This is a genomic window from Corallococcus sp. AB049A, assembly GCF_003668885.1.
Classification (GTDB): Bacteria; Myxococcota; Myxococcia; order Myxococcales; family Myxococcaceae; genus Corallococcus; species Corallococcus interemptor.
The window spans coordinates 1-43,914 of sequence record NZ_RAWL01000017.1; the positions used below are offsets into that span (position 1 = coordinate 1).

35 protein-coding genes are annotated in these 43,914 nt (G+C 70.2%); 11 read left to right on the plus strand and 24 right to left on the minus strand.

Annotation, left to right across the window (positions count from 1 at the left end; translation table 11 throughout):
* The 17 genes from agmC to mraZ all read right to left on the minus strand — a co-directional run.
* Positions 1–6,624, minus strand: a 6,624-nt coding sequence (gene agmC, locus D7X55_RS03375; protein ID WP_158626309.1) for an adventurous gliding motility protein AgmC, incomplete at its 3' end; no start/stop codon positions are given.
* Between the two features lie 346 nt (positions 6,625–6,970).
* The gene (gene ftsA / locus D7X55_RS03380) at positions 6,971–8,206 is read right to left on the minus strand and encodes a cell division protein FtsA (RefSeq protein ID WP_014398878.1); all 1,236 of its coding nucleotides are present in this window, start codon (positions 8,204–8,206) and stop codon (positions 6,971–6,973) included.
* Positions 8,207–8,249: 43 nt separating this feature from the next.
* A complete protein-coding gene (locus D7X55_RS03385) occupies positions 8,250–9,107 on the minus strand; it encodes a cell division protein FtsQ/DivIB (protein WP_120548778.1) in 858 nt (285 codons plus the stop codon).
* A 134-nt stretch (positions 9,108–9,241) separates the two neighbouring features.
* Positions 9,242–10,198, minus strand: a complete 957-nt coding sequence (locus D7X55_RS03390; RefSeq protein WP_121722214.1) for a D-alanine--D-alanine ligase — start codon at positions 10,196–10,198, stop codon at positions 9,242–9,244.
* Positions 10,195–11,127 (minus strand): UDP-N-acetylmuramate dehydrogenase, encoded by a 933-nt coding sequence (gene murB / locus D7X55_RS03395; RefSeq protein ID WP_121722215.1) that lies wholly within the window; start codon positions 11,125–11,127, stop codon positions 10,195–10,197. Before murB ends, D7X55_RS03390 begins: the two co-directional genes overlap by 4 nt.
* 3 nt (positions 11,128–11,130) lie before the next feature.
* Entirely contained in the window at positions 11,131–12,555 is a 1,425-nt protein-coding gene (gene murC, locus D7X55_RS03400; protein WP_120548781.1) for a UDP-N-acetylmuramate--L-alanine ligase, read from the minus strand.
* Complete coding sequence (gene murG / locus D7X55_RS03405; RefSeq protein ID WP_120548782.1) at positions 12,552–13,703, minus strand: undecaprenyldiphospho-muramoylpentapeptide beta-N-acetylglucosaminyltransferase; 1,152 nt, start codon at positions 13,701–13,703, stop codon at positions 12,552–12,554. The genes murC and murG overlap by 4 nt, the downstream gene beginning before the upstream one ends.
* The gene (gene ftsW / locus D7X55_RS03410) at positions 13,700–14,863 is read right to left on the minus strand and encodes a putative lipid II flippase FtsW (protein ID WP_120548783.1); all 1,164 of its coding nucleotides are present in this window, start codon (positions 14,861–14,863) and stop codon (positions 13,700–13,702) included. Before ftsW ends, murG begins: the two co-directional genes overlap by 4 nt.
* Positions 14,864–14,868: 5 nt before the next feature.
* A complete protein-coding gene (gene murD, locus D7X55_RS03415; protein WP_121722216.1) occupies positions 14,869–16,239 on the minus strand; it encodes a UDP-N-acetylmuramoyl-L-alanine--D-glutamate ligase in 1,371 nt (456 codons plus the stop codon).
* A 33-nt stretch (positions 16,240–16,272) separates the two neighbouring features.
* The gene (mraY, locus tag D7X55_RS03420) at positions 16,273–17,451 is read right to left on the minus strand and encodes a phospho-N-acetylmuramoyl-pentapeptide-transferase (protein WP_121722217.1); all 1,179 of its coding nucleotides are present in this window, start codon (positions 17,449–17,451) and stop codon (positions 16,273–16,275) included.
* Positions 17,451–18,851: a UDP-N-acetylmuramoyl-tripeptide--D-alanyl-D-alanine ligase gene (gene murF, locus D7X55_RS03425; RefSeq protein ID WP_121722218.1), complete on the minus strand. Its 1,401-nt coding sequence runs from the start codon at positions 18,849–18,851 to the stop codon at positions 17,451–17,453. The genes mraY and murF overlap by 1 nt, the downstream gene beginning before the upstream one ends.
* Before the next feature lie 27 nt (positions 18,852–18,878).
* Positions 18,879–20,417, minus strand: coding sequence for a UDP-N-acetylmuramoyl-L-alanyl-D-glutamate--2,6-diaminopimelate ligase (locus tag D7X55_RS03430; protein WP_120548787.1), 1,539 nt, complete (start codon positions 20,415–20,417; stop codon positions 18,879–18,881).
* Between the two features lie 49 nt (positions 20,418–20,466).
* Positions 20,467–22,488: a penicillin-binding protein gene (locus D7X55_RS03435; protein WP_120548788.1), complete on the minus strand. Its 2,022-nt coding sequence runs from the start codon at positions 22,486–22,488 to the stop codon at positions 20,467–20,469.
* Positions 22,485–22,877 (minus strand): cell division protein FtsL, encoded by a 393-nt coding sequence (gene ftsL / locus D7X55_RS03440; RefSeq protein WP_120548789.1) that lies wholly within the window; start codon positions 22,875–22,877, stop codon positions 22,485–22,487. Before ftsL ends, D7X55_RS03435 begins: the two co-directional genes overlap by 4 nt.
* Complete coding sequence (gene rsmH, locus D7X55_RS03445; RefSeq protein ID WP_120548790.1) at positions 22,874–23,779, minus strand: 16S rRNA (cytosine(1402)-N(4))-methyltransferase RsmH; 906 nt, start codon at positions 23,777–23,779, stop codon at positions 22,874–22,876. The genes ftsL and rsmH overlap by 4 nt, the downstream gene beginning before the upstream one ends.
* A 25-nt stretch (positions 23,780–23,804) precedes the next feature.
* On the minus strand, positions 23,805–24,188 hold the full coding sequence (locus tag D7X55_RS03450) for an STAS domain-containing protein (RefSeq protein WP_120548814.1): 384 nt from the start codon (positions 24,186–24,188) through the stop codon (positions 23,805–23,807).
* A 50-nt stretch (positions 24,189–24,238) separates the two neighbouring features.
* Positions 24,239–24,691, minus strand: a complete 453-nt coding sequence (gene mraZ, locus D7X55_RS03455) for a division/cell wall cluster transcriptional repressor MraZ (protein ID WP_120548791.1) — start codon at positions 24,689–24,691, stop codon at positions 24,239–24,241.
* 239 nt (positions 24,692–24,930) lie between these two features.
* Between mraZ and D7X55_RS03460 the strand changes: the two genes are divergently transcribed.
* Complete coding sequence (locus D7X55_RS03460; RefSeq protein WP_120548792.1) at positions 24,931–25,641, plus strand: PilZ domain-containing protein; 711 nt, start codon at positions 24,931–24,933, stop codon at positions 25,639–25,641.
* A 37-nt stretch (positions 25,642–25,678) separates the two neighbouring features.
* On the opposite strand, the gene D7X55_RS03465 is transcribed toward D7X55_RS03460, so the two are convergent.
* The gene (locus D7X55_RS03465; protein ID WP_121722219.1) at positions 25,679–27,487 is read right to left on the minus strand and encodes an acyl-CoA dehydrogenase family protein; all 1,809 of its coding nucleotides are present in this window, start codon (positions 27,485–27,487) and stop codon (positions 25,679–25,681) included.
* A gap of 171 nt (positions 27,488–27,658) precedes the next feature.
* Positions 27,659–28,363, minus strand: a complete 705-nt coding sequence (locus D7X55_RS03470) for a hypothetical protein (protein WP_306437698.1) — start codon at positions 28,361–28,363, stop codon at positions 27,659–27,661.
* Positions 28,364–28,570: 207 nt separating this feature from the next.
* Here D7X55_RS03470 and D7X55_RS03475 point away from each other — a divergent pair, with 207 nt between their 5' ends.
* From D7X55_RS03475 to D7X55_RS03505, 7 genes are all read left to right on the plus strand, one after another.
* Positions 28,571–30,781 carry a serine/threonine-protein kinase gene (locus tag D7X55_RS03475; RefSeq protein ID WP_121722221.1) on the plus strand — a complete coding sequence of 737 codons (2,211 nt, stop codon included), beginning with the start codon at positions 28,571–28,573 and terminating at the stop codon, positions 30,779–30,781.
* Between the two features lie 88 nt (positions 30,782–30,869).
* Complete coding sequence (locus D7X55_RS03480) at positions 30,870–31,085, plus strand: hypothetical protein (protein ID WP_120548796.1); 216 nt, start codon at positions 30,870–30,872, stop codon at positions 31,083–31,085.
* A gap of 78 nt (positions 31,086–31,163) precedes the next feature.
* Complete coding sequence (locus D7X55_RS03485) at positions 31,164–32,126, plus strand: CarD family transcriptional regulator (protein WP_120548797.1); 963 nt, start codon at positions 31,164–31,166, stop codon at positions 32,124–32,126.
* 94 nt (positions 32,127–32,220) lie between these two features.
* The gene (locus D7X55_RS03490; protein ID WP_120548798.1) at positions 32,221–32,733 is read left to right on the plus strand and encodes a hypothetical protein; all 513 of its coding nucleotides are present in this window, start codon (positions 32,221–32,223) and stop codon (positions 32,731–32,733) included.
* A complete protein-coding gene (locus D7X55_RS03495; protein ID WP_121722222.1) occupies positions 32,720–33,670 on the plus strand; it encodes a hypothetical protein in 951 nt (316 codons plus the stop codon). Before D7X55_RS03490 ends, D7X55_RS03495 begins: the two co-directional genes overlap by 14 nt.
* Positions 33,667–35,517: a glycosyltransferase family 39 protein gene (locus tag D7X55_RS03500; protein ID WP_199746848.1), complete on the plus strand. Its 1,851-nt coding sequence runs from the start codon at positions 33,667–33,669 to the stop codon at positions 35,515–35,517. Before D7X55_RS03495 ends, D7X55_RS03500 begins: the two co-directional genes overlap by 4 nt.
* A gap of 152 nt (positions 35,518–35,669) precedes the next feature.
* On the plus strand, positions 35,670–36,236 hold the full coding sequence (locus D7X55_RS03505; protein WP_120548800.1) for a hypothetical protein: 567 nt from the start codon (positions 35,670–35,672) through the stop codon (positions 36,234–36,236).
* An 81-nt stretch (positions 36,237–36,317) separates the two neighbouring features.
* Here D7X55_RS03505 and D7X55_RS03510 read toward each other — a convergent pair whose 3' ends face one another.
* Complete coding sequence (locus D7X55_RS03510; RefSeq protein WP_120548801.1) at positions 36,318–36,731, minus strand: ATP-dependent DNA helicase; 414 nt, start codon at positions 36,729–36,731, stop codon at positions 36,318–36,320.
* 148 nt (positions 36,732–36,879) lie between these two features.
* On the opposite strand from D7X55_RS03510, the gene D7X55_RS03515 reads away from it, so the two are divergent.
* Positions 36,880–37,386 (plus strand): hypothetical protein, encoded by a 507-nt coding sequence (locus D7X55_RS03515; protein WP_233609546.1) that lies wholly within the window; start codon positions 36,880–36,882, stop codon positions 37,384–37,386.
* Between the two features lie 77 nt (positions 37,387–37,463).
* On the opposite strand, the gene D7X55_RS03520 is transcribed toward D7X55_RS03515, so the two are convergent.
* From D7X55_RS03520 to D7X55_RS03535, 4 genes are all read right to left on the minus strand, one after another.
* Positions 37,464–37,883: an ATP-dependent DNA helicase gene (locus D7X55_RS03520; protein WP_121722223.1), complete on the minus strand. Its 420-nt coding sequence runs from the start codon at positions 37,881–37,883 to the stop codon at positions 37,464–37,466.
* Between the two features lie 158 nt (positions 37,884–38,041).
* Positions 38,042–39,226: an iron-containing alcohol dehydrogenase gene (locus D7X55_RS03525; RefSeq protein ID WP_121722224.1), complete on the minus strand. Its 1,185-nt coding sequence runs from the start codon at positions 39,224–39,226 to the stop codon at positions 38,042–38,044.
* A 20-nt stretch (positions 39,227–39,246) separates the two neighbouring features.
* Positions 39,247–40,710 (minus strand): glutamine synthetase family protein, encoded by a 1,464-nt coding sequence (locus D7X55_RS03530; RefSeq protein ID WP_199746849.1) that lies wholly within the window; start codon positions 40,708–40,710, stop codon positions 39,247–39,249.
* Positions 40,711–40,773: 63 nt separating this feature from the next.
* Positions 40,774–42,261 (minus strand): aldehyde dehydrogenase family protein, encoded by a 1,488-nt coding sequence (locus tag D7X55_RS03535; protein WP_121722225.1) that lies wholly within the window; start codon positions 42,259–42,261, stop codon positions 40,774–40,776.
* 88 nt (positions 42,262–42,349) lie between these two features.
* Between D7X55_RS03535 and D7X55_RS03540 the strand changes: the two genes are divergently transcribed.
* A complete protein-coding gene (locus tag D7X55_RS03540) occupies positions 42,350–43,108 on the plus strand; it encodes a glutamine amidotransferase (RefSeq protein WP_199746850.1) in 759 nt (252 codons plus the stop codon).
* A 78-nt stretch (positions 43,109–43,186) separates the two neighbouring features.
* The coding region (locus D7X55_RS03545) for a triacylglycerol lipase (RefSeq protein ID WP_121722227.1) at positions 43,187–43,914 on the plus strand (728 nt) is incomplete at its 3' end.

Genomic DNA, 43,914 nt, shown 5'->3' on the forward strand with positions numbered 1-43,914 from the left:
ACCCAGCGGAACCTCCGCGCCCACCCCGTACGCCAGCGCGCTGCCGACGTTCAGGTTGCGCAGCTGCTCCGACTTGCGGAGGTCCACGCCCACGTTGGCGAGGATGCGGAAGCGCTTGCCGTACTCCGCCACCACGCGCGGGTTGACGGACACGCCGGAGCCGCCGAGGAAGTCCGACGCACCGCCCGTGGGCAGCGAGATGGGCAGCATCACGGACACGCCGTAGTTGTCACCGTCCAGCAGCCGCGCCTTCGGGATGATGCGCAGGTCGCCAATGCCGCCCCCGCTCACCCCGTTGGCGAAGGAGGAGTCCACGGCCGGCGAGTTCTCCGAGCCCTGGATGGTGATGGGCAGCACGACGCCGATTTCGAACCGGTCGAAGAGGCCGACGGCGCCCATCAGGTCGAAGCCCACCTGGCTCTTCACCAGGGAGGTGACGTACGTGTCCGAGCGGGGGTCGAAGAAGTTGAGCGGCTTGTCGGCGTAGTTGACCGACAGCCCCACGTTCCACCCCAGGTGCCGCTGCACCTTCGCGCCGTGCACCGCGAGCACATCCGCGACGCCCGGGCCCGGCTTGTACTGCTGCACGTCGATGGCCTGCGACACCGCGGTGGCCTGCGCGTGGGCGGTGGTGCCCATGCCCGCGACCAGCGCCGTGATGAACACCGCCAGCGCCCCACCCGCGCGCGCCAGGAGGTCCCCGGCGCGGCGGAAGCGGCGGCCCACCAGGGGCAGCGCCAGCAGCATCAGCGCGAAGGGCGCCAGCGAACCGGAGCCGCCCGTGCTGCAGCCGTGGCCCACCACCAGGAAGTCATCGTTGGCGTCGAGCGGATCCGAGCCGCCCTTCACCTCCGTGCCGTCGTCGATGCCACCCTGGTCGGTGTCCTTCATCGTCGGATCCGTCTCCGTGGCGTCACGGCGGCCGTCGTGGTTGCGGTCCTCTTCGCCGTCCTTCAGGCCGTCACCGTCCGTGTCCGGGTTCTTCGGGTCCGTCTTCGTGGAGGGATCCGCGTCCGGCTTGAAGTGCGGGGACGAGGTGTCGGTGCCCGGCGGAGCGGTCTCCACCGTCACGCCCAGCTCCGTGCCGTCGTTGATGCCGTCGTTGTCGCTGTCCGGGTCGAGCGCGTCGATGACGCCGTCACCGTCGGTGTCGGTCAGCCCGTCGATGCCGTCCAGCACGCCGTCGTCATCGGAGTCGGGGTCGAACGGATCCGTCCCGTGCGCCTCCTCCGTGGCGTTGTCGATGCCGTCGCCGTCCGCGTCGTTGTCGTCCGCCGGGTTGTTCGGGTCGGGCTCCAGCACGTCCACCTTGCCGTTGTGGTTGCGGTCCTCGATGCCGTCGAGCACGCCGCCACCGTCGGTGTCGGGGTTGAGCGGGTTCGTCTTGGTGTCGGGGTCCTGATCCGGGACGAACACGGTCATGTTGGTGTCATCGCCCTGGGGCTCGGTGAGGCCCAGCTCCAGGCCGTCCGTCAGGCCGTCACCGTCCGTGTCGAGCTTGTTCGGGTCCGTCTCCGTCGGGTCCACCTTGCCGTCGTGGTTGATGTCCTCGTTGCCGTCGGTGAGACCGTCGTCATCCGAGTCGTCGTCCAGCGGGTTCGTCTTCGTCGACGGGTCCTTGTCCGCCACGAACTCGGACGGGTCGGTGTCGTCGCCCTGGGGCTCGGAGAGGCCCAGCTCCACGCCGTCGGTCAGGCCGTCGCCGTCAGTGTCCGCGTTGTTCGGGTCCGTCTCGTCGGCGTCGACCATGCCGTCGTGGTCCTTGTCCTCGTTACCATCGAGGATGCCGTCGTCATCCGAGTCGTCGTCGAGCGGATCCGTGCCGCCGACCTTGACCTCGATGCCGTCGGGGATGCCGTCGCCGTCCGTGTCCGGGTTGTTCGGGTCGGTGCCCAGGGCGAGCTCCTCGTCGTCCGTCAGGCCGTCCTTGTCCGTGTCCACCGGGTTGCCCAGGTTGATGATGAAGGTGGAGGTCGCGGTCGTGCTGTTGGTCGTGCCATTCGTGGACACCGCGGTGACGGTGTACGTGCCGTCCGCCAGCGGGCCGGGCAGCGCCTGGCTCCAGTTGCCGGAAGCATCCACCGGGATGGGCCCGTAGTTGGTGCCCTGGAACGTCACCGTCACGGACGTGGCGTTCGCGGACGTACCGGACACCGTCACGTTGGGGACGATGACCGTGGAGCCGTTGGCCGGGACGGTGATGGCCACCGTGGGGGCGGCTGTGTTCACCGTGAAGGTGGAGGTCGCGGTCGTGCTGGTGTTGCCCGCCGCGTCCACCGCCACCGCCGTCACCGTGTACGTGCCGTTGGCGAGCGGGCCGGGCAGCGCCTGGCTCCAGTTGCCGGAGGCGTCCACCGGGATGGGGCCGTAGTTGGTGCCCTGGAACGTCACGGTCACGCTCGTCGCGCCGCCCGCGGCCGTACCGGTGACCGTCACGTTGGCGCCCACCGTGGAGCCGCTGGCCGGCGTGGTGATGGCCACCGTCGGCGCGGTCGTGTCCACCGTGAAGGTGGAGCTGTCGGGCGTGCTCTCGTTGCCCGCCGAGTCCGTGGCCACCGCGGTGACGGTGTACGTGCCGTCCGCCAGCGGGCCCGGCAGCGCCTGGCTCCAGTTGCCGGAAGCATCCACCGGGATGGGGCCGTAGTCGTTGCCCTCGAAGGTCAGCGTCACGAAGGTGGCGCCCACGGAGGTACCGGTGACGGTCACCGTGTTGGAGGCGACCGTCGCGTTGTCCAGCGGCGAGGTGATGTCGACTTCCGGCGCCGTCAGGTCCACCGTGAAGGTGGTGTCATCCGGCGTGCTGGTGTTGCCCGCCGCGTCCGTGGCCACCACGGTCACGGTGTACGAGCCGTCCGTCAGGGACACCGGCAGCGGGTAGCTCCAGTTGCCCGCGCCATCCACGGGGATGGGTCCGTAGTTCGTGCCGCCGTAGGTCAGCGTCACGGACGTGGCGCCCGTGGACGTGCCCGTCACCGTCACGTTGGGCGTGTTGACCGTCGAGCCGTCCGCCGGGGTGCTGATGGCAACGGTCGGCGCGGTCAGATCCACCGTGAAGGTGGAGGTCGCGGTCGCGCTGTTCGTGCCCGCGCCGTTCGTGGACACCGCGGTCACGGTGTACGAGCCCTCGGTCAGGGTGCCGGGCAGCGGGAAGCTCCAGTTGCCGGAGGCGTCCACGGTGATGGGGCCGTAGCTCGTGCCCTCGAAGGTGAGCATCACGGACGTCGCGTTGGTCGTCGTGCCGGTGACCGTCACCGTGCTGGTGTTCACCGAGGTGCCGTTGGCCGGCGTGGTGATGGCGACCGTGGGGACGGTCAGGTCCACCGTGAAGGTGGAGCTGGCCGGCGTGCTGGTGTTGCCCGCCGCGTCCGTGGACACCGCCGTCACGGTGTGGGTGCCCTCAGGCACGGACACCGGGAGCGTGTAGCTCCAGTTGCCGGAGGCGTCGACCGCGATGGGGCCGTAGTCGTTGCCCTCGAAGGTCAGCGTCACGGACGTGGCTCCCGAGGACGTACCGGTCACCGTCACCGTGCTGGTGCCGATGACGTCACCGTCGGCCGGGGTGCTGATGGCGACGGTCGGCGCGGTCTGGTCCACCGTGAAGGTGGAGCTGTCGGGAGTGCTCTGATTGCCCGCCGAGTCCGTAGCTGTCGCGGTCACGGTGTACGTGCCGTCCGCCAGCGGGCCGGGCAGCGGGAAGCTCCAGTTGCCGGAGGCGTCCACGGTGATGGGGCCGTAGCTCGTGCCCTCGAACACGAGCGTCACGAACGCCGCGTCCGTGGAGGTGCCGGTCACCGTCACGTTCGGGGTGTTGATCGTCGTGCCGTCCGACGGAGTGCTGATGGCCACCACCGGAGGCGTCTGGTCCACCGTGAAGGTGGAGGTCGCGGGCGAGCTGTTCGTGCCCTGGGCGTTCGTGGACACGGCGGTCACCGAGTACGTGCCGTCCGCCAGCGGGCCCGGCAGCGCCTGGCTCCAGTTGCCGCCGGTCACCGTGATGGGACCGTAGTTCGTCCCCTGGAAGGTGAGCGTCACCGTGGTCGCGTTGGCGGCCGTACCGGTGACCGTCACGTTCGGATTGTTCGTCGTGGAGCCGTTGGCCGGGGTGCTGATGGCCACCGTCGGCGCAGGCACCGCCACCGTGAAGGTGGACGAGGCCGTGGTGCTGTTGGTCGTGCCGTTCGTGGACACCGCGGTCACGGTGTACGTGCCGTTGGCCAGCGGGCCCGGCAGCGCCACGGACCAGGTGCCGCCGGTCACGGTGGCAGGATAGTTCGTGCCTTGGAAGGTGACCGTGACGTTGGTCGCGTTCGCGGCCGTGCCCGTCACCGTCACGTTGGGGTTGGTCGTCGTGGAACCGTTGGCCGGCGTGGTGATGGCCACCGTCGGGCCCGCCACCGTGAAGGTGGAGGAGGCCTGGGTGCTGTTCGTGCCATACGCGTTCGTGGACACGGCCGTCACGGTGTACGTGCCATTGGCCAGCGGACCCGGGAGCGCCTGGCTCCAGTTGCCGCCCGTCACCGTGATGGGACCGTAGTTCGTGCCCTGGAAGGTGAGCGTCACCGTGGTCGCGTTCGCGGCCGTACCGGTCACCGTCACGTTCGGGTTCGTCACCGTCGAGCCGTTTGCCGGGGTGCTGATGGCCACCGTCGGCGCGGGCACCGCCACCGTGAAGGTGGAGGTCGCGGTGGTGCTGTTGGAGGTGCCGTTGGTCGACACCGCGTTCACGGTGTACGTGCCGTTGGCCAGCGGGCCCGGCACGGTGGTGGTCCAGTTGCCTCCGGTCACCGTGAAGGGGCCGTAATTCGTCCCATTCAGCGTGAACGAGACGGACGTCGCGTTCGCGGCCGTGCCCGCGATGACCACGTTGGTGGGGTTCGTCAACGTCGAGCCGTTGGCCGGCGTGGTGATGGCCACCGTCGGCCCCGCCGGGGCGGTGACAGTGAAGGTGTTGGTGTTGCTCGGGGCGCTCTCGACGCCGTTGTTCACGGTGACCGCGTAGACGGTGTGCGTGGCCACGGTCAGCGGCGTGGACGGCGTGAAGGAGAAGTTGCCCGACGCGTCGGACGTCACCGTCACGGGCTGGGGCTGGCCGTCGATGTAGATGCGGACCGTCTGGTTCGGGCTCGGCGTCGTACCCGTGATGGGGGGCGTGGTGTTCGTCGTGGACGAACCGTTGGCCGGGGTGAGCACCGTGGGAGCCGGGCCCTGCGTGATGACACCCGGATTGCCCGGCGCCGAGCCGTAGGTCGGACCATCCAGCGCGGTCGCCGTGGGCTGGGTACCCGCCGTGCCGCCCGCAACGGACGCGGGGCAGGCGTAGGAACTGGCCTGCATGTGGATGTAACCACCGCCACCGCCACCACCCGTGCCGTGCGGCGACTCCACGAAAGTGCTGTTGCCGCCGTTGCCGCCCTTCGCGGACAGCGAACCGGTACCGGTGCAGGCCAGGGCGCCCGTGAACCGCAGGGAGAGGGTACCGCCCGCGCCACCGCCACCCGCCGCGTCATTCTGGGAGCTCGCCGCGGAAACGCCATCCGCCGTGATGCTGCCCGTTCCCGCGAGCGACGCGCCGCGCACGAAGACGATGCCACCCGCGTTTCCGCCGCCGGTGCCAACGTCGTCATTGCCGTGACCGGAGCCACCACCGCCGCCGAACAGGACGCGCGTCGCCGGGCTGAACAGCATCTTGCCACCCGGGATGCCGCCTACCGCACGCGAAGGCCCGGTGTCACCGGTCCACGTCCGACCGCCAATACCACCCGCGCCTCCGTTGCCACCGCCACCACCACCGGAGTTATGGCAGATGCCACCACCACCGGCGTTGAGGATGTTGCCGCGGCCCGCAATGGTCGCACCAGTCGGGAAGACGGTGGGCGGCTTGTAGCGAGCAGGAACAGGCCCCTCGCCTTTCATGGCGCCGCCATTGGGTTGCGACAGGTCATAGGTGGTCGCGGCGCAGTTATCTCCGCTGCTGTTGAAGTACTCCGCGCCGCGGAAGCCCGCGCCCGTGGCGGAGATGGAGCCGTTGTTCGTCACCGTCCCCGTGGCGAAGAAGACGACGATGCCGCCCAGGTTGTCGTTGATGTCAGCGCTGGACCATGGCTGGGCGACGATGCTCGCACCCGCGTTGATGGTCACGGTCGTGTACTCAGGCACCCGGATGACCTGCGCCGAGGTGCGGGTGGCCGTTGCGCTTGTGCCACCCGTGAACGCCGCCGTCAGCGGCGTGCCCGTGAAGGTCAGGGTATTGGTCGTGAGCCCCGTCACGCGCACGAACTGCCAGTTGCCCACCGCGTTCGTATTGAAGTCGAACGGGCCCGGCGCATTGGACGTCACCGTGCCCGTGAAGCCGGTGGACTGGTAGATCATCACCAGGTCGCCCACGGCGAAGCCGGTGGTGTCCCCCACGTTCACGGACGTGGCACCCACACCCGCGTTCGCCCTGAGCCGCACGTAGGTGTTGATCCTCGTACCAGCCAGGCTGACCGTCAGCGCGCCGCTGTGGCCATCGCCCAGGCCGAAGGTGTCGGGCTCGGCGAAGGCCGGGGGCGCCGCGAACACGGCGCACAGCAGGGCCAACAGCGCCGCAGCGGAGCCGCGTACTCCCTGTAGGGGCGTCAGCAACCGCGAAATCTTGTGTGGAGTCATAGGTTCAGAGGCTCACCAGGAACACGGAGGAATCCGGTCCGAGAGCCAGCGGGCTCCCTAAGCAAGCCCGGCGCCATCCTCTGTCGGATTCACTGTCCGTCCAAATCCTGGAACTTGCACGGCTGGTTGCCCGTGCTTAGGGCGGCCGTCCGGAACCCGGATCCCCATTCTGGAATCTGGAAAACACTCCGCGTCCTGGACTGACGCGTCAGCGTCCTCTCTGACGCGTCAATCCAGGGCCCGGACACGCGGCCTCCAGAAACGCGAAAAGGCCCCCCGAAGGGAGCCCCTGGCTCAGCGCGTTACGTTTCCGGAAGCCGGACTAGAAGATCTCTTCCAGCCACTCGCGCATCCGGCCCTTCACCTTCTTGTAGACGTTGCCGTCCTCGCGGATGCGGAACATGCGGCGGTCCATGTGCTTGGCGCCGTAGACGACCAGGCCCACACCCGTGGCGTACATGGGGCTCTTCACCACGTCCACCAGACCGCCAATGCCGCGAGGCATGCCCCGGCGCACCGGCAGGCCCAGCACCTCTTCCGCCAGCTCCGGCATGCCCGCGAGCAGCGTGGAGCCGCCCGTAATCACGATGCCGGACGCGAGCAGGTCCTCGTAGCCGCACTTCTGGATCTCGCGGTGCACGAGCTGGAAGATCTCCTCCACGCGCGGCTCCAGGATCTCGGAGAGGATCTGCCGGCCAAGCACGCGCGGCTGACGGCCGCCCACGCTGGGCACTTCAATCGTCTCGTCCTTGTTGATCATGGACGCGAGCGCGCAGCCGTACTTCTGCTTGATGCGCTCGGCCTCGTGCGCGGGGGTGCGCAGGCCGATGGCGATGTCGCTCGTCAGGTTGTTGCCGCCCAGGGCGATGACCGCCGTGTGGACGATGGAGCCGCCAGAGAAGATGGCGATGTCCGTGGTGCCGCCGCCGATGTCGACGAGGCACACGCCCAGCTCCTTCTCGTCCTCGCTCAGCACGGCTTCGGCGGAGGCCAGCGGCTGGAGCACGATGTCGGAGACGTTCAGGCCCGTGCGGTTGGCGCACTTGACGATGTTCTGCGCGCTGGAGACGGCGCCCGTGACGATGTGCACCTTGGCCTCCAGGCGCACGCCGGCCATGCCCAGGGGCTCCTTGATGCCGCCCTGGTCGTCGATGATGAACTCCTGCGGCAGGACGTGGATGACCTCCCGGTCCAGCGGGATGGCCACCGCCTTCGCCGCGTCGATGACGCGCGCGATGTCCGCGTCGCGGACCTCCTTGTCCTTCACCGCGACGATGCCCTGGGAGTTGAAGCCCTTGATGTGGCCGCCGGCGATCCCCGTGTAGACGTGGGAGATCTCCGCCCCGGCCATCAGCTCGGCTTCCTCCACGGCGCGCCGGATGGACGACACCGTGGCCTCGATATTGACCACGACGCCCTTGCGCAATCCCTTCGACGGATGCGTGCCGATACCGATGATGTCGATACCGCTATCGGTCAGCTCGCCGACGATGGCGCAGATCTTCGTCGTGCCGATGTCGAGGCCGACGATGATCTCCCCCGACTTCTGCTTCGCCATGTGACTCCTCCCAGGCTCCCTCACTTTCGTGAAGGAAGCATCCTCACTGCGTCGAGTCCCCGCTCCGCACGGAGTCGGACCCACTCGAAAGCCTCACCGCCACCCAACCCGGTCGGGCACGGTTATCCAGGCGAATGATCGCGGCTGCAAGCCCCCTTGTGCTGAGCTCGCGTCGAACGCGCGCCAGCCGCTGGAGCTTGACTTCCGTATCGCCAGCACCGAGGCGCACCTCCTGCCCCGTCGCCGTCACCAGCGCAAGCCCGGTGTTCTCCAGGCGCACTTCAGAAAGCCGCTCGGATCGTCCCGGCAACAGCCGCGCATAAGCACGGGTTACATCCAGCGCCTCGCGGAACTTCGAACGCACCGCGTCCGGGTCCGCCACGTACGCATCGCGCTCCATGCCGGTGACGAGCGGCAGGTCCAGCCCGTCCCCCGGGGTGACGCGCTTGAAGGGCTCGCCCTCCTCGTCCAGGACGTAGAGGTCGCCCAGCACCGCCAGCGCCGCGGGTGCGTGCTCCGTCACCTCCACGGACACCCCGCGCGGAAACCGCCGCGTCACCTCCACCGTGCGAATCCACGGGTGCTGCCCCATGGCCCGCGCCAGCGCGGCCGTGTCCAGCGTCCACAGGTTCTGCCCCGCCGTCAGGCCGGACAGCTTCAAGAGCTCCGGGCGCGACGCGCGCTCCAGGCCGGTGAAGTTCACCTGCTCCAGCGCGAAGCGGGGCGACACCACCGCCCAGGCGCGCAGCTCCATGGAGCCCCAGATGAGCCCCGCCGTCGCCACCGCCAGTCCCAGCGCCTTCGCCACCGACGGCCCGTGCGAACGGACCGCGCCCTTCACCGCGTCATTGCGCGGTGCGGCGTCCAGGCGGCGGCGGTTCTTGGATTTTCCGAAGGCCATGACTAGGGAGGCGCATGCTGCGTGCGGACGTCGAACCACGCCAGTTTTTGGCTACAGGCACGTCGCTGTAGCGGCACGGGGGGACACGCCGGCCTCACAAGAGGCCGGAACTCCAGGAAAGAACGCGCAGCGGCTCAGGCCTTGAGCGAAGCGCCCTGGAGCAGCCGCTCACAGAGGGCCGGGAAGTCGATGCCCCGCCCCGCCGCGATTTTGGGCAGGAGGCTGGAGGCCGTCATTCCGGGCAGCGTGTTGATTTCCAGCAGGAACACGTCGCCACTCTCCGTGACGATGACGTCCGAGCGCGACCCGCCGGAGCACCCCAGCGCCTTGTGGGCGCCCAGGGAGACTTCATTGACGCGCGCGTACAGGTCCGGGGGCAGCGGCGCGGGGAAGAGATACTGAGTACCGCTGCCGGCCTGGTACTTGGCTTCGTAGTCGTAGAACTCGCGGGCGGCCTTCACTTCGATGACGCCCAGGGCCTCGTTGTCCAGCACGCCGCCCTGCACTTCCCGGCCCTTGATGAACTGCTCCACCAGGAGCGTGCCCGCGTGCTTCGCCGCGTCCTGGACGGCGGCGGTGTAGTCCTCGCGCGTCTTGCAGATGTGCACGCCCACGCTGCTGCCCTCGCGGCTGGGCTTCACCACCACCGGGAAGGGGAACGGCAGCCGGTCCGCCTCCGCCAGCGCGGCCTCTGCGGTCGTGAAGGCGCGGTAGGGCGGCGTGGGGATGCCGCGCGCGATGAAGATCTCCTTCGCGTACACCTTGTCCATGCCCACGGCGGACGCCATCACGCCGCTGCCGGTGTAGGGGATGAACATGGCCTCCAGCAGGCCCTGGATGCAGCCGTCCTCGCCGAAGCGGCCGTGCAGCGCGAGCCACGCCACGTCCACCTTCTCCGCGATGAGGCGCGCGGGCAGGTCCTTGCCCACGTCGATTTCCACCACGTCGTAGCCCAGGCCCTTGAGGGCCCCCGACACCGCGGCGCCCGTGCGCAGCGACACCTCGCGCTCACTGGAGAGGCCGCCATACAGCACGCCGACGCGCTTGGCCTTCAACTCAGCGGGGGTGAAGCCTCGGGGACCGATGTTCATGGCAGGAAGACTCCGACGAACTTGACTTCGGGGTGCATGACGACGCCGGTGGCTTCCTTCACCCGCTCTTGCATCAGGGTGATGAGGCCCCGCACGTCGCGAGCGGCGGCGCCGCCCAGGTTGACGATCCAATTGGCGTGCAGGGTGGACACCTGCGCGCGCCCCAGGGTGTGCCCCTTCAGGCCCACGAGTTCAATCAGCCGCCCGGCGTGGTCGCCCGGCGGGTTGGTGAACACGCTGCCGAAGTTGGGCTGACTCAAGGGCTGCGTGCGCTTCCTGTAGCCCAGGTCCGCGTCCATGGCCGCCTTGCTGGCCACGACATCGCCCTTGGGAAGATGGAAGCGCACGCGGGTGACGATACCTCCAGCGGGCAGCGTGGCGTGACGGTAGGTGTGGGGCACCTGCGCTTTGTCCAGCCACCCCACCCCGTCCGCGGTGGCGACCTCAATCGACTCCACCACGCGGAAGCACTCGCCGTTCTTGGTGCCGGCGTTCATGGTGACGGCGCCGCCCAGGGTGCCGGGGATGCCCGCGAGGAACTCCGCGCCCACCAGCCCCTGCGCGCGCATGACGTTCACCAGCCGGGCAATGGCCGCGCCCGTGCCCAGCGTCACCCGGCCGTCGTCCGGGCCCACGTCCAGCGCCTCCGGGAACAAATCCGGGGGCAGCTTCACGGTGAGCCCCGGCACGCCGCCGTCGCCCACCAGCGTGTTGGCCCCGCCGCCCAGCACCGTGACGGGGATGCCTTCTTCACGGGCCAGGCGCAGCAGGTCCACCAGCGCGTCCGGGGAGCGGGGCCGCACCAGGGCCTCCGCCGGCCCGCCCACGCGCACGCTGATGAGCGGCGCCAGGGGCTCGCCCGGCTTGACGTCCAGGCCCGGCAGCCGCGCCACGCGCGCCGCGAGCGGTGTCACCTCACCCGCCTGCATCCCCTACCCGCCCTTCGCCGCGCCCATCAGGTTCAGCAGGTCCGGCCCCACCTGGGTGATGTCGCCCGCGCCCAGCGTCAGCACCAGGTCGCCCTCGCGCACGCGCTCGTGGAGCGCCTTCGCCACGTCCGCGCGCTTCTCCACGAACGTCACGTCGCGGTGGCCGTGCGCGCGGATGGCCTCCGCCAGCGCGTCGCCGGTGGCGCCGGGGATGGGCTCCTCGCCCGCCGCGTAGACGCTGGTGACGAAGAGCACGTCCGCGTCGTTGAACGCGGTGGCGAACTCCTTCATCAGGTCGTGCGTGCGCGTGTAGCGGTGCGGCTGGAAGGCGGCCACCACCCGGCGGCCGAAGGCGCGGCGCGCGCCGGACAGCGTGGCCATGACCTCCGTGGGGTGGTGCCCGTAGTCGTCCACCACGGTGACGCCGCCCACCTCGCCGCGCACGGTGAAGCGGCGCTGCACGCCGCCGAACTCCGCCAGCGCGGAGCGCACCGTCTCCAGCGGGATGTCCATCTCCTCCGCGATGGCCACCACCGCCAGCGCGTTGAAGGCGTTGTGCGCGCCCACCATGCGCACGCGGAACTCGCCCAGGTCCTCGTCGCGGCGGAAGGCGCGGAAGGTGGTGGTGAAGCCGTCCAGCGCGATGCCCTCCAGCCGGTAGTCCGCCATGTGCGAGCTGCCGTAGGTGACGAAGCGCTTCTCGATGCGCGGCAGCAGCGCCTGGACGTTGGGGTTGTCCAGGCACAGCACGTTGAGGCCGTAGAAGGGAACCCGGTTGCAGAACTCCACGAAGGCGGACTGGAGCGTCTCCAGGTTGCCGTAGTGGTCCATGTGCTCCGGGTCGATGTTGGTGACGACCGCGATGGACGGGTGCAGCTTGAGGAAGCTGCCGTCGGACTCGTCCGCCTCCACCACCATCAGCTCGCTCTTGCCCAGCTTGGCGTTGGAGTCGAGCACGTTCACCTTGCCGCCCACCACCGCCGTGGGGTCCAGGCCTGCCGCGGACAGCACCGTGGCCACCATGGACGTCGTCGTCGTCTTGCCGTGGCTGCCGGCGACGGCGACCGCGTACTTCAGGCGCATCAACTCCGCGAGCATCTCCGCGCGAGGGATGACGGGAATCTTGCGCTGGCGCGCCGTCACCACCTCCGGGTTGTCCTTGCGCACCGCGGAGGAGATGACGACCACGTCCGCGTGCACCAGGTTGGAGGCGCGGTGGCCCTCGTAGAGCGTGGCGCCCAGCTTCGCCAGGCGGCGGGTGATGTCGCTCTCGCGCAGGTCCGAGCCGGAGACGCGGTAGCCCAGGTTGAGCAGCACCTCCGCGATGCCGCTCATGCCAATGCCGCCCACGCCCACGAAGTGCACGTGCGCCGCGTGGCGCGTCTTGAAGAGGCTGCCGGGCTTGTTGCTGACGGTCTTGCTGCTCATGCCTTGCTCCCGGGTGCCTTCTTCACGTCCTTCTGTCCGCGGTCGCGTCCACCCGGGCCCCAGGCCTGGGTGGTCAGGTCCACGCACACGTCCGCCAGCTCCTTCGCGGCGGCCGGGCGGCCGAGGATGCCCGCCTTCTTCGCCATCTGCTTGAGCTTCGCGGGGTCCGTCATCAGGCCGCGCAGCTCTGCCGCCAGCTTCAGGCCGGTGAGCTCCGACTCGCGGAACATGAGGGCCGCGCCCGCGTCCACCAGCGCCCGGGCATTCACCTCCTGGTGGTTGTCCGTGGCGTGCGGGAAGGGCACCAGGATGCTGGGCTTCTTGCACACCGTCAGCTCCGCCAGGGACGTGGCGCCCGCGCGGCAGATGACCAGGTCCGCCCTGGAGTAGGCGGAGGACATGTCGTCGATGAACTCCACCACCTGGGCCACGTCCGCGAAGCCCTTGTCCGCGTAGCCCTTCGTCACGTTCTCCAGGTCCAGCTTCCCCGTCTGGTGGACGATGGAGAGCTGGTCCTTCACGTCGCCCAGCGAGTCCAGCGCCTCCAGCACGCGGTTGTTGAGGCCGCGCGCGCCCAGGCTGCCGCCGAAGATGAGGACGGTGAACTTCTCGTGCGCGGTGTTGCTGCGCAGGTAGTTGTCCATCAGCTTCTTGCGGATGGGGTTGCCAATCATCTGCACCTTGGCTTCCGGGAAGAACGTGCGCGCTTCCTCGAAGGCGGTGAAGACGACCTTCACGATGCGGCCCAGCACCTTGTTGGTGAGGCCGGGCAGCGCGTTCTGCTCCTGGATGGCGGTGGGGATGCCCATCAGCCACGCGGCCAGCACCACCGGCCCGCTCGCGTAACCGCCCACGCCCACCACCACGTCCGGCTTCTGGCGCGACAGGATGCGGAACGACGCGAGGAACGCCAGGGGCAGCGCGATGAGCCCCTTGAGCAGGCCGAGGAAGCCCTTGCCCTTGAGCCCCTGCACCTTCACGAACTCCAGCGGGTAGCCCTCCTTGGGCACCACGCGCGCCTCCAGGCCCTTCTCCGTGCCCACGAACACCACTTCGTTGGCGGGGTGGCGGGTGACGACCTCCTCCGCCAGCGCGATGCCCGGGAACAGATGGCCTCCGGTGCCGCCGCCCGCGATGAGCACCTTCACGCCGTCACCTCCCGCAGGTCCGTCGTGCCCGTGCGCACCGGCCGCGTCGCGCCCTGCGTGTTCGCGCTGAGCGACAGGAGCACGCCCGCCGAGCCCATCAGCACCACCAGCGACGTGCCGCCGTAGGACACGAACGGCAGCGTCAGGCCCTTCGTGGGCAACAGGCCCATGGCCACGCACATGTTCACCGTGGCCTGGAACGCGATGATGGAGCTGATGCCCAGGCCCAGGTACGTGCCGAAGGTCTCCCCCGCCGCCAGGGCCGCGCGGATGCCGCGCCACAGGACGATGGCGTACAGCACCACCAGGAGCCCCACGCCAATGAGCCCCAGCTCCTCACCGAGGATGGAGAAGATGAAGTCCGTGTGCGCCTCCGGCAGGAAGAACAGCTTCTGCCGGCCGTCCCCCAGCCCCAGGCCGGTGATGCCGCCCGAGCCGATGGACATCAGCGACTCCGCCACCTGGTAGCCCACGTCGTGCCGGTGGGCCCACGGGTCCAGGAACGCGAGGATGCGCTTCATGCGGTAGGGGCTGGTCGCGATGGCGACGAAGGCCAAGGGCAGCGCGAGCAGGATGGAGCCCACCAGGTACGACAGCTTCGTGCCCGCCGCGAACAGCAGCACGAAGAGCATGAACACCAGCAGCACGCTGCTGCCGAAGTCCGGCTGGAGCATGCACAGCAGCACCAGGATGCCGCACAGGGCCAGGTGCGGCAGGAAGCCAATGGAGAACGTGGCCACCTTCTCCCGCTTCTTCGCCAGCGAATAGGACAGGTAGACGAGCCACGCGAACTTGGCCACTTCCGCCGGCTGGAGGCTGAAGCCCGGCAGGCGGATCCACCGCCGCGCGCCGCCCGCCGTGGTGCCGATGCCGGGGATGGCGACCGCGATGAGCAGCACGATGGCGACCAGCAGCAGCGGGTACGCCAGCCGCGCCAGCTTCCGCCACCCCAGCTTCATGGCCACCGCCATGGCCACGAGCCCCAGGCCCGCGGCGGACAGCTGCCGCTTGAGGAAGTAGAGGCTGTCGCCCAGCTTGTCCTGCGCCAGCACCGCGCTGGCCGAGTACGTCATCACCAGGCCCAGCGACACCAGCGCCAGCACCGCGCACAGCAGGATCGGATCGAACCGCACGGGGGCGGCCGGAGGAGAGGTCTTCATCACGGTCAGAGCGCCCCGACCAGGCGCTTGAACGTGTCGCCCCGGTCCTCGAAGTTCTTGAACTGGTCGTACGACGCGCACGCCGGGGACAGCAGGACCGTGTCCCCTGCCCTCGCCACCTCACGCGCCTTGGCCACCGCCTGCGCCAGCGTGCCGCACGCGTGCACCGGCGCGTCGTTGGCGTACGCCCGGGCCAGCGCGTCCGCGTCCTGGCCAATGGTCAGCACGCCCTTCACCTTGCCCTGCCCCGCCTCCACCATGGGCGCGTACGGCGCGCCCTTGCCCTTGCCGCCCGCGATGAGCCACACGTCACCGGCGAAGGCCTTGAGCGCCACCAGCACGGAGTCCACGTTGGTGGCCTTGGAGTCGTTCACCCACTCCACGCCGTCCAGCACGCGCACGCTCTCCAGCCGGTGCGCCAGGCCCGGGTAGCTGTCCAGGCCCGCCTGCACCGCGTCCCTGGCCACGCCGCCCAGCCGGGCCAGCAGCGCCGCCGCCATCGCGTTCTGCGCGTTGTGCGCGCCGCGCAGCGAGCGGTTGGTGAGCGTGTAGGACTCGCCCGCGAACTCCAGCTCGAAGCCGCCGGAGCGCGCGATGGCCAGGCCCGCCAGCTTCGGCGCGTCCACCACCGGACGGCCCGTCATGGAGAAGCCGTACACGGGCGCGCGCGCGGAGGCCGCCAGCCCCATCACCGCCGCGTCGTCCGCGTTCACCACGGCGAAGTCGCTGCCGGCGTCCTGGTTCATGAAGATGCGCGCCTTGGCCGCGCCGTACTCGGCGTGGTTGGCGTAGCGGTCCAGGTGGTCCGGCGTGAGGTTGAGGATGGCCGCGCCCGTGGGCTTGAGCTGGTGGATGCCCTCCAGCTGGAAGCTGGACAGCTCCACCACCAGCGCGTCCCAGTCCCCGGGGGACATGGCGGCTTCCGCCAGCGGGCGCCCCAGGTTGCCGCCCACGAAGGTGCGCAGGCCCGCCTTCGCGTACAGCTCACCGGTGAGCGCCGTGGTGGTGCTCTTGCCGTTGGTGCCGGTGATGCCCAGGAAGCGCGTGCCCGTGAGGAAGCGGCCCGCCAGCTCGATTTCGCCCCAGACGGGGACGCCGGACGTGCGCGCGGCCTCCAGCTCCGGCAGGGACAAGGGCACGCCCGGGCTCACCACCACCAGGTCCTGGCGGGTGAGCAGCCCCGGGGGCGTGGCGCCGGTGACGAGCGTCACGCCCTTCGCGTGCAGCTCCTTCGCGACGTCACCGAGCGCGTCCTCGGAGCGCGCGTCCAGCGCCGTCACCTTCGCGCCGTGCTGGACCAGCAGCCGCAGCGCCGCGACGCCGCTCTTGGCCAGCCCGAACACCGCGACATTCCGACCGGACAGCGAGGGATTCATGGGGCGGGCCGACCTCGAGATGGGGCAAAGCGACTAGCGCAGTTTCAGGGACAGCAGGGCCACGCCACCACAGAGGATGGCGACAATCCAGAAACGCACGATGATCTTCGGCTCGGCCATGCCCTTGAGCTCGAAGTGGTGGTGCACCGGGGCCATCTTGAAGACGCGCCGGCCCGTCATCTTGAAGGACGCCACCTGGATCATCACGGAGAGCGCCTCCGCGAAGAAGATGCCGTGGATGATGGCGGACACCACCTCGTTCTTGGAGAACACCGCCAGCGCGCCCAGCGCACCGCCCAGGGCCAGCGAGCCGATGTCGCCCATGAACACGGACGCCGGGTAGGTGTTGAACCAGAGGAAGGAGATGCCCGCGCCCACGATGCTCGCGCAGAAGACGGCCAATTCCGCGCCGCCCGGCACCTGGAGGATGCCCAGGTAGCGGTACAGCGGCGTGGCCGTGAGCCTGGCGACGCCGTTCACCGTCTCCGTGTCCGCGATGTGCAGCGTGGTGCCCGCCACGTAGCAGAGCACGCAGAAGGTCACCGCCGACACGATGGTGGGCACGATGGCCAGGCCGTCCAGGCCGTCCGTGAGGTTCACCGCGTTGGACGTGCCCACAATCACGATCCACGCGAACACGACGTAGAACCAGCCCAGGTCCGGGTTGAACCAATGGGACGGCACGAAGGGCAGCGTCAGCCGCGTGTCGATGAGCAGCGTGGGCCCGAAGGAGCCGTCCGCCTTCGTCCACGTGCACATCAGGCCGAAGATGGCGACGAGGAAGAAGAGCGTCTGCAGCGCCATCTTCTTGCGCCCGGCCAGGCCCTTGGAGTTGCGCTTGGACAGCTTCAGCCAGTCATCCAGGAAGCCGATGAAGCCGTAGCCGAAGGTGAGGAGGATCATCACCCAGACGCCGCGCGACTTCAGGTCCGCGAACAGGAGCGTGCCCGCCGCGATGCAGATGAGGATGAGCGCGCCACCCATGGTGGGCGTGCCCTTCTTCTTCTGGTGGCTGTCCGGGGTGTCCTCGCGCACGTTGCTCTGCCCGTGCTGCTTCAGGCGCAGCCGCGCGATGAGGCGCGGGCCAATGAGCATCCCCAGGAGCAGGGCGAAGACGCCCGCGGCGATGATGCGGAAGGTCGGGTAGCGCAGGAAGTTGAGGACGCGCCCGGCCTCGGTGTTCTGGATGAGCTCGTACAGAAGGTACAGCACTAGTGACTCCCTCCGGGGGGTGCGGCGCCGGTCAGGGCGGCCACCACGCGCTCCAATCGCATGCCGCGACTGGCCTTCACCAGCACCACGTCACCGGGAGAGAGCCGGGGCGTCAACCACGCCACCAATGGCTCCACTTCGGTGAAGTGGGCGGCGGAATCTCCCATGTCCGCGCTGCCCAGGCCGCCCGCGGAGCGGGGGCCGAAGAACGCGACCAGCTTCGCGTGCCGCGCGACGAGCTCACCCAGCCGGGCATGCTCCTCCGCCTCGCCCGCGCCCAGCTCCAGCATGTCGCCCAGCACCGCCACCGCCCGGCCACCGTCCGGCACCAGCGTGCCCAGCGTGACGAGCGCGGCCTCCATGGAGGCCGGGTTGGCGTTGTAGCAGTCGTCCACCACCGTGACGCCGTTGCGGCCGTCCACGATGTTGAGCCTTCGCGCGTACGGCCGCGCGGACTCCAGGCCCTTCACGCACTCCTCCGGGGAGTAGCCCAGGGCCAGCGCCGTCGCGAACGCCGCCGTCGCGTTCTGCGCGTTGTGCGGCCCCACGAAGTGCAGGCGCACCGGCCAGTCCTTCCCCTGGTAGCGCACGGTGGCCACCATGCCGTCGCGGCCCAGCGTGTGGACCGCCGTGAGGCGCACGTCCGCCCCTTCCGCGCGGCCGAACGTCAGCTGCTTCGCGCCGCTGCGCGCGGCCTGACGCACGATGAGCGCGTCGTCCAGGTTGATGACCGCGGTGGCCTGGGGCAGCAGCTCGCGGAACATCTCCCCTTCCGCCTCCGCCACGCCCTCCAGGCTGCCCAGCCCCTCCAGGTGCTCCGGCTGGACGACGGTGATGACACCGGCGTCCGGCTGCACCTTGCGGGTGAGCCGTTCGATTTCGCCCGGCTGGTTCATCCCCACTTCGATGACGGCCGCCACGTGGGACGGCTCCAGCCGGAAGAGCGTGAGCGGGACGCCCACCTCGTTGTTGAAGTTGCCTTCCGTCTTCAGCGCGGGGCCGCGCGTGGCCAGGATGGCGCCCACCATCTCCTTGGTGGTCGTCTTCCCGTTGGAGCCCCCCACCGCCGCGACCGGGATGCGGAAGCGGCGGCGGTGCAGCGCGCCCAGGCCGCCCAGCGCGGCCAGGGTGTCCTCCACTTCGTACAGCGCGAAGCCCGGGGGCAGGGCCGGCAGCGCCCTCCCCCGCTTCACCACCGCCCCGGCCGCTCCCTGGCGCTGAGCACCGTCCACGAAGTCGTGGGCGTCGAAGCGCTCACCCTGCAGTGCCACGAAGAGGCACCCGGGGGTGAGCGACCGCGTGTCGGTGCAGACGGCGGGGAAGCCCGCTTCCACGGGCTCCCCGCGACGGGTCGCCCCCGTCGCCTGCACCACCTCGTCATCGGAGAATCGAGCGGCCATGGAGGGGGGGTGTGGCCTTGGGCCGGTTCAGCCCGGGATGCGGTTGGCCAGCGCGCGCGCGGCGACCTCGCGGTCGTCGAACTTGAGCTTCTCGGTGCCCACCGTCTGGTAGGTCTCGTGGCCCTTGCCGGCGATGAGGACGACGTCGTCGTCCTTGGCCAGGTTGATGACCTGCTCGATGGCGGCGCGGCGGTCCGCGTCCACCAGGTAGCCCTTCTCCCCGTTCTTCGCCTTGCCCTCGGAGATGCGGCGCAGGCCGCCCTTCTCCAGGCCCGGCGTGACCTCGGAGATGATGGTCTCCGGGTCCTCCGTGCGCGGGTTGTCGCTGGTGACCATCACCAGGTCCGCGCCTTCCGCGGCCACGGTGCCCATCAGCGGGCGCTTGCCCTTGTCGCGGTCGCCACCGCAGCCGAAGACGACGATGACGCGGCCCTTGGCCAGCGCGCGCGCCGCCTCGATGGAGCGCTTGAGCGCGTCATCCGTGTGCGCGTAGTCCACCAGCACGGCCGGAGCCGGGCCGCCGCGGTGGTTCTCCGCACGGTCCATGCGGCCGGCCACGCCGGTGACGAGCTCGATGCCGCTCTTCACGTCCGAGCGGCTGATGCCCGCGCCCAGCGCGATGCCGGCGGCGAGCATGATGTTCTCCAGGTTGTGGGGCCCCAAGAGCTTGCTCTTGACCTTGATGTCGCCCGCGGGCGTCTTCAGGGTGGCCTCGATGCCCTTGAGCGAGTAGCTGGCGTCCGCGGCGGAGATTTCACCCGCGCCCGTGCGGCTGAACTTCCACGCCATGCGCTTCTGGTTGCGCAGCTCCGTGTAGATGCGGCTGGCGAAGGTGTCGTCGCCATTCACCACGGCGGTGCCGGAGGCGCCCAGGTTCTCCACGAAGAGCTTGCGCTTCACCTGGAAGTACTCCTCCAGGTCCTTGTGGTAGTCCAGGTGGTCGCGCGACAGGTTGCTGAAGCCCGCGGCCTTGAAGGTGAGCCCGTGCACGCGCTCCTGCGCGAGCGCGTGGCTGGAGACCTCCATCACCACCGTCTCCACGCCCGCGTCCACCATCTCGCGGAAGATGCGGTGCAGCTCCAGCGGGTCCGGCGTGGTGTTGGCCAGCTCCGTCGTCTTGCCGCCGAACTTGTAGCCCAGCGTCCCGATGACGCCCGGCGCCGGAGAGCCGGTGTACATGGCGGCCGTGGCGAGGATGGCCTCCAGGAGGTACGTGGTGGTCGTCTTCCCGTTGGTGCCGGTGACGCCCAGCAGCGTCAACTTGTCCGCGGGACGGCCGTGGAAGTTGGCCGCGATGAGGGCCAGCGCCTTGCGCGCGCTGCTCACCTTGAAGAACGGCACCTGCGAGGACTGCCCCTGCTTCTCCGAAACCACGGCGACCGCGCCGCGCGACACGGCTTCACCAATGAACTGGGCCCCGTCTTCCTTCAGGCCCGGCACGGCGATGAAGAGATCCCCCGGCTTCACGCGCCGCGAATCCTGCGTCACTCCCGTGACGTCGACCGCGGAACGGCCGCCCGAGGTCTGCTCGGCTCCACACCCTGCGAGGACATCCGTCAGCTTCATCTCTTCCCCTTCACACGCATTGCTTGCGGGGCCTGGAAAGGACACGGCCTCATTGCCGCGTCGCCAGTTCCAGCGTCACCCGTGCCCCCTTCTCCACCAGCGCACCGGCGGGGGGGGTCTGAGATACGACTCGTCCACTACCCTGCAGTTGTGGCTCCAGCGCCGCGGCGAGCATCTTCACCACGGCCTCGCGTCCTGCCTGACCCTGGACGTCCGGCACACGCACCGTGCCGGGCTCCGGGGTCTCGGTCACCGCATCCTCCAGGCCGGCCCGTGCGGGCACGGCCTTCGCCAGCGCCTTCGATGCCGGAGGGGGCATCACGGGCACGGCGGCCGCGGCCACCTCGGCGGGTGCCACCGTACGGGACGGGGGCACGGCCAGGTGGGCCATGGCGGCGGTAGCGATTTCCTTGAAGGCAGGGGCAGCCACGTTCCCCCCGTATACGTCTGTCTTGGGTTCGTCCACCACCACGAGAATCACGGCGCGCGGGGCCTCGGCTGGCACCATGCCCGCGAACGACGCGATGCGTTTGTCGGAATACCCCCGTGCCACGGGGTCCGCCTTCTGGGCCGTACCCGTCTTTCCGGCCACCCGGTAGTCGTCCATGGCGGCCTTGGGCGCGGTCCCTCCCTTGACCACCACGCTCTCAAGCATGCCCACGACCTGGCGCGCCACCCTCTGGGAAACGACCCGGCGCAGCTCCGTGGGCTGGTTCTCCAGCAGCACCACGCCGTCCGGGTCCACGACCTTGGAGACCAGGTACGGGCGCATCAGGACGCCGTCGTTGGCCAGCGCCCCGTAGGCCGCCGTCAGCTGGACGGCGGTGGAAGTCATGCCCTGGCCGAAGGATTGGGTGGCCAGGGAGATGTCCGATTTCGGAAACGGGATGACGCCCCGGCTCTCGCCGGTGAGCGCCAGGCCGGTGCGCTCCGCGAAGCCGAAGGCGTGGTAGGCGGCGACGAACTTCTCGCGGCCCAGGGCCTCGGCGACCTTCGCGGCGCAGATGTTGGAGGACACCTGGAGGATGCCCTGGGCGTTGAGCCAGCCGTGCGGGTGGGTGTCCCGGATGGTGTGCCGGCCAATGCGCATGGCGCCGTTCTCACAGAAGAACAGCTGGTCCGCGGTGATGGCCTTCTCTTCCAGCGCGGCGGCCACCACGAAGGCCTTCATCGTGGAGCCGGGCTCGAAGGCGTCCAGCGCGGCGCGGTTGCGGATGGCGTTCTTCACGCCGTCTTCCGGCGTGTTGGGGTTGAAGCGCGGGTTGTTGGCCAGCGCCAGAATCTCTCCGGTGCGCGGGTCCAGCACCACCGCCATGCCCGCCGTCGCCTTGGCGTCGTCCACCGCCTTGGCCAGCGCCTTCTCCGCGACGTACTGGAGGTGGCGGTCCAGCGTGAGCGTGACGGCGGCGCCCTGGCGCTCCAGCGGATCCATGGCGCCCTGGACCATCAGCTTGCGGCCCTTGGCGTCCCGGAAGCCGGAGGTGCGCGAGTTCTGCCCGGACAGCTCGTCCTCGAAGGCCAGCTCCAGGCCCTCCAGGCCGTGGCCGTCGGTGCCCACCATGCCCACGATGTGCGCGCCCAGCTCGCGCTGGGGATAGAAGCGCTTGGGCTCCTTGGTGAAGCCCAGGCCGGGCAGGCCCAGCGCCTTCACCGCCTCCACCTCCTGGGGCTTCGCCTGGCGCTTCACCCACGCGAAGCGCTTGGCGCGGGACAGGCGCGCGGCCAGGTCACCGCTGTCCATGTGCACGGCGCGGGCGAGCTGCCGGGCCGCCTGCGGCACGTCGGGGAGCAGGGACGGGTCCACCCAGATGGAGTCCACCTCCACGCTCTGCGCCAGCGGCGTGCCGCGACGGTCGAAGATGTCACCGCGCCGGGCGGGGATGTCGATCTGCCGGACGTACTGGTCCTGCGCCAGGCCCCGCAGCTTCTCCTGCTGGAAGACCTGGAGGTAGACCGCGCGGCCGAACGCCGTGCCCAAGAGCACCAGGAACAGCCCGAACAGGAGCTGGACCCGCAGCCGGAGCCCCTTCGTGTTCGACTCTGGAATCCGCGCGCTCTTGAGGTCCCTCACCGCCCGGTCCCCCGCTCCGCCACGCGGACGGCCGGGGCCGCCGAACGGGCCTGCGCGGTGCCGGAGCCCTTCACGCGCTCATCCGCGAGGGACACCACCGCGCTGCCCTTGGGCATGGCCATGCCCAGCTGCTCACGGGCCACGCGCTCCAGCCGCGCCGGGGCCTTGAGCGTGGCCAATTCCAGCTTGAGCCGGTCGTTCTCCCGGGTGAGCGAGCGGCTCTCGCCCTCCGCGTTGGACAGGCGGTAGCCCATGTCCACCACCAGCACGCGGCTCGTCACATGGAGGATGCCCACGCCAGCGAACAGGGTGAAGAGCATGACGGCGGGCAACAGGTGCAGCAGCACGCCGGCCACGGACACGGAGGGACGCGAGAGGGCCTTGCTCATCGGATTTTCTCCACCACGCGCAGGTGCGCGCTGCGAGAGCGGGGGTTGGCCTCGACTTCCGCTTCGGAAGCCGCGACGGCCTTCTTGGACACGAGGGCGAAGTCACCCTGGCTGTTGCACACGCACACCGGGAAGCCCGGCGGACAGGTGCATCCGCCCACCAGGGCGCGGAAGGCTTCCTTCACCTTCCGGTCCTCCAGGGAGTGGAAGGCGATGACCGCGGCGCGGCCGCCCACCTTCAGCAGCGAGGGCAGCGCGGCGAGCAGCGCGTCCAGCGCCTCCAGCTCCCCGTTCACCGCCATGCGCAGCGCCTGGAAGGTGCGGGTGGCCACGTGGATGCGGTCCGGCCACGCCTTGCGGGGCACGGCGCGCTTCACCACCTCCGCGGCCTCCAGCGTGCGCTGGGGCAGCGCCTTCTTCAGCTCCCTCGCGATGGGCCGGGCGAAGGGCTCTTCTCCAAAATCCTTGAGCAGCTTCGCCAGGTCGCGCTCGTCCGTTTCGGCGATGAGCTCCGCGGCGGTGAGGCCGCTGTCGCCCATGCGCATGTCCAGCGGGCCGTCCTTCATGAAGGAGAAGCCGCGCTCGGCCACGTCCAGCTGCGGCGAGGACACGCCCAGGTCCACCAGCACGCCGTCCACGGGGAGCAGGTCCTGCGCGACATGGGAGAGGTCCGCGAAGTTGCCCTGCCGGGCCTGGAAGCGCGGGTTGCCCCCCATGCGCGCGGTGGCGGCGGCCAGCGCCACGGGGTCCCGGTCCACGCCCACCACCGTGGCGCCCCGGGCGAGCAGCGCCTGGGTGTGGCCTCCGCCGCCGAGCGTCCCGTCGAGGATGATCTTCCCCTCCGCCGGGTTCAGCAGCTCCACCGTCTCGTGGAGCAGGACGGTCTGGTGCTGGAAGTCCACGGGCGGGGGCCTTGGGTGCGAAGGGTCAGACGAAGGGAGCGCGCGCGAGCTGGAAGGCGGCCCGGGCATCGTTCATGTGCGGGTACAGCTCGAAGGCGTCATGGGCGCCGGCCGCGCGGAAGATGGCGGCCAGGTACGGCGACAGCCCGGACAGCTTCACGTCGCCGCCAGCGCGGCGGAACGCGTCCGCGCGGGCCATCAGCGGGCGCACGCCCCGGTAGTTCAGGTGGGAGACGTCCGCGAAGTCGAGGACGACCTGGCGCGTGCCCCGGTGCAGCCGGTGCATCAGGTCCTCGCACAGCTTGACGAGGTCCGCCTCCTCCAGCTCGCCCTCCAGCATCAGCGTCTCCACGCGCTCGGACGCCGCCACCACCGCCCTGTTCCGACGAACCTCCTGCACCTGGTCCATGCGCCTGCCCACCCTTCTCTTTGCGAAACCTGAAGCTGTCGACTTCCTGGCTACGGCTGGCGCAGCTCGCCCAGCACCCGCAACACGTCCGGGGAGGTGGCTTCCTGGCGCGCGTCCTCCTGCGCCTTCGCCCAGCCTTCCTGGCTCCAAAGCTCAATCACCTTCACCATCCCCGCCCACACCACGTCCTTCTCCAGCTTCGCGTACGCCCTGAGCGACGGCGGAATCAGCAACCGTCCCAGCTTGTCCAGCGGGCACTCCTGCGCGCTGGCCACGTACAGCCGCATCAACGTCTTGACCCCCGGCTCCATGGGGTTGCGCCGGGCGAGCGCGGTCTCCAACGCCTCCCACTCCCGCACCGGATAGGCATGGAGGCAGGGGTCCAGGGCCGTGGTGACGATGAGCCGCTCGTCGTAGGCGCCCACCAGCGTCTCCCGCAGCTTGGCCGGGAGGCTGGTGCGCCCCTTCGCGTCGATCTGGTGCTCATAGACGCCTCGGAACACGCGGGACGATCCACCTTTTCAGCCCAGCACGGGACGGACCACCACTCCTTCCCACTTCTTACCCCTCTAACGGCCGGCATACATACGCGCCCCCCCCAGGGGGGTCAAGAAACCGCGCAACAGGCTGAAACACCGCGAGCACGGCGGCGGACATCCGCCAGGGCACACGCCGCGCGGCCTACCTTTGAGGATGGGGTAAACTTGAGTTCTTCCGCTCCCAGGCTGAGACTGGCAGTCACGTGAACACGAACGTTCGACTGAAGGTGGCCTACAAGACGCCGCAATCACTGGTCGGCGAGTACACCCGCAGCGTGGGTCTTGGCGGCGTCACCCTGGAGACGCGAAGGGCCCTGCCGCTGGGCACCCGGTTCACCTTCGAGCTGCACGCGGGCGGCATGCCGCGTCCGGTGGAGGTGCTGGGGGAGGTGGTCCGGGTGGAGCCCCGCCCCGGCGAGCGCTTCCTGCTGACCGTGCGCTACGACGGCGCGGAGGATCGCAGCGCGCTGGACGCGGTGCTCCAGTTCATCTTCGCCCAGGAGGAGCAGAACGGCCTGCGCCGCTTCCCGCGCATCCCGCTGCACCTGCGCGCGAGGGAGAGCGACCCCCGGGCGCCGTTCTTCTACGTGCGCGACATCTCCCGGGGCGGCGTGGGCCTGGAGGTGGACGCCCCCGCCCTGCCCCGCGAGGTGCAGGTGGGCACGCCCTTCTTCATGGAGATGGACATGAAGGAGGGGCCGCTGCTGCTCCACGGCGAGGTGGCGTGGACGTCCACGGTGCCGCGCAAGGGCGTGGCCCAGGCGGTGACGCCGGGCTTCGGCGCGACCTTCGGCCGGCTGCGTCCGGACATGGTCCAGCGCCTGGAGGACCTGATGTCGCTGGAGCACCTGCCGCCCGCGCCCTGGCGGGCCCGGGTCAGCTTCGGCCTGGATGCCGTGTCGCGGATGCCCTGAAGCCGCCTGGCCAGGGCACCCGCGAGGGCCTTGCCGGTTACAGCGGGTTGTACGGGTAGCCGCCGGCCTCCTCCAGGTCGGTGACGATGGTCTCCCGCAGCTCCGCCGGGTCGTACGCCGTGAAGGCGTCCAGCGCGGACAGGCGCCTCAACTCCAGTGAGAGCGCGTCCCCCTTGAGGGTGGCGCAGAGGGCGCGGCGGGTGCGCTCGAAGGCGCGCGTGGTGGACTCCATCGCGTACAGCCGCACCAGGGCCACGCGCACGGGGTCCTGCACGCCGCTGGTGGCGGCCTGCCGGGTGCGCGTCACCATGGAGTCCAGCGCGTACGCGTCCATCACCACGTCCGCCAGCGCGGCCATGACCTCCTGGTGCTTGTCCAGCTCCGTGCCGAAGGTCTCCGCGGCCAGGCGCATGCCGTGGATGGCCAGGTGCTTGGCGCACTCGGCGGCGATCTCCTCCTGGGCCAGCGCGTCCTGGCGGCCCGCGCGGGGCCGCTCGCCGCGGCCCAGCTCCTCCGCCACGGAGCGCGCCTGCGCGAACAGCGGCAGGTCGCCCTTCACGGCGCGCTTGAGCAGCATGCCGGTGATGAGCATCCGGTTGATTTCGTTGGTGCCCTCGAAGATGCGGTTGATGCGCGCGTCGCGGTAGGCGCGCTCCACCGGGTACTCCTCGATGTAGCCGGCGCCGCCGTGCACCTGCACCGCGTCGTCCACCAGGAAGCCGATGGCCTCCGAGCCGAAGACCTTCATGATGGAGGCCTCGCAGGCGAACTCCTCCATCGCGGCGATGACGTGCGCGTCGTAGTCCTTGTCCGAGCGCTCCTTCGACGCGAGGCGCCCGTCCACCAGGCCCGCCGTGCGGTAGGTCATGCTCTCCACCGCGTAGACGAGCGTGGCCATGCGCGCGAGCTTCTCGCGGATGAGCGGGAACGTGGCGATGGGCGCCTTGAACTGCTTGCGCTCCTGCGCGAACTTGAGCGCGTTCTGCAGCTGCAGCTTCATGCTGCCGATGACGCCCGCGCCCAGCTTCAGCCGGCCGTAGTTGAGGATGTTGAAGGCGATTCGGTGGCCCTTGCCCAGCTCGCCCAGCAGGTTCTCCACGGGAACCTGCGCGTCCTCGAAGTAGAGCGGGCACGTGGACGAGCCACGGATGCCCATCTTGTGCTCCTCCGGGCCCACGGTGAGGCCCGGGGTGTCCTTCTCCACGATGAAGCCGGTGAACTTGTCGCCGTCCACCTGCGCGAAGACGACGAACACGTCCGCGAAGGCCGCGTTGGTGATGTAGAGCTTGGAGCCGTTGAGCACGTAGTGCTTGCCGTCCTGCGACTTCACCGCCTTCGTCTTGGCCCCGCGCGCGTCGCTGCCGCTGCCCTGCTCCGTCAGCGCGTACGCCGCCACCCACTCACCCGAGGCCAGCTTCGGCAGGTACTTCGCCTTCTGCGCCTCGTTGCCGAACCACACGATGGGCAGCGACCCGATGCCGGTGTGCGCGCTGGACGTCACCGACCAGGAGCCCAACAGGCTCATGGCCTCCGCGAGCAAGAGCGACGTCGTCTTGTCCAGGCCCGTGCCGCCGTACGTCTCCGCGATGTCCACGCTCAAGAGGCCCAGCTCGCCCGCGCGGCGCAAGAGGTCGCGCAGCAGCGCGTTGTCCTTGCCCTCGATGCGCTCGGCCTGGGGCAGCACCTGCTCACGGCAGAACTGGAGCGCCGTCTTGAAGAAGAGCCGCTGCTCCTCGGAGAACGTCTCCGGCGTGAGGATGCGGGTGGAGCCCACCTCCTGGAAGAGGAAGGCGCCCCCGGAGAGGACGTCCTGGGGGCGGGGAGCGGGCTCGGTTGCGGCGACCATCAACGACCTCCGGGGAGGGAGCATTGCCCTCCGAAGCCTTCTGGAAAAAGGCGCGCGGCACATTAGGGCGCGCGGACCGCTGGGGGTAGTAGCGGCGCGCCCCCGCCGCCTCAATGCGACATGGAGTCCACTCGGGGTGCGTGCCTGGCCGCCAGGCAGCCCCCGCGTCCGTCAAGGCCGGGGCGTGGGGTACACGAGGCAGAGCGTGTCGAAGAGCCCCTCCTCCGGCGCGACGTACGTGCCGCCGAGCGCCCGCGCCACCTGCACGACCTCCGTACCGAACGAAGGGACGATGCACAGGTCGTCCGACGTGGTGAAGCGCGTCTTCAGCCGGGCCAGCTCCCGCCGCAGCGTCGCGATGTCCTGGCGTCCGCCGCGCACCGGCACGGAGGGGCCGTTGCGGTCCGGCCCCGGCAGCTTCCCCACGCTGGAGGTCAACTCGAAGCCGTCCGCGCGCTGGATGATGCGCAGCTTGCCGGGCGCCACCTCCTCCAGCCACGCCCGGAAGCCCTGCTCGTCGCGCAGCACCAGCCGGTAGGCCACCGGCGCGTCCGGATGCTGAAGCCACACCTCCGCCGCCTGCGCACGAAGCACCGCCAGCGCGTCGGACGCCTGCGCGAGGAACGTGTCCTCGTCCGCGACGGCGACAAGCACGTCCCGGCCCTTCACCCGCTCCGCGAGCCGGCCCGCGTCCTGCGCGCGCGACGGCGTGAAGCGCTCCGCGCCCAGCCGCACCTGGTCTCCGGACAGCTCCAGGCGGAGGAGGTCGTCCGGGAGGGGCTCGCCAAAGACGGGCGCGGGCAGCAGCGTGACGTTCGCGTCCGCCCACCCGCCGGCGTCCCCGGGCACGCCTGCATCCACTGCGAGTGCAGGCACGGGAGACACCGGGCGTGCCGGTTCAGCGGGCGGTGACTCCCGGCAGCCACCCCATGTGAGGGTGCTCCACACCAAGAGGAAGAATGCAGGGTTACGGGAACAGGCTGGCGAGCGTAGCGGAATATTCCACCCGGGGCGTCTGAATGGCCTCATGATAGCTTCTCGCGGTTTTGCGAAGGACTCCCCTCCACCGGAGCCGACTCGAACGTGCCGCAGCCTTCCGCTGGCTTCCAGTTCGGAAAGTACAAGCTGCTCGAGCGCATCGCGACGGGCGGCATGGCGGAGATCTACCGCGCCCGGATGACGGCGGTGGCGGGCGTGACGAAGCCGGTGGTCATCAAGAAGATCCTCCCCGGCTACGCGGACGACAGCGCGTTCGTGTCCATGTTCATCAACGAGGCGCGCATCGCGCTGGGGCTGTCGCACGGCAACATCGCGCAGATCTTCGACTTCGGTGAGGTGGAGGGCGAGTACTTCCTCGCGATGGAGTGGGTGGACGGCCATCCGCTCTCGCACGTGCTGCGCCGGGCGCGGGAGAAGGGGCTGCCCGCGCTGCCGCCACCGCTGGCGGTGCTGGTGGCCATCGACATGCTGCGCGGGCTTGCGTACGCGCACACGCGGCTGGACGACAACGGCCGTCCGCTGCACATCGTCCACCGGGACGTGAGTCCCCAGAACGTGCTCCTCTCCTTCGAGGGGCAGGTGAAGCTGGTGGACTTCGGCATCGCGCGGGCGCGGCTCGCCGGGCGCTCCGACACGAAGGCGGACCCCGCGAAGGGCAAGTACGTCTACTTCGCGCCGGAGCAGGCGCGCGGCGAGGCGCTGGACGCGCGCACGGACGTGTTCGCCGCGGGCACGGTCCTCTACGAGATGCTCTGCGGACGGCGCCCCTTCGAGGGCTCGCTCCAGGACGTGCTGCGGAAAATCTCGCAGGGCGACTTCCCCCGCCCGCGCGAGTGGACGCCGAACATCCCCGCCGCGCTGGAGCGCATCCTGCTCACCGCGATGGCCACCAGCCCGGAGCAGCGCTACCCCACCGCGCAGGCCTTCGCGGAGGCGCTGGCGCGGCAGCTCCACGTCACCGCGCCGGACGTGTCCACCAGCGACCTGGGCCACTTCATGGGCTACCTCTTCGAGCCGGAGCTCGTGGAGGCCGGCCGCCCGGTGCAGCTGCCGCGCGAGTTCATTGCCCGGGTGGGCCGCTGGAGCGGCGTCGCGGAACCGCCGCCCATCCCCACGCCGCCGGAGATGCCCCGCCTCGTCTCCGACCCCGGCAGAGAACCCCGGGGGGATCTGACGACGCAGCCCCTGCCCCCGCAGGCGATGCCGCCCGAGCCGCCGCCCGCGTGGCACCGCTCCCTGAAGGGCTGGGCGGTGCGCGGCGCGCCGGTGGTGGTGGCCGCGCTCGTGGCCACGTGGCTGGGCCTGGTGATGGGCGGGTCCAATTCGTTCGCGGTGGAGCTCAGCTCGTCCCCGCCGGGCGCCACCATCCGCGTGGACGGGCGGACGCTGACGGAGACGACGCCCACGCTCGTCACCCAGCTGCCGTCGGACCGCGAGCACGTCCTGGAGGTGCTGCTGCCGGGCATGGTGCCCTTCAGCCAGCGCGTGCAGGCCGAGCGCGGCACCACGCTGGCCGTCCACGCGCGGCTCGCGCCGAAGCACCCGGCCGCGCCCAGGGCCCTGCCCCGCGCGGGACCGGAAGACACGCCCGCCTTCGCGCGCTACTCCTCCGGAGGCCCGTTCGCGCTCAGCGCGCTCGCGCATGCCCTGCGCGTGCCCCCGTCCCAGGCGGCCCGCATGCGGTTGGATCCGTCCCGCGCCTATGGCCTGCGCGTGGAGGGCCGCGTGTCGGTGGGCGGCCCCCTGCCGGTGACCCAGGCCGTGTACTTCCTGGAGGGCGGCACGGCCCTGTCCGCGCGCGACAGCTTCGGCCTGGTGGGCACCGACGAGGTGCTGGTGCGCGACGCCTCCGTCCTCTACGTGTTCCTCTGGGACGACCGCCCGGACGACAACCGCGGCGCCCTCCAGGTGCACGTGCGCGAACAGGCGAGCGGCGCCATCACCACCCTGCTGCTGGACGCGCGCCGCCACGCCGTCTCGCTGTCCCCCCACGACGGCTTCACGCTCCGGGAGCTGGAGCCCTCCACCACCTACCGCGTCGTCGTGCGCTCGGCGCGGGAGCCGGCGCGGACGCGCGGCTTCGCTGGCGGAGAGGTGGGCGGGGTGCTGGCGCTGCACGGCGCGGGGGCGTCCCCGGCCATGGCCCCGGGCACGCTGGAGCTCCTGGAGGTCAACCAGCCCATGGTGCTGCGCGGCGCGGCCTGGCTGCGGCTCGCGTTCCCGGACGACGACGTCAACGACAACTCCGGCGGCCTCACGCTGGAGGTGACGCCGGTGGCGCCGCTGCACCAGTAGCCACTGCTACAGGGCGCCGCCAGCCTGTAGCCGAAAAATTGATCATCCGGGCGTCCCCCCTACCCTGGGCCGCCTCGGAGGACGCTCAATGAAGAAGCTGCTGGCGGTGCTGGCCCTGGGATTCGCGGTGATGGCGACGGTGGGACTTTCCTCTCGCGTGGACGCGCGGCCCGGAAGCACGGTGGACGAGGGGCCGACCGACGCCCAGATCGACGCCGTCCTGGACTCGCGGGCGCACGAGGTCATGGCCAAGCTGTTGGAAGCGCAGCGCAATGCCAACCGGATGACACAGCTTCCCCGGTAATCTCGTGGCATCCGGCGGGGCACGGTGCTACGACCGGCGCTCGCTTCGGTGCTCATCCCACCCGCCCACGAGGGGGCCATGCCAGAAGGGTCCGCTGCACTCCAGCTCCAGGTTGGAGACCGGGTCGTCTACCCCAACCAGGGGGTCTGCCGCGTCGCCGCCATCGACGTGAAGGAGGTGGCGGGCCAGAGCCTCACCTTCGTCACCATGCGCCGGGAGGAAGACGGCGCGGTCGTGATGGTGCCGCAGGGAAAAATCATCTCCATCGGCGTGCGCAAGGTCGCCAGTCCCGCGGACGTGGAGGAGATCTACGCGTTCCTCCGCTCGGACAGCGACAAGGCGGACCTGGACTGGAAGCAACGCGCTCGCACCAACCTGGACCGCATGACCCAGGGCGGCATCCTGGGGCTGGCGGAGGTCGTCAAGGGCCTCCAGGTCCTCAGTGAGCTGCGGCCGTTGCCCACCAAGGAGCGCGAGCTCTACGACAACGCCCGGCACCTGCTGGTCTCGGAGGTCGCCGCCGCGCTGGGCACCGCCGAGGCCAACGCCGAGGACTCCATCGACATCGTCCTCTTCCCGCCCGGGAAGGAGCGTCCCAAGCGCACCGCCGCGGAGTTCGCGCGGCCCGTTGGCGACGAGGACGACATGGACCTCGACGGCGACCTCATCGGTCTGGAGGGCGGAGAGCTGGACCTGCCCTCGGACGAGGAGCCCGCGTCCGAGTCCGAGGAGGAGTCCTCCGAGGAAGGTGGCGAGGAGGAGGAGGGCGGCGAGGAGGAGGGCGGCGAGGACGCTCCCAAGAAGCGCGGCCGTCCGCCCAAGGCCAAGCCGGCCGAGGGCGCGGAGCCCGCCGCTCCGAAGAAGCGCGGCCGTCCGCCCAAGCCCAAGCCGGAGGTGGTGGAGGGTGCCGAACCCGCCGCCCCGAAGAAGCGCGGCCGTCCACCCAAGGCCAGGCCGCCGGAGGGCGCCGCGCCCGCGGAGCCCGCCGCTCCGAAGAAGCGCGGCCGTCCTCCCAAGGCGAAGCCGCCCGAGGACGAGTGAACCGCAGGACCCCACGGCCCTCCCGGCCGCCCGCGTCGCGACAGAGCGCACGCCCGGCACCGCGAGGGCCTTCTTCCCGCCGAGGTGACGCCCCGTGATTCGCGTCGTGACGCTGGACCCCTTCGACGACAAGCAGCTCGCCAAGTTCAACCGCACGCTCTACACGGCCTTCGGCGTGGGCAGCGAGCACAGCGGCACCGCGGAGATTCCCGCGGGCATGTCCGAGCCCCTGGACGCGGAGAAGCTGCTCGAAGAGGTGAAGGGCATCCGGGCCTACAAGGACGACAAGGTGCTGCTGCTCACCTCGCGCAAGCTGAAGGACCGCGACCTGCCCAGCGGCAAGGCGCCCACGTCGGGCTTCGCGAAGTACGGCAAGGACCGGGCAATCCTCTCCATCGCGCCGTTCAAGGACCTGGAGAAGGACTTCAAGCCCATCGCGCGCCACGCGCTGCACCAGCTGGGCACGCTGTGGGAGCTGCACCACTGCCTGGATCCGCGCTGCTCGATGTATCCGCCCTGGACGCCGTCCTTCAACCAGGGCGACCACATCTTCTGCACCTTCTGCCGCGAAAAGAGCGAGCAGAAGATCCGTCTTGCCAAGTCCTAAGGCCCTGCGCGCCCTGCCCCTGGTGGAGTTGGGGGCCCTGCTGCTCGTCGCGCTCCTGTGCCTGGTCTTCCAGCTGAGGCTCCCGGGCCGGCTGCCCACGGACGCGGACGAGCGCGCCGTGGCGGACGTGCTGGCCCGCGACGCGCGCCCCGGGGACGCGGTGCTGCTCTTCCCCTGGTGGACCGAGCGCGCCCGCCTCTTCGTGCCTCCTTCCGTCCCCGTGTACGGGTGGCTGGACTCCGACGGCGCGGACCTGAGCGCGCACCCGCGCGTCTGGGTGCTGGGCCAGCCGGAATTGCCCCGCTCCGACGTGGGCGCGTTTGAAGCGGCCTTCCTCCCCGGCCGCAAGGCGCTGGGCCCCGAGTCCCGCATGGGCCCGCTGTCGCTGCGCCTCTATGAGAACGGCCGCTACCGCCCGCGCCACTGGGTGGCGAGCGAGTCCGCGAACACGGCGCGCGTGTACCTGGAGCAGCCGGACGGCTCCCGCACGGACTGCCCCTTCGACGGGCGCGTGCACCGCTGCCCCGGACCGCCGCACCTGTACGTGGCGCCGGAGTGGCACGAAATCTTCTACGAGCCCCGCCACTGCCTGTGGATGCACGCGCCGGGCGGCCCCCAGCGGCTGGTGGCGGAGTTCGCCAACGTGCCCGCCGGCATGGGCCTGCGGATGGAGGGCGGCATCATCTTCGAGTTCGCGCACCCCAGGGACCCGCGCCTGTCCACCTCGTACGTCGGCGTGGATGACGCGGCCACGGGCCAGCGGCTGATGTACGTGCCCATTCCCCCGGGCCGCGAGGGCGTGCAGAAGGCGGAGGTGGTGCTGCCGCCCGGGCCGCCGCGCACGGTGAAGGTCTGGACGCAGGCGGACAACGCGGAGTCGCGGCAGCTCTGCCTGGACGTGATGGCGCTGGAGCCCGCGGTGGGGGTGAAGCCATGACGTTGCAGCTGACCGGCCGCCCCGCCACGCGCGAGGAGAAGCTCACGGCCCTGGCGCTGTGGGTGCTGGCCTTCGCGGCGCTGTGGATGACGGAAGCGGCCGTGGGCTTCACGCGCGACGAGAGCGTCTACTTCGCCGCGGCCGAGGGCTATTCGCAGTGGTTCCGGCTGCTGTTCCACTCGCCCGCGCAGGCGTTCACGGACAGCGCCATCGTGCGCTTGTGGGACTACAACCACGAGCACCCGGCGCTGATGAAGACGCTGTTCGGGTTGAGCCACCTGCTCTTCCACGACACGCTGGGCGTGATGCGCGACGCGACGGCCTTCCGGCTGCCCGCGTTCGCCATGGCGGCGCTGGTGCCCGCGCTGTGCTTCCTGCTGGGCAGCGCGCTGTATGGCCGCACCGCGGGGTGGTTCGCCGCCCTCTCCTTCCTGCTGGTGCCCCGCCAGTACTTCAACGCGGAGCTGGCGTGCTTCGACATGCCGGTGGCCGCGATGTGGCTGCTGGTCGTGTACTGCTTCTGGCGCGCGCTGGAGAGCACCCGCTGGGGCGTCGCGTGCGGCGTGGCGTTCGGCCTGGCCATCGCCACGAAGCACAACGCCCTCTTCCTGCCGTTCGTGCTGTCGCCGTTCGCGCTGTGGCGCGCGTGGCAGGCCAGCGAAGGCAACCCCGAGGCCCGCGCGCGGCTGGGCCGCTTCGTGGGGCTCTTCGCGGCGGTCGCGGTGCTGTACGGCCTGCTGGTGGTGTTCCTGGGCGGGCCCGCCAACTTCCAGAAGAAGTTCCTGCTCCTGAGCCCGCACACGCTGTTCTTCGTGGGGCTCGCGGTGGGCTGCGTCGTGCTGCTGCGGGACTTGCGGCGGGTGAGCCTGCCCGTGACGCGGGCGCTGGTGCCGCTGGCGGCGATGGCGGTGCTGGGCCCCGTCCTCTTCTATCTGCACTGGCCCTACCTCTGGCACGCGCCGGTGGACCGCACCGCGTGGTACCTGGCCTTCCACGCGACGCACAACCACTACGCCTGGTTCTACCTGGGCACGCTGATGCGCGGGCCGCCCTTCCCGCTCAGCTACGTGGTGGTGAAGACGGCGCTGACGGTGCCCACCAGCCTCTTCGTGCCCATGGTGACGGGCTTCGTCGCGCTCGTGGGCCGCGCGCTGTTGAGCGTCAGTGCCCGCACGCGGGACTGGGTGCGGATGCCCACCGCGTCGGAGGCGCTGGTGGGCGTCAACGCGGTGACGTCCATCCTCATCATCAGCCACCCGCAGGTGCCGCACTTTGGCGGCGTGAAGCACTGGTTCCCGTCCATGCCCTTCCTGGGCATCCTCGCGGGCGCGGCGGTGGCGCGCGGGTGTTTCGCGCTGTGGGACGTGCTGAAGGCGCGGCGCCCTTCCCTGTCACCGCTGGCGGTGACGGTGCCGGTGTTCGCGCTGCTCCTGGCGCCCGCGCTCCTGGGGCTGGTGCGGGTGTTCCCGTACGGCACGGCGGCGTACTCGGAGCTGGCGGGCGGGCTGCCGGGCGCGGCGACGCTGGGGATGCAGCGGCAGTTCTGGTCCAGCCACGTCACCGGCGTGCTGCCGTGGATCAACGAACACGCGAAGCCGGGCGCGCGCGTCTACCTGCACGAGGTGAATGGCTTCTCGTTCCGGGACTACCAGCGCAATGGCATGCTGCGTCCGGACGTGCGCGCGGTGAACAGCCCGTTCGACGCGGACATCGTCGCGTACCAGTACCACCAGGAGTTCCGCGAGCACGAGTTCCTCACATGGCAGGCCTTCGGCACGCGCACCCCCGTCACCGGGCTGTACCTGGACGAGACGCCGCAGGTCATCGTCTACCAGCGTCCGGAGTGAGTCCCGGGCCGGATGACGCAAGGGGACATGTGCACGACCGTGCACTCGGCGGGCTGGCAGGGCTTCACGAAAAGCAGAGAGGCCGGGAAGGCGTGGCGCCAGGGTAGGATCCAGGTGTCGGCCATTCCACCTTCTTCGCGGGGGAGAGACACATGACGCGCTGGACGGGTTTGTTGACGGTGATGGCGTTGGGCGCGGGCTTCGCGGGTTGCGACGACGCGAAGCCGCCCGCGAAGGTGGCGCGCGCGCAGGTGAAGCGCACGGGCCCCGCGACGATGGAGATCATCCCCACCGAGGGGCAGCTCCCCTACTGCATGCTCTTCACGATGTCGGAGAAGGGCGTCATCCGGCAGCTGACGCTGACGCGGGAGAACCGCTCCATCCGCTGCGACCCGGGGCGCCCGGTCGCCAACACCAGCTTCCGGGTGCCGGTGCAGGAGGGCAAGGTGCGCGTCTACATCTTCTTCTCCGACGAGCGCGTGCCCGCGGGCTCCGTCGCGCAGCAGCTCTACGACCTGCGCGACCGCGAGCGCGTCACCGCCATGGACCTGCGGCTGCCGGGGCGCATCTTCGTGGAGACGCTGGAGTTCCAGCCGGAGACGGGTGAGCCGGAGGCGACGGGCGTCGTCGTGGGCGCGGGCGGCGTGGTGACGTCCGACGGAGGCACGGCCGAGGATGCGGGAACGCGCGCGCTGACCGTGGAGCCGATGGCCAACTGAGCTCCCGACGTGAAGAAGCCCGAGGGTGGAATCTCCGCCCCCGGGCCTCCGTACCGCGTCAGGCCGTGACGTCGAGGCGGCCTAGTTCACCCAGCCACCCGTGTAGCGGTTGCGCTCCAGCCGGGCCAGGCGCTCGCGCTCCTGCCGTTCCCGCTCCAGCCGGGCCTGCCGCTCGCGCTCCAGCTTCGCCAGCCGTTCGCGCTCCAGCCGGGCCTGGCGCTCGCGCTCCTGCCGTTCCCGCTCCAGCCGGGCCTGCCGTTCCCGCTCCTGCCGCTCGCGCTCCAACCGGGCCTGGCGCTCGCGTTGCTGCCGTTCCCGCTCCTGGCGCTCGCGCTCCAGCCGAGCCTGGCGCTCGCGCTCCTGACGCTCGCGCTCCATGCGGGCCTGGTCCTGGCGGCTCACGAGGGGGGTGGCGGCGTGGAAGTCCGCCGCCATCACCGGGGAGCTCGCGACGAGCGCCACAGCCACCACCATCTTCTTGAGCATCGCCTTCATGACCTGCCTCCGTTGAGCCGCGCTGTTGCTGCGTTCTGAACCTTCTGACGGGGGAGGCCCTGCAGGATTCAGCCACCGCGGCCTTCCGAAACACTCCGAAATCAAGCCAGAGTGAAGCCTGCGGCATTCCACCCCTGGGGAAGACCACGTGACGCGCTGGACGGGCTTGTTGACGGTGATGGCGTTGAGCGCGGCCTTCGTGGGCTGCGATGACGCGACGCCGCCCGCGAAGAGAGCGCGTGCCCTGGTGAAGCGGACCGGCGCCGCGACGATGGAGGTCATCCCCACCGAGGGACAGCTCCCCTACTGCATGCTCTTCACGATGTCCGAGAAGGGCGTCATCCGGCAGCTGACGCTGACGCGGGAGAACCGCGCCATCCGCTGTGACGCGAACGAGCCCGTCGCCCACACCCGCTTCCGCGTGCCGGTGCAGGAGGGCAAGGTGCGCGTCTACGTCGTCTTCTCCGACGAGCGCGTGGCGGCGAACGCGGTCGCGCGGCAGCTCTACGACCTGCGAGACCGCGAGCGCATCACCGCCATGGACCTGCGGCTGCCAGGGCGCATCTTCATGGAGACGCTGGAGTTCACGCCGGTGGTGGACACCGTCATGGACGCGGGAGCCCGCGCGCTGACCGCGGACTCCACGCTCCACTGACCTCCAGGCGCGAAGAAGCCCGAGGGTGGAATCTCCGCCCCCGGGCCTCCGCGTTGCTTCATGTTGTGCCGACAGGCCTACCCGCGCCAGCCACCGTTGTAGCGCGCGCGCTCCATGCGGGCCAGGCGCGCCCGCTCCCGGCGCTCACGCTCCAGCCGCTCCTGACGCTCGTGCTCCCGGCGCTCACGCTCGATGCGGGCCAGGCGCTCACGCTCCATCCGCTCGCGCTCCAGCTTCGCCAGCCGCTCGCGCTCCCGGCGCTCACGCTCCTGACGCTCGCGCTCCAGCCGGGCCTGCCGCTCGCGCTCCAGCCGCGCGCGCTCCATCCGTTCCCGCTCCAGCCGCCCCAGGCGCTCACGCTCCATCCGCTCGCGCTCCATGCGGGCCTGGTCCTGACGGCTCACGAGGGGGGAGGCGCCGTGGAAGTCCGCCGCCATCACCGGGGAGCTCGCAACGAGTGCCACCGCCACCACCATCTTCTTGAGCATCGCCTTCATGACCTGCCTCCGTGAGCCGCGTTGTTGCTGCGTTCTGAACCTTCTGACGACAGAGGCACGGGTTGATTCACCGCTCAAAAGGCACGAGGCCCCTCCCGTTTCCCTCGGAAGAGGCCCCGCTGAAACACTCTGAAATCAAGCTGGAGTGAAGCCGCTTTTCAGTACGCCTCGCGGGCCATGGCCAGCAGATCCGCCTCCGTCACCGAGCGCGGATTGCCCTGGTGTGAAGCGTCCTGGAAGGCCTTCTGCGCGATGTGCTCCAGGTCCTGCTCCTTCACGCCCGCCTCGCGCAGCCGCGTCGGGATGCCGACGGCCGCCGCCAGCTTGCGCACGCGGTCGATGGCGTTCGCGGCGAGCACCTCCTCGCGCGCGTTGGACGTGTCCCCCAGCGCGATGGAGATGCGCGCCAGCCGCGCCGTGCAGGACGCGCGGTTGAACTCCATCACCGCGGGCAGGACGATGGCGTTGGCCAGGCCATGCGGCACGTTGGAGATGGGCGTCAGCGCGTGCGCCAGCGCGTGGCTCGCGCCCAGGCCCTTCTGGAAGGCCATGGCGCCCTCCATCGCGGCCACCATCATGTCCGTGCGCGCGGCCAGGTCCTTGCCCTCCTTCACCGCCGTCACCAGCGAGCGCCCCACGCGCATCACCCCGTCGATGGCCACCGCGTCCGCGAGCGGATGGAAGCCATTGGCGACATGCGCCTCGATGCAGTGGGTGAGCGCGTCCATGCCCGTGGCCGCCGTGACGGACGGAGGCAGGCCCAGCGTCAGCTCCGGGTCGATCACGGCCGCCTTCGGCAGCAGGTACGGGCTGAAGATGACCGTCTTGCGGCCCGTGTCCGCCAGCGTCACCACGCCGGAGCGCCCCACCTCCGAGCCCGTGCCCGCGGTCGTCGGAATGGCGATGAGCGGCGGCAGGTCGTCGCGCACGTACTGGTCGCCGCCCTTCGCGTCGTCGTAGCGGCTGAGCGGCGGCTCATGCGTGGTGAGCAACTGCACCAGCTTGCCCGCGTCCAGCGCGCTGCCGCCGCCCAGGGCGACGATGCCGTCCGCCTTGTGCGCGCGGTACGCCTCCAGGCCCGCGAACACGTCACGCTCCGTGGGGTTGGGCTCCACGCGGTCGAACACCGCGCACTCCATGCCCGCGCCCTTGAGCACGTCCGTGACGCGCGTGGCGAGCCCCGCCTTCACCACGCCCGCGTCCGTCACCAGCAGCGGGCGCTTCATGTTCAACCGCGCCGCGTGCGCGGGCAGCCGCTGGAGCGCGCCCGCGCCGAACACGATGCGCGTGGGCCACGACATCTCCGTGACGCGCGGCTCCGAGGGAATGTCAAAAGGCTTCATGAACGGTCCTCCTTCAAAAATCAGATGAGCTCCAGGTAGCGCTCCAGCTCCCAGGAGGTGACCGCCCGCTCGTACTGGCGCACCTCCCACTCGCGGGTGCGCACGAAGTGGTCCACGAAGCCCTCGCCCAGGATTTCGCGGGCACGCTCGCTGTTCTTCAGCAGGGCCACCGCGTCCTTCAGGTTGCGAGGCAGCGGCTTCGTGTTCTTCGCCTCGTAGGCATTGGACAGCACGGGCGCGGGCGGCTCGATTTCGTTCTCGATGCCCCACAGGCCCGCGGCCAGGCTCACCGCCATGCCGATGTACGCGTTCATGTCCGCGCCCAGCTGGCGGTACTCGATGCGCATGGACTTCGCGCTGTCACCGATGACGCGGATGGCGCAGGTGCGGTTCTCCAGGCCCCACGTCGCGCTGGTGGGCGCCCAGGTGTTCTCCACGCTGCGCTTGTAGCTGTTGATGGTGGGCCAATAGAGCGCCGTGAGCTCCGGCATCAGCGCCACCTGCCCGCCGATGTAGTGACGCATCAGCTTGCTCATCCCGTGCTTCTGCGACGGGTCGTGGAAGAGGTTCTCCTCGTCCTTCAGGTTCCACAGCGACTGGTGCACGTGGCCGGAGCAGCCCGGCAGCTTCGGGTCCACCTTCGCCATGAAGCACGCGGACACGCCGTGCTTCGCGCAGATCTCCTTCACCACCGTCTTGAAGAGCGCCGCGCGGTCCGCCGCCAGCTCCAGCGTGTCGTAGCGGATGGCCGCCTCGAAGACGCCCGGGCCCGTCTCCGTGTGGAAGCCCTCGATGTTGAGCCCGTACGCGTTGCACCCGTCGATGAGCGCGTGCACCAGCGGCGCGTTCATGGACGTGCGCAGCCACGAGTAGCCGAACATGCCCGGCGTCAGCGGCGTGAGGTCCTTGAAGCCCTTCTCATGCAGGCTCTGCGGGCCCTCCTTGAAGAGGAAGAACTCGTACTCCGCGCCGAACTTGGGCAGGAAGCCCAGCTTGCGCGCGCGCTGCCCCATCTTCTGGAGCAGCTGGCGCGGGCTCGCCTCGAAGGGCGTGCCGTCCGCGTTGACGAAGTCCAGCAGGAACGCCGCGGTGTCCGGCTCCCACGGGATGATGCGCGCGGTGGACAGGTCCACCTTCGCGGGCGTGTCCGGGTAGCCTGTGTGCCAGCCCGTCACCTTGGTGTTGTCCAGCAGCTCGTCGCCCAGGTCCCAGCCGAAGACGACGTCGCAGAAGCCCATGTTGCTCTTCGCGGCGCTGTAGAACTTCTCCAGCGACACGTACTTGCCGCGGAAGACGCCATCCACGTCGATGGCGCCCAGCTTCACCTTGCGGACGCCCTTCTCGTCCATCCACCGGCGCAGGGAGTCCATGTCCCCCTGCTGTCCGGGCACCGCTCGCGGCCCACTCTCACCGCGCTCCTTCGCGCGAGCCCGGCGGGCCATCGCCGGATGGGTGAGCACCTTGGCCTTGGGACGCGACGGCATGCGGACCTTCCTTTTCTTCGTCATGAAGCGATGGAGCAGTGGAATGGAGGGACGCGCGATGGCTCAGGGGGACGGAAGCTTCGTCCACACGGCCTTCGTCTGGAGGTAGCCGTCCAGCGCGTGGTGGCCCAGGTCCTTGCCCCAGCCGGATTCCTTGTAGCCACCGAAGGGCGCCGCGTCGTCGAACTCGTTGAAGCAGTTGATCCACACCACGCCGCTCTTCACCTGCTTCGCCAGCGCGTGCGCCTTGGCCACGTCACCGGTCCAGATGGACGCGGCCAGGCCGTACTGCGTGCTGTTCGCCATCGCGATGGCCTCCGCGTCGTCGCGGAAGCGCAGGCAGCTGAGCACCGGGCCGAAAATCTCCTCCTGGGCAATCTTCATGTCCGGCTTCACGTCGCCGAAGATGGTGGGCTTCACGAAGCAGCCCTTCGCCTTGAAGCCCTCCGTGTCGCGGCCGCCGCCCGCGAGCAGCTTCGCGCCCTGCTGCTTGCCGCTCTCGATGTAGCCCAGCACCACGTCCATCTGCTTCTGGCTCACCAGCGCGCCCATCTCCGTGGTCGCGTCCAGCGGGTCGCCCACCTTCATCGTGCGCGCCTTCTCCACCAGCTTCGCGACGAACGCGTCGTAGGCCTTTTCATGCACCAGCACGCGGCTGCCCGCGTTGCACGTCTCACCCTTGTTGCCGAAGATGCCCCAGAAGCACGCCTCCACCGCGCGGTCGAAGTCCGCGTCCGGGAAGATGATCTGCGGGCTCTTGCCGCCCAGCTCCAGCGTCAGCTTCTTCAGGTTGCTCGCGGCGGACGCCTGGAGCAGCCGGCGCGCGGTGCGGCCGGAGCCGGTGAAGGAAATCTTGTCCACGTCCGGGTGCCGGGCAATCGCCTCGCCCGCGGGGTCACCCAGGCCGGTGACGACGTTGATGACGCCGGGCGGGAAGCCCACCTCCAGCGCCAGCGCGCCCAGCTTCAGCGCGGTGAGCGGCGTGTACTCGGAGGGCTTCACCACCACCGTGCAGCCGGCGGCCAGCGCGGGGCCCAGCTTCCAGCCCAGCATGCACGTGGGGTAGTTCCACGGGATGATGGCGCCCACCACGCCCACCGGCTCCTTGAGCGCGTAGGTGTGGAAGGGGCCGTCCACCGGCAGCACCTCGCCCGTGATGGTGCTGGCCATGTCCGCGAAGTTCGCGAGCGTCGCGGCGGCCGGCGCCACGTCACCCCGGATGGCGTCCTTGAACACCTTGCCGTTGTTCATGGACTCGACGAGCGCGAACTCCTCGCGCCGCTCGAAGAGCAGGTCCGCCAGCTTGCGGATGAGCTTGCCGCGCTCGCGGCCGGTCATCTTCCCCCACGGCCCGGACTCGAAGGCGCGGCGCGCGGCCTTCACCGCGCGGTCCACGTCCGCGGCGGTGGCGGCGGGCACGTCAGCAATCTTCTGGCCGGTGGCGGGATTCACCACCGCGAAGGTGCCGCCTTCAATGGGGTCCACCTGCTGCCCGTCGATGAGCAGCTTGAGCACAGGGAGCTTGGGAGTGAGCGAACGAGCGTCGGTCATGGCGAGGCCTCGGGTGAGCACGGCGCGCGAGCGACCTGGAAGTGGCGGGCACCGGACACGGACGGCACGACACGGTAGGAATGGCGCCATGACGCGGCAACCTGCCCCCATGAAGAACGTCCTCCTGCTGAAAGCCGGCGACGCGGCGGCCTCCGTCCAGCTCTCCGTGGGCGACTACGAGCGGTGGTTTCTGCAAACCATCGGACTGTCCGGGCAGCGCTTCGACATCCTCCCGGTGCACAAGGGCGCGCCCCTGCCGAAGGACGCGAAGGGCTACGACGCGGTGATGATGACGGGCTCGCCCCTGTCGGTGACGCAGCGCGAGCCGTGGATGGAGCGCGCGGGCGCCTTCATGGTGGAGGCGGGCGAGCAGGGCATCCCCGTGCTCGGCGTGTGCTTTGGCCAACAACTCCTCGCGGAGGCCTACGGCGGCAAGGTGACGCGCAACCCCAACGGCCGCGAGACGGGCACCGTGGAGGTGACGCTCTCACCCGAAGGGCGCGCGGATCCGCTGTTCGCCGGCCTGCCGGAGCGCTTCGCGGTGCAGGCCACCCACGAGGACATCGTCTCCCGCCTGCCGGAAGGCGCCACGGTGCTCGCGGGCAACGCCAACACCGCGAACCAGGCGCTGGCCTTCCGCTCCAACGTGCGCGGCGTGCAGTTCCACCCGGAGATGCCCACGGACGCCATGCGCGCGGTCATCCTCGCCCGCGAGGACAAGCTGGACGCGCTCGCGCGCGAGAAGGGCGTCCCCGAGGGCGAGTACGTCCCGAGGCTCCTGTCCGGCATCACGCCGACCCCGTTCGCGCACCGGGTGCTGATGAACTTTCTCCAACACTTCACCTGACCGGACGGGCGCTGATCCAGGCCGCGCGGTGACGCGCTCCCTAGCTTCCTCCCGTGCAGGAGGGACGGGGGCGTCGGGATGAATCCGTTCGTGATGCAGTACCGCAGGCTGAAGTGCCAGCTGAAGTACCTGGCCAGCTACGTGGATCTGGATCCACGCGGCAACCGGGTGGTGCGCCGCACGGACTTCAAGCACTGCCAGAGGCCGGTGCTCCTCCTGCACGGCTTCTTCAGCACGCGCCGCGTCCTGGAGGTGCTGGAGCACCGCCTGCGCCGCGAGGGCTACTGCGTCTGGTCCATCCACCTGGGCGGCACGATGGACCGCTTCAACACGCACCGCATCGACGAGCTGGCGCGCAAGGTCCAGGGCAAGGTGGACCGGCTCTACGAGCGCCACCCGGGCATGGGGCCGCTCACCATCATCGGGCACTCGAAGGGCGGGCTCATCGGCACGTACTACGTGAAGCGGCTGGGCGGGGACACGCGCGTCAGGAGCCTCATCACCCTGGGCACGCCGCACAAGGGCACGCGCATGGCCTACCTGGGCTGCGCGACGCTGGGCTGGTTCAGCCGCAGCATGTGGCAGCTCACGCCCACGTCGCGCTTCATCAAGGACCTCAACGTGGGCGCCTTCCCGCGCCACGTGCGGCTGGTGTCCATCTACTCGCGCGAGGACGTCATCGCGCGCTACCCCTCCTCCGTGCTGGACGTGGAGGGCCAGCCCAACGTCTTCAACGTGGAGCTGTCCGGCGTGGTGCCGCACGGCGAGCTGCTCACGCGCCGGGCCGTGTGGGAGGTCATCCAGCG

Coding starts and splice junctions, on each gene's coding strand:
- ftsA (WP_014398878.1), bottom strand. CDS start 8,206: ATGGCGAAGCAGAAGTCGGGGGAGATCATCGTCGGCCTCGACATCGGC.
- D7X55_RS03385 (WP_120548778.1), bottom strand. CDS start 9,107: ATGGCCTTCGGAAAATCCAAGAACCGCCGCCGCCTGGACGCCGCACCG.
- D7X55_RS03390 (WP_121722214.1), bottom strand. CDS start 10,198: ATGAACATCGGTCCCCGAGGCTTCACCCCCGCTGAGTTGAAGGCCAAG.
- murB (WP_121722215.1), bottom strand. CDS start 11,127: ATGCAGGCGGGTGAGGTGACACCGCTCGCGGCGCGCGTGGCGCGGCTG.
- murC (WP_120548781.1), bottom strand. CDS start 12,555: ATGAGCAGCAAGACCGTCAGCAACAAGCCCGGCAGCCTCTTCAAGACG.
- ftsW (WP_120548783.1), bottom strand. CDS start 14,863: ATGAAGACCTCTCCTCCGGCCGCCCCCGTGCGGTTCGATCCGATCCTG.
- murD (WP_121722216.1), bottom strand. CDS start 16,239: ATGAATCCCTCGCTGTCCGGTCGGAATGTCGCGGTGTTCGGGCTGGCC.
- murF (WP_121722218.1), bottom strand. CDS start 18,851: ATGGCCGCTCGATTCTCCGATGACGAGGTGGTGCAGGCGACGGGGGCG.
- D7X55_RS03430 (WP_120548787.1), bottom strand. CDS start 20,417: ATGAAGCTGACGGATGTCCTCGCAGGGTGTGGAGCCGAGCAGACCTCG.
- ftsL (WP_120548789.1), bottom strand. CDS start 22,877: ATGAGCAAGGCCCTCTCGCGTCCCTCCGTGTCCGTGGCCGGCGTGCTG.
- D7X55_RS03450 (WP_120548814.1), bottom strand. CDS start 24,188: ATGGACCAGGTGCAGGAGGTTCGTCGGAACAGGGCGGTGGTGGCGGCG.
- D7X55_RS03465 (WP_121722219.1), bottom strand. CDS start 27,487: ATGGTCGCCGCAACCGAGCCCGCTCCCCGCCCCCAGGACGTCCTCTCC.
- D7X55_RS03480 (WP_120548796.1), top strand. CDS start 30,870: ATGAAGAAGCTGCTGGCGGTGCTGGCCCTGGGATTCGCGGTGATGGCG.
- D7X55_RS03485 (WP_120548797.1), top strand. CDS start 31,164: ATGCCAGAAGGGTCCGCTGCACTCCAGCTCCAGGTTGGAGACCGGGTC.
- D7X55_RS03500 (WP_199746848.1), top strand. CDS start 33,667: ATGACGTTGCAGCTGACCGGCCGCCCCGCCACGCGCGAGGAGAAGCTC.
- D7X55_RS03505 (WP_120548800.1), top strand. CDS start 35,670: ATGACGCGCTGGACGGGTTTGTTGACGGTGATGGCGTTGGGCGCGGGC.
- D7X55_RS03510 (WP_120548801.1), bottom strand. CDS start 36,731: ATGAAGGCGATGCTCAAGAAGATGGTGGTGGCTGTGGCGCTCGTCGCG.
- D7X55_RS03520 (WP_121722223.1), bottom strand. CDS start 37,883: ATGAAGGCGATGCTCAAGAAGATGGTGGTGGCGGTGGCACTCGTTGCG.
- D7X55_RS03525 (WP_121722224.1), bottom strand. CDS start 39,226: ATGAAGCCTTTTGACATTCCCTCGGAGCCGCGCGTCACGGAGATGTCG.
- D7X55_RS03530 (WP_199746849.1), bottom strand. CDS start 40,710: ATGCCGTCGCGTCCCAAGGCCAAGGTGCTCACCCATCCGGCGATGGCC.
- D7X55_RS03535 (WP_121722225.1), bottom strand. CDS start 42,261: ATGACCGACGCTCGTTCGCTCACTCCCAAGCTCCCTGTGCTCAAGCTG.
- D7X55_RS03540 (WP_199746850.1), top strand. CDS start 42,350: ATGACGCGGCAACCTGCCCCCATGAAGAACGTCCTCCTGCTGAAAGCC.